Genomic DNA, 56406 nt, shown 5'->3' with positions numbered 1-56406 from the left:
TGCTGATACCCGGAACCCTGCTAAGTGGAATGCAGGTAAAAACGGAGGCCGAAGGCCTCCGCTAAAAGATAATCAAAAGCAGTAAGTAATTGACTTATAGCAGGCCAATCTCTTTAGCGGTACGGTCAACGGCACGCTTGGTTTTTTCAACCAGTTCATCGAGTTCGCTATGTCCGGCAATCAGCGCCGGCGCCATGATCATGCGCCCCAGCGTCGAGCGAATAATCACCCCTTCTTCAAAGCCGATGGTGCGACAGCGCCAGGCCAGTTCGTTCTCGTTGGCAAAGCGTTTGCGAGTGGCTTTATCTTCAGCAAACTGCAGGGCAGCCACCAGCCCGGCTCCCTGCACCTCGCCAATGAGCGGATGATTTTCAAACACTTCGCGCAGCGTTTTTTGCAGATAGGGGCCGCTATCGGTACGAACTCGGGTAACGTGGTTTTCATCGCGTAAGGCTTTCAGGTTGGCAATCGCCACCGCGGCCGCCACCGGGTGGCCGGAATAGGTCAGGCCGTGTGGGAAAACGCCGCCTTTTTCCACCAGCACTTCCGCCATGCGTTTGCTCAGTACCAGCCCGCCCATTGGTACGTAACCGGAGGTTAGCCCCTTGGCAATCGACAGCGTATCCGGTTCAAAACCAAAGTACTGATGCGCAAACCACTCGCCGGTACGGCCAAAGCCGCCAATCACCTCATCGGCGCACAGCAGCACGTCATATTGCCGGCAGATACGTTGGATTTCCGGCCAGTAGCTTTCCGGCGGGAAGATCATCCCACCCGCGCCCTGGAACGGCTCGGCGATAAAACCGGCGACGTTTTCCGCGCCCAGCTCAAGGATTTTCTCTTCCAGCTGGCGGGCGCAGCGCAGGCCGAACTCCTGCGGCGTCAGGTTGCCGCCGTGCATAAACCAGTAGGGTTCGTCGATGTGGGCCACGTCCGGGATCACGCCGCCCATTTCATGCATGAACTTCATGCCACCGAGCCCGCTTGCCGCCAGCGTGGAGCCGTGATAGCCGTTCCAGCGGCCAATCATCACCTTTTTCTCCGGCTTACCGAGGATCTGCCAGTAGCGACGAACGGTGCGAATCAGCACTTCATTCGATTCCGAACCGGAGTTGGTGTAGATAGCATGGCTGTAGTGCGGCGGCAGCAGGCTGAACAGTAGCTCGGAAAGCTCAATCACCGCCGGGTGGGTCGTGTGAAAGAACATATTGTAATAGGGCAGTTTGGCAAACTGCGCCGCGGCGGCGTCCGCCAGATCCTGGCGGCTGTAGCCCAACTGGGTACACCACAGGCCGGACATTCCATCGAGGTATTTATTGCCGTCGTTGTCCCACAGGTAAAGTCCTTCGCCGCGTACCATGACGCGCGCCCCTTCGGCGTTCAGCGCTTTTTGATCCAGGAAGGCGTGAATATGGTGAGCCGCATCTGAATGTTGGTAATCGGACGTCGAACGGTTCTGATTGCTTGGATTAGTCATTTCGTCTCTCCTGTCTGCTGAAACTGAAACCAGGTGGTTTTGAGGCTGGTGAATTTATCAAAGGCGTGCAGCGACAGATCGCGGCCAAAGCCCGACTGTTTGTTGCCGCCAAAGGGAACGGTGACGTCCAGCGCATCGACGGTATTTACCGAGATCGTTCCGGCGGTCAACTGCGCGGCGACGCGATGGGCGCGGTGCAGATTGTCGGTCCACAGCGAGGCGGCCAGCGCATAGATATGGTTATTCGCCAGATGGACCGCCTCCTGCTCGCTATCGAAGGCGCAAACCGCCAGCACCGGGCCAAAAATTTCCTCTTTCCACAGCGCCATCTCTTCGTTCACGTCGGTCAGTAGCGTCGGCTGAACGTAGTTGGCGACGCCGTCTATTTCCACCGTACGGCCGCCGGTAAGCAGCGTTGCGCCCTCGTCTTGCGCGCGGCGGATAGCCGCCATCACTTTTTCGGCATGGGCGGCGCTGACCATGGCCCCCATGCGGCTTTGCGGTTCGAGCGGATGCGCCGGAGCCCAGGCCTGCATTTTTTCCTGTAGTTTGGCAATGAAGGCCGCGTAAATCGGGCGCTCAACCAACAGGCGGGAGTTTGCCGAGCAGACTTCGCCCTGATTAAAACAGATGCCGAAGGCTGCTTTTTCAGCGGCCAGGTCGAGATCCTGGCAGTCGGCGAAGATGATATTGGCGCTCTTACCGCCGCACTCCAGCCATACTTGTTTCAGATTGGACTGGGCCGAATAGGCCATAAAGGCTTTGCCGACGGCGGTTGAGCCGGTGAAGGCGATGACATCGATATCGTGATGCAGTCCCAGCGCGCTCCCGGTTTCGGTTCCCAGCCCGGTCACCACGTTAAGCACGCCTGGCGGAATACCGGCCTCCAGCGCCAGTTCGCCCAGACGCAGGGCGCTAAACGGCGAGTTTTCCGAGGGCTTGAGGATTACGCTATTGCCGGCGGCCAGCGCTGGACCCAACTTCCAGGAGGCGAGGTCGAGCGGGAAATTCCACGGCACGATGGCGGCAACCACGCCGATGGGCTGGCGGGTAATGGTCGCCAGCGCGCCGGGCCTGGCGGGAGCCACTTCATCGTAGAGTTTATCTACGCTTTCTGCATACCAACTGAGGATGTGCGCGGCGCCGGGTACATCAATGTTCAGCGCATCGTTGACCGGTTTCCCCATGCTGACGCTCTCCAGCAGCGCCAGCTCTTCGCGATGTTGAAGGATCAGCGCCGAGAGGCGCAGCAGCGCGCGTTTACGCTCCTGCGGCGCCAGCCCCGACCAGACGCCGGAAGTAAACGCGCGGCGCGCGGAGGCGACGGCAATATCGATATCTTCCGCCTGCAGCGAGGTGACTTCCGCCAGCAGCGTATTGCTGGCTGGATTAATGGCGGGGCAGACTTTACGGCTTTTCGCGACGTACGGTTGACCATCGATAATGGCGTGGCTGATAAAGCGCTGCTCCTGCAGCCTGCGCTGCCAAAAGTTTCTATCAGACATGAACCTTCTCCTTCGCATGTTGCGTAATTGTTATTTATTTGTTTCTTTGAGTTCATGATGCAGGAGGCCAATGCGGCGAGAAAGGACTAAAAATTGAGGCTACCTCTATAAAAATCGTTGTTAGTCAGGATTGGCGATTTTCTGTGATCGAGGACGGGAGGTCGTGCGTTGTGATGGCGTTCAAAAATCGGGGAGGTGCAATTTTTCAATAAGCTGTAATGCAAAGAGTTTTTATTTGCGGTCCGTTTTCTATAACGAAGGGGCCCGGTGGGTTTTGGCAATATTAAATATTATCAAATAAAAATATTGAGAACATAAATACTAATTAAGGCAAAATGAATAACGATGAAACGTTCGACCTCACCAGCGCGTTTTAGTGAGCGTAAGCATAATTAATACGTTGTAATATAAGGTAGTTATATGCCTTGTTTTTTCTCATCCTGCTTATACTGGCCGAAGTATTATCCTCCGGCGCTCGCAGTTTTCTCGCCAGGCGTCTGTTAATTTTCTGTAAAAATCTGATCGCTGTCGGATTGTTGATCTTTTTCACGGCAGAGGGTTGCAGGCCAGGGTATTCATCGTTTAAAGCTAACCAGCCTGCCTCCTTGATGATAAAAAAATAAGGTATCACATGCCCCATTTCACCCTGAAACAGCTCAAATACTTTGTTGCCGTCGTCGAGGCGGAAAGTATTGCTGAAGCCTCACGCCAGCTGCATATCGCGCAGCCGTCAATTTCCATTGCCGTGAAGACGCTGGAAGATATGTTTGAGCAGCAGTTTTTTATTCGCCACCACGCCCAGGGGGTATCAATGACCCCGAGCGGGCAGCGTTTTTATGAAAAAGCCAAAGAACTGCTGCGGCTCTCTTATCAATTCGAGCAAAACTCGAAGGCCGATAATGAGCTGGTCTCCGGGATTATTTCCATCGGCTGTTTCGAGACCGCCGCGCCGCTGTATATGCCATCGTTGATGGCCGGGTTTAAGAAAATTTATCCGGAAATCACCATTAAAATTTACGACGGCGAGCAGCACGAGATTGCTCACGGCCTGCACCGCGGGCGTTTTGATTTGGCTTTTCTCTATGACCTCGAACTGGATACCTCGATTTATACCGAGAGCCTCAACGCGCCGCAGAAGCCCTATGCGTTGTTACCGGCGGACCATCCGCTGGCCCAGCGGCACGCCGTGCGGCTGTCGGAGCTGAGCAATCTGCCAATGATCCTGTTGGATGTGGTGCCGAGCAAAAACTACTTCATCAGCATTTTCAAAGATAAGGGCTACAACCCGCAGGTGGCCTACAGTTCGCCGTCGATTGAGATGGTGCGCTGCATGGTCGGCCAAGGGCTGGGCTTCTCGGTGCTGGTAACGCGTCCGGTGAATGACATGACCTATGACGGCCAGCAGGTTCGCTGTGTGGAAATTCAGGATGAGATGGCGAATTCGGCGCTGGTAATGGCGCACCTGCGCAGTAGTGAACCGACTAAACCCACCAAACTGTTTATGGAATATTGCCGCAATGCGGTGTTGAGCCCGCCGCAGCAAGAAGTGAAAGTCGCCTGAATGAGCAAATTTACCCGCGATTAGCGCGGGTAAATATATTCATGCGGTATTTTCTACGTTTTATTGCTTATAAAAAAACGAGGCTCTGACGATATTTTCATGAGCCTCGAAAGCTATTGTTATTTTTCCTTTCAAAATCCCGTTCCTGAAAAATAAATACTGCGTATTCGCGTGGCGGAAATGGCCTGAAGGCAGGGGGAGACCGCTGCATCATTATTTTATTCTCAGGTACTAAATTTATAATAATTTACCTGTGTATAACGGTTTATTAACCTCGGTCATGAGCAGAACATCATCCGAAGGACACATATATGACCGTAGAAAAAATACAAATCGAGACGCTGGTTGTTGGCGGGGGGCAGGCCGGGATCGCTATGAGCGAGCACCTGAGCAAACAGGGTATTTCGCATCTGGTCGTGGAAAAGAATCGCATTGCCGAAGCATGGCGTACCGGCCGCTGGGATTCGCTGGTGGCGAACGGCCCGGCGTGGCATGACCGTTTTCCGGGCATGGAGTTTAAAGGCGGCGACCCCGATGCCTTTATTGCCAAGGATGATGTTGCGCAATACTTTGTCGATTATGTGCGCGAGTTTAATCTTCCGGTCCGTACCGGCGTGGAAGTCAAAAGTGCGGTGCGTAACCACGGTCGTCCGGGGTTTATCATTGAAACCACCGACGGCGTGATTGAAGCGCTGAATATTGTCGCGGCGACCGGGCCGTTCCAGAAGCCGGTTATTCCGCCGATCGCCCCGCGCGACAGCGCCATCCATCAAATTCATTCGGCGAAATATTACAACCCGCAGCAACTGCCGGAAGGTGCGGTGCTGGTGGTGGGCGCGGGCTCGTCCGGCGTGCAAATCGCCGATGAACTGCAGCGCGCGGGCCGCAAGGTTTATCTGTCGGTCGGCGCCCATGACCGCCCGCCGCGCGCCTATCGTAACCGGGACTTCTGCTGGTGGCTGGGGGTATTAGGCCTGTGGGATGCGCCGGCCAGCGAACCCGGTAAAGAGCACGTTACCATCGCGGTTAGCGGCGCGCACGGCGGCCACACGGTTGATTTCCGCGAGCTGGCGCATCGCGGTATCACGTTGGTTGGTCTCACCGAATCCTTCGCTGGGGGCACCGTCTCCTTTAAAAATAATCTCGTCGAAAATATTCGTCTCGGCGATGAAAACTACCTGGCGCTGCTGGATGCCGCCGATGCTTACATCGCCGCCAATGGCCTGGATTTACCGGAAGAGCCCGCCGCACGGCAATTCTTAGCGGACCCGGACTGCATGACGTCGCCGATCCTGTCGCTCGATCTGGCGCAGGCGGGGATTAACACCATTATCTGGGCCACCGGCTATGCGGTGGACTACAGCTGGCTCAACGTCAACGCTTTCAACGAACAGGGCCGTCCTCAGCATCAGCGCGGCGTCTCCAGCGAACCGGGAGTCTACTTCCTCGGCCTGCCGTGGTTATCGCGCCGGGGATCAACCTTTATCTGGGGCGTCTGGCACGACGCGAAGCATATCGCCGACCATATCGCTACCCGCCGTAAATATAGCCAGTACAAAGACGCCAGCCAGCGTTAATCATGACTTACTGAACAGGATAACCATTATGCCGACCCATACTCGTATTCGGATGTTCAATACCAAAGAGACTTACCCTAATCAGACGCTGGACAATGATTTATGTCAGGCGGTGCGCGCCGGTAATACCGTCTACGTTCGCGGCCAGGTAGGGACGGATTTTGCCGGCAATCTGGTGGGCCTTGGCGACCCTAGAGCGCAGGCGGAACAGGCGATGAAAAACGTCAAACAGCTACTGGAAGAGGCGGGTAGCGATCTGTCGCATATCGTCAAAACCACCACCTATATTATCGATCCGCGCTATCGCGAACCGGTCTATCAGGAGGTAGGAAAATGGCTAAAAGGCGTGTTCCCGATCTCCACCGGGCTGGTGATTTCCGCGCTGGCGCAGCCGCAGTGGCTAATGGAAATCGATGTTATCGCCGTCATCCCTGATGACGTGGCGAAATAAGGAGGCAGAATGACATTTTCGATTGCCGCACGCTGCCCGGAAAGCGGGCAGTTTGGTATCGCGATCAGCTCTTCAAGCATTGCCGTCGGCGCCCGCTGCCCGTGGCTGCAGGCGGGGGTAGGGGCGGTATCGAGCCAGAACATTACCTTACCGGCGCTGGGGCAACTCACTCTGGCGCAGATGGAGCAGGGGCTGACGGCGGAGAAAGCGATGCGCCGGGCGCTGGCGGAAGATGATTTTAGCCGCTATCGGCAGATTATCGCCATCGACGCCAGCGGCCAGACCGCGTGGTTCAGCGGCGATAAAACGCTGGGGACCTGGCATGTTGTGCAGGGCGATAACTGTATCGCCGGCGGTAATATGCTGGCATCTGAAGCGGTGATTGCCGCGATGGCGGCAACGTTTTCGCAAACCGAAGGCGAGCTGGCGACGCGACTGGTTGCCGCGCTGCAGGCCGGTGTAGCAGAGGGCGGCGAGGCCGGGCCGGTCCATTCGGCGGCGGTAAAGGTGGTGGATGATTACTCCTGGCCGCTGGTGGATCTGCGCGTTGACTGGAGTGAAACGGACCCGATTGGCGAGCTGGCGGCGTTGTGGCAGGCCTATGAACCGCAAATGCAGGCTTACGTGACGCGCGCTCTCGATCCGCGGGAGGCTCCCAGTTACGGAGTACCCGGCGATGAATAGTCGATTACAGGATATTCTGGCGCGGCTGCTGGCGTTTGACACCACCAGCCGCGAATCGAACCTGGCGATGATCGACGATATTGCCGATTATCTCCACGGCTTCGCAATCGAAACGCAGCGCTTTTATGATGCGGAAGGGAGAAAAGCTAATCTCTATGCACGACTGGGCCCTGCGGGGCCCGGCGGCGTTATGCTGTCCGGCCACACCGACGTGGTGCCGGTTGACGGCCAGCCATGGACGGTTCCCCCTTTTGCCCTCACGCAACGCGATGGCCGCTGCTACGGCCGCGGTAGCGCCGATATGAAAGGCTTCCTCGCCTGTGTACTGGCCGCCATTCCTGATTTTCTCGCCCAACCGCTACGCATGCCGCTGCACTTGGCTTTTTCCTACGATGAAGAGGTGGGATGTCTTGGCGTACGCAGCTTGGTCGCCCATCTGCAGGCGTCGACAGAGAAACCGGCGATGTGCATTATCGGCGAGCCGACGGAGATGCGCCCGGTCTATGGTCACAAGGGGAAGCTGGCGATGCGCTGCGATGTTCACGGCCACGCTTGCCACTCCGCTTATGCGCCTGATGGCGTGAATGCGATTGCCTGGGCGGCAAAGCTGATTGGCCGCCTGGACGAGCTGGGCGAGCAGCTTGCGCTTCGCAAGGATTCGCGTTTCGATCCGCCTTTCAGCACCCTGCAGGTGGGGGTGATTAAGGGCGGCGCGGCGTTGAATATTGTACCGCAGTACTGTCAGTTCGATTTTGAAATTCGCCATTTACCGGATGTGTCGGTCGATGATGCGCTGGCCTCGCTGCAGGCGTATGCCGAAGGCGAGTTGTTGCCAAAAATGCGCGCGAAGGCGGCGGGATCGGCTATTAGCTTTCAACCGCTCAGCCAGTATCCCGGCCTGCTGAGCGACCCGCAGTCGGCGTTCGCCGGCTGGCTGGCGCAGTGGGCCGAATGCGAGGATTTTTCAACGGTTGCTTTTGGCACCGAAGGCGGATTGTTTGATGAGGCCGGCGTGGCCACGCTTGTTTGTGGCCCGGGGAGCATGGAGCAGGGGCATAAGGCGGATGAATTTGTTAGCGAGGCGCAGTTGGAAAGGTGCGCGCAGATGTTGAAAAACCTCTGCCGCTGGATGTCAGCTTAAACGCCGGCGCGCCGCAAAGGCGGCGCGCTTTCTTGTGGGCTTTAAATCTTCTCTTTAGCAAAAGCCATGCTTTTAACACTCTTCGCTTTCGAGAAATAATAATAGACCGGTGAGACCACCAATAAACCTATAATCCAGGAGAGATCTGCGCCGCCGAAGGAGAGGGCGATTGGCCCGGTATAAATTGAGGTCGACATAAACGGTACTTCGACCAGAATACCGAGGATATAGCAGGATATTGCCGTTGCATTAAAGTAACCGTAAATACCGCCATCGCGTTTAAAGAACGATTCAACGTGATATTCGCCGTGGGCCACTAAATAATAATCGACCAGATTAATTGCCGTCCACGGCACCAGCACATACAGCAGCACGGTAATAAAGTTAGTGTAGATTAACAGGAAATTTTCCTGGCCATAGATGGCGAGGAATATCTCCAGCAGCATGGTCAAAATAGCGGTGATAATGCGTGCCCGCGCCATCGGCGACCAGCCGTCGATAAAGGTCTGGCCGAGCGTCAGGGTACAGAGTACGCCGCAGTACAGCATCATCGAGTTGGTGGCGGCGATCCCCAGCGCCAGTACGATAATCACTATCGCCCCCATGCTGCCGGTCAGATCCATAATCCCTTGAATAATATCGTCATTACCGATACAAATCGCCACCAGTACCCCGAGCACCATCGGCAAATAGGAGCCGAGAATGCAGCCAAAATAGCTGGCGTAAAAGACGCTTTTATCGTTGGTGCTGTAGGGCATATAGCGGGAATAGTCAGAGACATACGGCGCATAGGCCAGCTGCCAGAGCGCGGCGATAGAGACGGCGCCGAGGAAACCGACGATGTTGAAGCCGCCGCGGTCGACAAAGTCGCCCGGCAGGCCGTGGATGAAGACTATCCACACGAAGGTTGCCGCCAGTACGATGCCGGAAATCCACGACATGATCCGCGCGTAGGAGTGGATGATCTTATAGCCAAAGATGGTGGCGAACAGGCTTAGCGCGCCGACCACGATAATCCCGATGTCCGAGTTCATCGGCTGATAAATCGCGTGCATCGACTGCCCGCCGAGCACCAGACTGGAGGCGGTAAAGCCGATATACATCAGTACGACGATGGAGACCACCAGTACCGAACCATAGGAGCCAAATTGCCCCTTGGTCTGGACCATTTGCGGCACCCCGAGTTTTGGCCCCTGCGCCGAATGCAGCGCCATAAAGAGCCCGCCGACCAGGCTGCCGATAAATAGCGCAATCACTGACCATAAAAAGGAAAGATGAAAAATCGTCACCGACATCGCGCCGGTGATGACCGTTAACAACATAATGTTGGAGCCAAACCAAATGGTAAAGAGATCGCCTGGTTTGCCGTGACGCATATTTAAGGGGATAGGTCTGATGGTATTACTTTCAAGATTCTCGACATTAACAGATTGATGTTTTGTCATGGTGCTCTCTCATTATTTTGGTCTTCATCAGCGTAAGAGTGATATTTCAATGAGGAGTACAGCTAATCTACTCATCACAACATTTCATTCACCATTTTTACAACTCTGTATCATTTGCGAAATGACAAAAAATATCGGTGCTGGATATAAAAAAAATGCTTTACCCGGCGCTGGAAAAACGCTGCATTTGTGCGTTTAGTTTTTTTTAGAGTTTTATGCTTCGTGCTTAATTTTTTACTGGCAAACCCGCTGATGGTTTTTTATCGGGCAGATAAAACTCTGCCATATTGCGAAGGGATTAGAATGATGAACCGTAGGGAGAAATAACAATTCCCTGTTTTTATTATGGTCTAATAAGATAGATGTTTGACCCCATAAAATAATGGGGAAATAAAATAATTAGCTGATACATCATGACATTAGAATTGTCGTATTGAGTAACCTAAAGTCATACAAATAATAGGGAAAAGGGCGTTATGCGAGGCACTTCACAATAACCAACAGATAATCAATATAAGGGCAGGAATGCGACATCCTGCCCGAAAATAATTAATAACCGACTTTATAAACCCGCCCGCTTTGGATCCCTTCGACGCTGCGACGGTAGGCCTGCGCCACCGCTGCGGCCGGTACGCTGGCGAAACCGGGGAAAAAGCCGTCATAGGCTTCGACGGATTCACTGAGCACGGTGGGGCTTATCAGGTTAATGCGGATCCCACGCGGTAATTCACAGGCGGCGGCGCGAACGAAGCCGGCCAGTCCGGCGTTAACGGTGCTGGCATTCACCCCTTGAGCGATGGGTTCATCGGCGACGATGCCGCTGATAAGGGTGATGGAACCGCCATCGTTAAGATAATGCTGGCCGGTGAGGGCGAGGCGAATCTGCCCCAGCAGTTTATCCTGCAGCCCTTGGTCAAAATCGCGGTCGGTCATCGTGCTTAGCGGGCCAAAGTACAAACTACCGGTTGCTGAGACGATGGCATCGACCGGGCCAATTTTCTCGAACAGCGCCTGCACGCTGTGCTGCGAGGTGATATCAACCTGCTCGTCGCCGTGGGTGCGGCCAACGCGGATAACCTCATGTTGGCGGCTCAGTTCTTCCGCAACCGCGCGGCCAACGGTACCGCTGGCGCCAATAACGATAATTTTCATCGCAAACTCCTCAGTGAAGTGAGCCTCTATTCTTTAATTAATCGATTGTCGGATAAACTGGCTAAAAGTTAGATGATTACTAACCAGGAGTTTGTAATATGGACAAACTGCGTGGAATGGAGACGTTTGTCGCGGTGGTGGAGTGCGGTAGCTTCACCGGCGCGGCGGCGCGTCTCGAAATATCGGCGGTGATGGTCGGCAAATATATCGCCTTACTTGAGGGCCAGCTCGGTACCCGCCTGCTGGAGCGAAATACCCGTCGGCAAAGCCTGACCGATGCCGGGCGAGTCTATTTTGACGAGGCCCGACGGGTACTAGAGCAGGTGGCGAATGCCGAGCGTTCGGTTGAAAGGTTACGGCTGGCCCCTGCCGGTACGCTACGGGTGAGCGCGCCGGTTTCTTTCGGCGCCAGCATTATCGCGCCGCTGACCGCCTCCTTTCTGCAGGCCTGGCCGGAGGTACGCGTCGAGCTTGATTTGACGAACCGCATGGTGGACCTGGTAGATGAGGGAATCGATCTGGCGATTCGCATCGGCGACATCCAGCGTACCGATCTGGTGGCGAAATATCTCGCTCCCTATCGTATGGCGATCTGCGCGGCGCCGGATTATCTGGCGCGCCACGGCACCCCGCAAACCCCCGCTGATTTAGCCGGGCATCAGTGTCTTTCGCATACGGTGTGGACCGCGCGCAACGAGTGGCGGCTGCCGGGCGCTGCGGAAGAGGTGCGCTGGAAGCGCGACGCGGTGCTGCGCTGCAACGATGGCTACGCGCTGCGTATGGCGGCGGTGGCCGGCGCCGGGCTGTTATTGCAGCCGGAAGTGCTGCTGGCGGAAGACTTAGCCAATGGCCGACTGGTGCGTATTTTGCAAAATTACACCCCGGAACCGAGGCCGATACACCTGCTGTGGCGCCAGGATCTGCGCCCGTTACCAAAACTTACCCGTTTCGTCGAGCATTTGTTAAAGGAAGTGAACGGTATTTATAAGCTATGATTATCGTGTCTGATGAAAGCATTCATCGTGAAACAGTAATGGAGGTATGGATAGATGGGATTATTAAGTTTTGTGAAAGAAGCGGGCGAGAAGATCTGGGATGCCGTGTCCGGCTCCAGCAAGGAAGATCAGGCTGACAAGCTGAAAAAACATATTGATAGTCTTAACCTGCCTGGTGCCGAAAAGGTCAATATTGCCGTAGCGGACGATGGTACCGCGACGGTAACGGGCGACGTCGGTTCACAGGAAGATAAGGAAAAAATTCTGGTGGCGGTAGGTAACGTAACCGGGATTGGCCAGGTCAACGATAGCGTTACTGTGACGCAGAGCGGAGCGGAAAGCCGTTACTATACGGTTAAATCCGGTGATACCCTCAGCGCCATCTCGAAAGCGATGTATGGCTCCGCCAATGACTATCAGCGTATTTTTGAAGCCAATAAACCGATGCTGAAGCATCCCGATAAGATCTATCCGGGGCAGGTGCTGATTATCCCGGCGAAGTAAGCCGTGAATCAGGGATTAATAGCAACGTTTTGATGGAGTCTGTAATGGGATTATTAGATCAAATCGGCGGCGTGCTTGGCGGGCAGGCTGGCAAGGCTGAACAACTTCAGGCGATCATGGCCTGGATTGAACAGCAGGGCGGTATCCAGGGGATTCTGGAAAAATTCCGCAACGGCGGCTTAGGTGAAATCGTCGAGTCGTGGCTTAGTCAGCAGAGTAATATGTCGGTGAACAGCGATCAGATTACCTCGGTGTTCGGCTCGCCTGCGCTGCAGGATCTCGGCGCCAAACTGGGCGTTGATTCGCAAACCGCCTCATCGCTGATTGCGGAATACCTGCCAAAAATCGTCGATGGCCTGTCGCCGCAGGGCGAAGCGCCGGCCCAGGGCGACCTGGTCTCCGCAGGGCTTAATCTACTGAAAGGTAAGTTATTTAGTTAAACGCTTGCCGTTTGAGTTTTAACTTATCACATAATACGGGCCTGAATAACGGCCCGTATTTTATTATCCGCCATAAATTCACCGCGTCGCGATTATTTATTCTGGATTACTAATTGACAACTTACCGCTGCGTTGAAAATATCATTATTTAATCTTACCGGAACGGTTATGATAAATTTTTATGATATTTATCGGCGTTCTGCCGGGCTAATTAGTTTTTTTATTTCCTGTAGCCATAAACAAAGTAATTTACCCTTTCGCTAAATAATGCGCATTATCTCCAAAACATAAAAACACCTGCACATCACAACCATTATTAATGGTTCCTGACTTTGGAGAATGCTATGCCGACCAAAGAATCATCGCCGCCGCTTATTGAGAAGCACACCATTGGCTATATTCCGCCAGAAGATCGCCACGGTAAAACCCGCGATCTCTTTACCCTGTGGTTTGGCGGCAACATCGCGCCGCTGCCGATCGTTACAGGCGCCCTGGGGGTACAGATCTTTCATCTGAATCTGCTGTGGGGGATCGCTGCGATTTTAGTCGGCCATCTGGTTGGCGGGGCGCTGATGGCGCTGCACTCGGCGCAGGGGCCGCAGATGGGGATCCCGCAGATGATCCAGAGCCGCGCGCAGTTTGGATCTTTTGGTTCGCTGCTGGTGGTGGCGATCGCCGGGGTGATGTACGTCGGTTTCTTTGCCTCGAACATCGTGCTGGCCGGGCAGTCGCTGCACGGTATCGCCCCTGCCGTCCCACTGCCGGTGGGGATCGTGATCGGCGCGGTGGGATCCTGCGTGATTGGCATTATCGGCTACCGATGTATTCACATTCTCAACCGAATCGGCACCTGGGTGCTGGGCATCGGCATTATGGTCGGCTTTGGCTACATCTTCACGCATCTGCATACCGCCGATTTCTTAACCCGCGGCGGGTTTTCCTTCTCGGGCTGGCTGGCTACCGTGTCGCTGGCGGCGTTGTGGCAGATCGCCTTCGCCCCGTATGTTTCTGATTATTCGCGCTACCTGCCGGCGGATGTGCCCGTCGCCGCGACGTTCTGGACCACCTATCTTGGCTCGACGCTCGGTTCCAGTCTGTCGTTTATTTTCGGCGCGGTAGCGGTGCTGGCGACGCCGGTGGGGCTGGAAACCATGGATGCGGTAAAGCTGGCGACCGGCGCGATCGGCCCGTTGATGCTGGTACTCTTCCTGCTGAGCGTCATCAGCCATAACGCGCTTAATCTTTATGGCGCGGTGATGTCGGTGATAACCCTGGTGCAAACCTTCCTGTGGCGCTGGATCCCCGGCAGCCGCAGCCGGGCGCTGCTGTCGGTTATCGTGCTTATTTGCTGTGTGGTGGCGGCGATCTTCGCCTCGGCGGACTTTATCAGCCACTTTATCGATCTCGTTCTGGCTCTGCTGGTGGTGCTGGTGCCGTGGACCGCGATTAACCTGATCGATTTCTACGCCATTCACAAGGGCAACTACGATATTAACTCGATATTTCAGGTGGATGGCGGCATCTATGGCCGTTACAACCCGCACGCGCTGCTGGCCTACGCCATCGGCATCCTGGTGCAGATCCCGTTTATGAATACCCCGCTGTACGTCGGCCCGGTCTCGGCGTGGTTTAACGGCGCCGATCTCTCCTGGCTGGTTGGCCTGCTGGTAACCTCGCCGCTGTACTATTGGCTGGCGAGCCGCGATAGCGCCTGGCGTCGCCGTCAGGTTGGCCTCAAGCAGGCGATGGATTAAGTTATAAAGCGGAGCGCCGCTGGCTGGCCTTACGGTACTGCAGCGGCGTCTGGCGCATCATCTTTTTAAAACAGGTAATGAAGTAGGTCACCTCGCCAAATCCCACCGCTAATGCGATGGCATCAATGCTCTCATCGCTATTACGTAGCAGATCGCAACTGCGTTTTATTCGCCGGGTGAGCAAATATTCATGGATATTGCCGCCGGTCTGCTGACGAAAAACCCGCGAGGTGTAGCTGCGCGAAAGTCCGAGGTCGCAAGCCAGCTGGTCAAGAGAAAACTTGCTGGCATAGTGGGCTTCGATCCAGTTCATAATCCGCGAGGCGACGGTCTGCTGGCGCGGCGGGTAGCGTTGCGGCTGCTCGGGTAGAAACGTCATCAGCTGCATCATCAAAAACGCCACCTCGCAGGCGGTGGTCTGCTCGTTATCCTCCAGACGCTGAAACTGTTCAAGGATCCTTTCGATAAATGCCGCGTGCTCGCTGAGGTCGTAAATTTGCGCCGGCAGATTGCTGGCGGCCAGCGCTGCGAACTGGGCCTGATGGCGCGGGAAAGCGCTGAGCGCGCTCTCAACGACCGACTGCTCAATGTGCATGGTGGTGCGGTGATAAGGATTTTTATCGCTATGATCGACCTGCACTTTGTGCAAACGGAAGGGCGGGAAGATAAATAATCGCCCAGGACGGGCGGTGTAGTGCTGGTTATCCACCACCACGATGCCGTAGCCGCTGGAAATATAAAGCAATTCAACGCATTGATGCCAGTGGTAGTAAAGCACGCTGGTGGTATACATGCGATTAAACGAAATGGCCTGCCGATCGAGCGTAATACGTTCCAGCAGTTGCGCTTCGCCCATTTTGCCTCCAGGACAACAGATTTAAATTTTTACGCCATCATTTGCAATTTATCCTCCGCGCGGTCGACAAAATCCAGCAAAAATGAAATGGCGGTTTAATTTTGTGAGTCCGCTCACTCAGCGCCGGGAATAAAAGCGGTTACTCTTCATCCAGACGTCGCACACGTGGCTTGATAAAAGCCTAATAACAATAACTTACCTCTATCCTCGTGTTATACGGGAGGACCCTGTGCAACCTGAAAACATTCATCTGGATAACCCACTGATAAGCCGGGAAGAGGTGCTACGGCTGGTCAATGAAATGTTGAACGCGGTGGCGCCTTATTTTAAAAACGACGCCAGCCGCATTGATTTAGCGAACTTCACCGCTCACTACGGCCAGCAGGTCGCGAGCATGGAAACCTTTTCCCGGCTGCTGTGGGGTGTGACGCCGCTGTTGGCTGGCGGCAGCGAGCCGCAGTATTTCTCCTTCTATTTACAGGCGATAAAAAACGGCACCAATCCGCAGCATGCCGATTACTGGGGCGAAGTCGCGCCTTACGATCAACGCATTGTCGAGATGGCGGCTTACGGACTATTGCTGGCGTTGGCGGGAAAAACCGTACTGGCGCACTTCAACGCTGTGGAAAAAGAGAATTTATGGCGCTGGTTAAAGCAGTGCGAGACCCAGGATATCCCGGATAATAACTGGCACTTCTTTCCGATTCTGGTGCAGGTTGGCTTTCATTATTGCGGTATGCCGACCAATCCGCAGGCGCGGGAAGATCATTTCACCGCCATGGAACGTTACTACCTCGGCGATGGCTGGTACTCGGATGGCCCGGGCCGACCGCGCGACTACTACATCTCGATGGGTTTCCATTTCTATGGCCTGATTTACGCGAAGCTGATGGCCGATGTCGATCCGCGACGTTGTGCGGAACTGCGTCAGCGGGCCGCGCGTTTCTCCTCTGACTTCATCCATTTCTTTGCCGATGACGGCGCGGCGATCCCGTTCGGCCGTAGTCTGACCTATCGCTTTGCCGAAGCGGCGTTCTGGAGCGCGGCGGCCTTCGCCGGGCTGGAAGTCTTTTCGCCGGGCGTGATGAAAGGCATCGTGTTGCGCCACCTGCGCTGGTGGCTGAAGCAGCCGATGTTCGACCGCGACGGCGTACTGAGCGTTGGCTACAGCTACCCGAACCTGGCGATGGCGGAAGATTACAACGCGCCGGGTTCACCGTACTGGGGGCTGAAAACCATGCTGGTGCTGGCGTTAGGCGAGGGCGACGCCTTCTGGCAGGCGGCTGAGTTGCCTCTGCCGCCGCTGCCCGCGCAGCACACAATAGCTCATGCGGATCAGGTGCTGGTACATCAGGCCGATCACCTGTGGATGCTAACTTCCGGCCAGCTGGAGCTGAACAACTTCGTTAATACCGAGGCGAAATACTGCAAATTTGCCTACTCCACCCGCTTTGGTTTCACCATTGAGCGGGGGCGCTACGGGTTGAACCATGCCGCTCCCGATTCGATGCTGCTGCTGGCCGAAAAGGATAACTACTGGCGCGGCCGCCGCGAATGCCAGCAGGTGGTCACCGCTGATGGCACTATTTACAGCCGCTGGCTGCCGTGGCGCGACGTGGTGATTGATAGCTGGCTACTGGCGCGGGGCGACTGGCAGCTGCGCGTCCATCGCATAACTACCCAGCGCGCGCTGGATTGCGCGGAAGGCGGCTTTAGCCTGGCGAATCGTCCGCTGCCGCAGGCGCAAGAGAGTGACGGCGCCTGCTGCTTACGCAACGCCCGCGATATCTCGGCGATTTTCTGTTTACATCCGCACGCCCGCCGCGGCGAGACGGTGCTGACGCCGCCGAACAGCAATCTGTTGTTTGCTGAACGTGCGGCGGTGCCGGTGCTGCGCGGCGAGCTCGATGCGGGGACGCATTGCCTGGTAAGCGCGGTATGGGCGGGGAATGCCGCTGACTTCGAACCGCAACACTGCCCACAGGCCTTCATTAGCGATGACGCGGTACGCTTCGTGACGGCACGACAAGAAACGACGCTCGTTCTGGCCCCGGAGGCATCGCTATGAGCACATCATCGTCCGTACGCGCCGCGCAGTACAAAATGAGTACCTTTATTTTTCTCTACTTCTTCACCTGGTCATCCAGTTTTGGCCTGTACGCGCTGTGGCTGAGCCAGAAGGTAGGCCTCGATAGCATTACCATCGGCAGCGTGTTCGCCATTAATGGCGTTTTCGCGGTGGTCCTGAAACCGGTGTACGGCTACATCATGGACAAAATTGGCATGAGCAAGTGGCTGCTCTATTTTGTCTGCGCCATTTCCGCGCTGATGGCGCCGTTCTTCGCGCTGGTGTACCAGCCGCTGCTGCAAAGCCACGCGACGCTGGGGATTATCATCGGCGCGCTGTATTTGAGCCTTGGCTGGTACGCCGGGGTGGCGGCTTCCGAATCTTACGCCGACCGCTTTAGCCGCCTGTACGGACTGGAGTTCGGCCGCATCAGAATGTGGGGTTCGCTGGGCTGGGCGATGGCGGCTTCGGTCTCCGGACTGCTGTTTAACTTCACGCCGCTGGCTAACTTTTTGCTCAGCAGCGGCACCTCGGTACTGATGCTGCTGGTGCTGATTAGCCTCAAAATCGGTGATGAGCAGCTGCGCAATAACAACGTCATTTCCGCGAATAAGATAGTCTTTGCCGATGTGTTGATGCTGCTGAAAAATCGCAAATTCTGGATGTTCAGCCTCTACGTCGCCGGAGTCGCGTGGATGATGTTCATCGCCGAGCAGCAGTTCCCGCGCTATTTCGTCTCGTTCTTTGCCACCAAAGAGCAGGGCAACGCCTGGTATGGCTATCTGAGTACCGTCCAGTCGGGGATGGAGTTTGTGATGATGATGTTTATCCCGTGGCTGGTGAACCATTATGGCGCCAAGCGCGGCCTGCTGTTCTGCGGCTGCGTGGTGGGGGCGCGGCTGATTGCCTCCGGCTTGACCAACGACCCGATTGTCATCTCCATTATCAAACCTTTTTACGGCGTTGAGATCGCGCTGCTGCTGATTTCAGTTTTCAAATACATCGCCGAACACTTCCATCGTCGGGTTAACGCCACGATGTACCTGCTGGGTTACCAGGCAATGATTTACGTCGGGTCGATTGTGGTCGCGCCGCCGGCGGGTTACCTGTACGACAAAATCGGCTTTGAGCATACCTATCTGCTGATGGGCTGCTGCGCCCTGACGTTTACGCTGATTTCCGCTTTTACGCTATCGCGCTGCCAGTCGAAGCGCGATGCCTCACGACCCTTTACTCCGGCTTTAGATACCGCCTCGGTTGAACCGGCCAAACATTAATTCAGGAGTTGTTATGACCAAATCTGTTATCACCGAAGCGCTGCGGCCGATAGAACTGCATCAGGTCGACCGCCTGGCGTTGAGCCAGAAGCTGGAAGACGCGCTGGCCCGCGTGACGCGCAAGCTGGACAAAAATATCGTTGCCTTCGGCGATAAGTTCCCCGGCGAAGCTTGTGAAAACGGCATCTGGCCGCGTACCGATAACGTAGAGTGGACCACCAGTTTTTGGCCGGGCCAGCTGTGGCTGGCGTGGGAGATGACCGGCAAAGCGCACTACCGCGAAGCCGCCGAGCGCTATTTACCGTCGTTCGCCCGGCGTATTGAGCAGCGTATCGACACCGCGACTCACGACCTCGGCTTCCTTTATTCGCTCTCCTGCATCAGCGCCTGGCGGCTCACCGGCAATGAAGCCGCTCGCCAGTCGGCGCTGCTGGCTGCCGAGCGCCTGATGGAGCGTTTTAACTCGACGGCCAAAATTATCCAGGCGTGGGGCGACTTAAACGATCCGGAGCAGCAGGGGCGAATGATCATCGACTGCAATATGAACCTGCCGCTGCTGTACTGGGCCAGCGAGCAGACCGGCGACCCGCGCTACGCGCAGGCGGCAACGGCCCACGCCGGGCAGGCGGCGAATTATATCGTGCGTGAAGACGCTTCGACTTATCACACCTACTATATGGATGTGCAGACCGGCGAGCCGCGCTTTGGTAACACCCATCAGGGCTACAGCGATACCTCATGCTGGTCGCGCGGCCAGGCGTGGGGCATTTACGGTTTCCTGCTGAGCTATCAGCACACTGGCGATAAGCAGATGGTTGAGCTGTCGCGCAGCCTGGCGCACTACTTCCTCAACCGCCTGCCGGAAGATGATGTCTGCCATTGGGATCTGGCGTTGCTCGGCACCGATGCCGTGCGCGACAGTTCGGCGGCGGCGATTGCCGCCTGCGGCCTGCTGGAGCTGGTCAAGGCGTTGCCAACGCTCGACGCCAACCGCGCGTATTACGAAGAGATGGCGCTGCGCATTGCGCTGTCGCTGACCGACAACTACCTGGCCCACGACGACACACCGACCGAAGGGTTGCTGCAGCACTCGGTATATCACATGGGCAGCGGCAAGGGCGTCGATCAATGCTGTAGCTGGGGGGACTATTTCTATCTTGAGCTGCTGGCGCGGCTGCGACAGATTTGGTACCCGTACTGGTAACCCTCAAGGAATGGAGAGCGAGATGAAAAGCGTAGCCGTGTTATTAGCCCCCGGGTTTGAAGAGGGGGAAGCGATAGTCACTATCGATATCCTGCGCCGTCTGAATATTGCGGTGCAGACAATTGCCTGCGGCGAGAGTCGCGAAGTGGTGAGCTACCACGCTATCCCGATGATAGCGGATAGCACCCTGAAGGCCAGCTTCGATCAAACCTTTGATGCCGTGGTGTTGCCGGGAGGCCCGGAAGGCAGTGTTAATCTGGCGAAAAGCGCGGAGGTCATTGCCTTCGTTCGCCGCCACGATGAAGCGGGTAAATATATCTGCCCGATTTGCTCCGCCGCCGCCCGCGTGCTGGGCGGCAATGGGCTGCTGAAGGGGCGTCGCTATGTCTGTTCCGGCGATCTTTGGCAGCAGGTGAGCGATGGCGTGTACGTGGATGCCGACGTCGTGGAAGACGGCAATCTGCTCAGCGGCCGGGGGTTGGGCAAGGTATTTGATTTTGCTTTCACCCTGGCGGCGCGGTTACAGGGCGATGAAGCGCCGGCGCGCGAACAGGCGGAACATATTTATTATCCGTGGTAGAACAAGATCTGCAGGCTTCCAAAATAATAATGGCGGCCTGCAGATTTTTTTAAATGTAAAAGAGGAAGTTACGATGTGTTCGCTTTTTCCTGGATTTGGTGCCAACATCACTTGATGTCAATTTTAAGTTCAGGGTAAATATTTTTTAATTCACTCACTTCTTTGGCATTTAGAGCGCCGATAAGATCCGGACTAGGCTTCATTGAAGAAAGCATTTCCAGCTCATCAGGGCTGATATCCGCTAGCTCAAATAAAATAAAACCAGTAATAAATCTATTCGCGGAGTCTGATTGATAATATGAGCCATCGATACGAAAGGCCGCTTCATTTCCGCCTCCGGTATCCGATGAGACTTCTTTCAACACTTCAATAAATGCAGTTCCTTTATAGAGGGTGTTTAGATAAGCGAAATTACAATTTGAATGTTTGGTTATATAGTCCCCAGCCGGCTTGTTAAATTTTAATGTTGATGTTTGTAATGATATTACTTGGTTGACTTCAGCATTATAACGGTATGCACTATTATAGTTTACACCACCATCAAATATGCCAGTGAGAACCGCTTTGGCTTTTGCTCCGGATTTTTCAATCGCAGTATAAGAGTCCTTTTTAACTGGTCCTGTGTCGATTTTATTTACCCCAGTTATACCGGTTGGAAATAAAATGAGACTTGTGGCACTCCAGTTCGTTAAGTACTCTTTACCGTTTTTGTCTATGCCTTTACATTGTTTATATAACCTCCCGAGATCATCCTCTATCCTGTTGTTTTTTGATATAAATTGCATTTCATTAAGGTCGGAATGTGCATTGAGATTTTGCGGTGTGTATTGTGTACAACCGGAAAGTATCAAAATCGCATTGATCAAAACAAGACTAGTATTTTTTTTCATTTTTATGTGTGCCACCCTTGCAGGCTGTGTTTAATTTTGAAAAATGAATTCATTTATTTCATAGTGCATAGGATCTTTTGCCGTAAAAGTGTTACCCCAAGTAAATCCGTGTTTTATAAAAATGTTTGACAACGGTGAGCTACTTATTCCATTTCCTCCATCATTAGGATTAATATCGAGCGCAATACCAAAAGCATGATTAGACGGTTTGCTACTATAGATGCCGCTCGTTGGTTTGCGAAGCCTTGCATAATATGGGGCCCCTAACTCTTTTATAATATGAATAAGACCTGCGCTGTGTATCTCTGAAAATGCTAATTTTAACTGTTCATGGCCTTTCACATGAAAAAGAAAAGTACTGCTTACATTTTTAATGTTTTTTAATTCTGGAATAGTAACGTACTGAATATCCTTTTCGTTTAATCCTTTAGTGAAAATTATACGATCGCCAAATACTTTTTCCTCATGGGCTGTTTTATACGTTACCTTGCCAAACAAGGGGTGGTGATAAGTAAATATTGGCATAGCGCGCTCCAGGTGCAAATGATATGAGCAGGTAGATATAATTAAAATAGAGTAAATCCTTTCATTATCCACTAGATTTGGTAGGGTGTTTGAAATATTTGTTTTAAATCTAATGTAAGTGATGTTTTTTTATTTTTTCATCTCGGTTTTCTAATTATGTTAGTCTATTCATCTATTAGTAAGTAGGTATCCAGTTTAATTGATTGATTAATCTTTTTTGTTAAACAATCTATCAAAGGCCTTTTATAGCAATGCCCTGATTTAATAGATGATTTGTGGTTCGTACTGAGAGGGAGAGGTACCAGGTACCTCTCCCTACATCGACTTTAAGTCGATGTGTACCTACCAGCTTCTACTAACCATGCTCGTACCAAACCCCATCACTTTACCAATTCAAGGATTGCCTTAATCTCACTTAAATGATATTAATTATCATTCTCATAATAAAAACATAATAACAATATTAATACCTGGCAAGGATGTGAGCTTAACGAACAACCACTTTAAGTTAGGCATGAATTAGGGAATAGGTATGAGAATTAACAAGATCCTCTGGCCGCTCACCGCGCTTGTGGTAGGGCTGAATAGCCCGCTATCCGCCGCCAAATCTTCCGACGATAGCGATGAAACGCTGGTCGTTGAAGCCACCGCAGAACAAGTACTTAAGCAGCAGCCGGGCGTTTCAATTATTACCAGCGAAGATATTAAAAAGGACCCTCCGGTCAACGACCTCTCCGATATTATTCGCAAAATGCCGGGGGTGAACCTCACCGGCAACAGCGCGTCAGGCACCCGCGGTAATAACCGCCAAATCGATATTCGCGGTATGGGGCCGGAAAATACCTTGATCCTCATTGATGGCGTCCCGGTGACCTCGCGTAACTCCGTACGCTATAGCTGGCGCGGCGAGCGTGATACCCGCGGCGATACTAACTGGGTACCGCCGGAACAGGTTGAACGTATCGAAGTCATTCGCGGCCCGGCGGCGGCGCGCTATGGCTCCGGCGCGGCGGGCGGGGTGGTGAATATCATTACTAAACGCCCAACCAATGACTGGCATGGCTCGCTCTCGTTATACACCAACCAACCGGAAAGCAGCGATGAAGGGGCCACCCGACGCGCCAACTTTAGCCTGAGCGGGCCGCTGGCCGGCGATGCGTTGACGATGCGTTTGTACGGCAACCTGAATAAAACCGATGCCGACAGCTGGGATATTAACTCTTCCGCGGGGACGAAAAACGCCGCCGGCCACGAAGGGGTACGCAACAAAGATATTAACGGCGTCGTCTCCTGGAAAGTGAATCCGCAGCAAATTCTCGATTTTGAAGCAGGATATAGCCGTCAGGGTAATATCTACGCCGGCGATACGCAAAATAGCTCTTCCAGCGCGGTGACCGAAAGCCTGGCGAAATCTGGCGCAGAGACTAACCGCCTGTATCGGCAGAATTACGGTATTACCCATAATGGGGTCTGGGATTGGGGGCAAAGCCGCTTTGGAGTCTATTACGAAAAAACCAATAACACCCGTATGGATGAAGGTTTATCCGGCGGCGGCGAAGGGCGTATTTCGGCGGATGAGAAATTCACCACTAACCGCCTGACCTCCTGGCGCACCAGCGGCGAACTCAATATTCCGCTGGATCTATGGGTCGATCAGACTCTGACCGTTGGCGCGGAGTGGAACCGCGATGAGCTTGACGATCCCTCTTCCACTGGTTTATCGGTAAATGATAATAACATTGGCGGTATTCCCGGTTCAGCGGCGGATCGCAGCAGTAAAAATCATTCACAAATTAGCGCCATCTATTTTGAAGATAATATTGAACCGACGCCCGGAACCAATATTATTCCCGGCCTGCGTTTTGATTATCTTAATGAGTCCGGCGGCAACTTTAGCCCCAGCCTGAACCTGTCGCAGGAATTAGGTGATTACTTCAAAATTAAAGCCGGGATTGCCAGAACCTTTAAAGCGCCAAACCTCTATCAATCCAGCGAAGGCTATCTGCTCTATTCGAAAGGCAACGGTTGCCCTAAAGATATTACTTCAGGCGGCTGCTACCTGATTGGTAATAAAGATCTCGATCCGGAAATCAGCGTGAATAAAGAGATCGGCCTGGAGTTTGCCCTCGACGATTATCATGCCAGCGTGACTTATTTCCGTAACGATTATCAGAATAAGATTGTGGCCGGCGATGATATTATCGGGCAAACCGCTTCCGGCGCTTATATCCTCCAGTGGCAGAACGGCGGTAAAGCGTTAGTGGACGGCATTGAAGCCAGTATGGCGTTCCCGCTGGTGAAGGATCGTCTGAAATGGAATACCAACGCCACTTACATGATTACCTCGGAACAAAAAGATACCGGCAATCCGCTCTCGGTTATTCCGAAATACACCATCAACAACTCCCTGGACTGGACGATTACCCAGGCATTTTCCGCCAGCGTCAACTGGACGCTGTATGGTAGACAAAAACCGCGTACCCATGCGGAGTCGCGCAGCGAAGATACCGGCGGCCTGTCGGGTAAAGAGCTGGGGGCTTATTCGCTGGTTGGTACCAACTTTAATTACGATATTAATAAAAATCTGCGTCTGAACGTGGGGGTCAGCAATATCTTCGATAAACAGATCTATCGTTCATCCGAAGGGGCGAATACCTATAACGAACCCGGTCGGGCCTATTATGCCGGAGTGACGGCGACATTCTGATCGCATCGTCATCAGTATACTGCCCGCAACCGCGCGGGCAGTATCAACGCTGGGTTAAGGACAACTATGCTGGTTGGACGCTTTTTCGCGACTCATATCCAGCAGCGCGCTGTGGAATGAGGCGTTAAACATCGGCCCGTGCCCCAGGCCAGGGAAATCCCAAAAGGCGGCATTAACCCCTTTCTCTTTCAGCGTGGCGAGGGTGGCATGTACTTTAGTTAGCACTTCAGCGGCGTGTGTTGCCCGGTTATCACCCGGCGTCGCCGAACCCTCCATAATGGCCAGGCTTTTGGCGCAATATGATGCGGGCTCGACCGCCGTGATTCGGTTCAGCAGGGCAAAGTTGTCCCGGCCAAGCGAAGGACTGGCGCTGTAATATGAATGGAAGAACGAGGACGAAAGCCAGGAGTCGAGCGCGAACAGGCCGCCGTATGAGTGGCCCCACAGGCCGCGGCGCTGTGGGTTGATTTTCAGCCCTTGCTCCGCCTTAGCGGCTATACGCGTTTCCAGTAATTGACGGAAGTCTTCACTGCCGCCGCTTTTGCGGCCAACATATGTTTCATTATTCTTTCTGACTGCCGGCGTATAGTCGTAGGCCCGGCCGTTAAGATCGAATGGCAGGTTGGTCTGATAACCGACCGCGACGATCACCGGCGGCGATTGCGCCGCCAGCTGCTTGAGTAGTTCGTCAGACAGGCGATCCATTACCGCATTACCATCAAGCATATATAGCACGGGATAGCCCGTTGGTGGCGCGGCTTTATTCGGTATGGCCGTCCATACCCGATAGTGGCGAGCGCCGTCGGCGGAATCGAACTGATTGACGCTGAAGTGGTAAAACGCTGAACCCTTATCGGCGATATTGGGCCCCAACGGCTGCATATCCGGTTTTGCTAAGCCTGAAGCGCTATAGCTGAGGGTGAGGCAAGAAAGAACGGCAAAAAGCGCCTTGCGCGGGCGCGTAGAGCGAGACTCGCGGGCATACATCTGATGATTATTCCTTTTCCGCAGGTGAAATTTTCGTTATTCAGAAAGCACATACAGTTGCCTGAAAGCGCTTGCTGGTCAAGTCAACCCTGCAGTAAGCCGAGCCCATCAAGCAAGGCGCCGCGCCACCAGGCGTAGTCGTGCCCGCCGGTGTAAATGGCGCAATGACTATCAACGCCGGACGCCTGTAGCTGCTGATGAAGCCGCTGGACGTGAGGCACCGTCGAACCTTCCAGTGAGCCCACACACAGGCGGATACGGACAGTACGCGGCGGCGCAGACAACACATGTTCGCTGACCCAAGAAGTATCGGTTGCGCTAAATAAATGGGGGCGACTGCCGCCATCTGGCGTCCACCACATGGAAGGCGAATGGCTGAGCACCAGACCGAAAGTTTCCGGCGCATGGCGGGCGGCCATCAGCGCGCTGACGCCGCCGAGGCTCTGCCCGGCCAGGACGGTGCGTGAGCGATCCGCCCATTTTTGTCGCGGCTGTTCGCGGCGAATGGCCGGCAGGAGATGTTCCGCGACGTCCCGTATCAGTTCGCTGCGCCCGCCGAGTATCGTGGTGCGCTCGCGCTCATCGATATTGTCGATACCCAGCAGCGCCACGGGAACAATGCGGCGGCTATCGATCGCGGCGTCGATGGCTGCGCACACCCCAAGATGATCGAACCAGGTTTCGCCATCGGGCAGCACCACCAGCCCCAACGGCTGCGACTTATCAACCGCGGGCAGGTACAGGCGCACCTGCCGTGATTGCCCGGCAACGATCCGTTCTGAGGACAGCAAGGTGCCGGCGTGGCGGCCTCCGCGCCATTCGGATTGAGCGGGGGCGTTATCAAGCGCCAGCACCGACTCCCGCACGCCGTCGCGAATAGCGATCCCCGGCGTCTTATTGAGCGGATCGGCCTGTCCGGTGAGTGTGGCAAAGCGGCTCCCAAGCTGATTAACAACCTCTTCCGGCGTGCCTGGCGGGATCTCCACCAGTGAATAAGAACCGCAATAGCTGGCCGGCAGGCGCAGCGTCAGGGTCCAGATATCCGTTGCGGGAATCTGGGTCATCAGCCCTTTTGCCACCTGTTCTTTGTCGGTTACCCGGTTTAATCGCAGATAAACGCCTCTGAGCGGATGGCGGGAGCGCCACAAAAAAGTGACTTCACGTTCATCGGCTGCGCCGTCCACCGTTGTTACTAGCGGTACCGGCAGCGATGCGGCCTGCTGCCAGAAATGAGAAAGATCGGTAATGTTGCCGGTAGCCAACTGGCGGCGCAGGCCGGCGATAGCCGCTGAAAACGGCGGATGTGGATTGATATTGAACATTCTATCTCTTTGAAAAATCATGCTACCAGTAAAAATAGCTAAAGCGGCTGTTCTGCGAACAGCCGCTTTAGACGTGTTGATTAAGGTCTAACTCTTACCATCACTATCCCACGATTTCTCCCGTTATGTCGTGTTGGTTGCGTGCATCTGCCGGGCCGACGCTATCGCGCCATAAGCGGGCATAGAGGCCGTTCGCCGCAAGTAATTGCTCGTGGGTACCGTATTCTGCGAGCCGCCCTTTATCGACAACGGCGATCAGATCGCAGCGCTGGGCGGTGGTCAGGCGGTGCGCCACGATTAGCGCCAGGCGCTTTCTGGCACGGGCGACTTCGGTTAACGAAGACATGAGGCGCTCTTCCGCGCGGCGATCCAGGCGCGATGTGGCTTCATCGAGCAGCAGGACGTGGGCATTCGCCAACTGGGCGCGAGCCAGCGCAATCAACTGACGTTGTCCGGCGGATAAATCCGCGCCGCCGTTATTGACTGGCGTGCGGAAACCTTGCGGGAGCTGACGTACCAGCTCAAACAGGCCTGCCTGCCGTGAAGCGATCTCAACTTCGGCATTGCTGCTGGATGGCCGCGAATAACGTATATTCTCCGCAATATCGCCGCTAAAGAGCGCAACATCTTGATCGACCAGCCCGATCTGACGGCGGTAATCGGCAAGGGTTGTCGCCGTCATCTGTCGTTCCCCAATGCCGATCGTCCCGCTGGTGGGCGAATAGAGTCCGGCGATAAGTTTAATCAATGTCGACTTCCCGGCGCCGCTGCGGCCAACGACCGCCACGACACTGCCCTCGGGGATGGTCAGGGTGAGCTTGTCCAGCGCTGGCTCAGCGCTGCCGGGATAACGGTACGTAACTTCATCAAGCTGTAATGCACCCGTGGCTGGCTGGGTGGAGGAAGGAGTGACGTTTTCTGTCTCTTCGGTCGCCAACAGTTCATCAATATGTTTACCGCTGGCCGTCGCCTGCTGGAAGGAATCCACAATCCCGGATAATTGCTGTACCGGGCCATAAAACTGCCCCAGCAACAGGAAGAATGCCGCCAGCACCCCGGCGGTCATTTCGCCTTCGGCCACCCTCGATGCGCCAACCAGAAGCACGGCGGCATAGGAGGCCTCGGTACAGAAGGTCAGGAAGGGGAAGTAGACCGCAAGATATTTCTGCGCGCGTACACGGGTGGCGCGGAAGCGATCCGATAATGCGCGCAGCCGGGCGGCCTCTTGCTCCTGTTGACCATGGGATTGCACGACGCGCAGGCCGGAGACTTTCTCCTGCAGAGTGCTATTCACCTTGCCGATTTCAAGGCGCGCCTGGGCATAGGCTGGAGAGCTCAGGCGACGATAAACCCAGGTCGCCAGCGCGACTATCGGCACTGCGCTTAAGGCCGTCAACGCCAGAATGGGGTCGAGCCAGAACATGGCCGCGGCGATGGCGAACATCGTGACCAGGCTGGTGGCCGCGCCGGCAAGGCCGTTTTGCAGAAAGCGGGCGAGGGAGTCGACATCGACGGTCATCCGGGTCAGGCGTGAATCAACGTGCTTTTCATGCCAGGGGAGGGCAAGACGCAGCATATGGCCGAAGCTGCGCAAGCGTACCGTATGTTGAACCGACTCCGCCGCTCTGGCGGCGAAGATGGTTTGTAGTGAATAACAACACCAGCTTATGACCACCAGGCACAGGGCGAACAGGGCGCAGATGCCGATAGTCGCCATATCGCCTGCGGCAACCCCCGAGTCAATACCGCGCTGCAGCAGTATTAACACGCCGACGCCAGCGGCAGAATCCAGCGCGATCAGCAGGGCGGCGATGATGAACATCCACGCCACCGGCCGCAGCAGCGAGGTCAATCTACGTCCCTCTCCGGCCAGCGCCTGTTGAACCGCCTGTTCCGGCACGTGGGTCATGCGGGCGACAAAACCGTTGCCGTCAACTTCCGGCAACGCTTGCGGCTCCTCGTTCTGCATCACTGGCGTTGTTGGCCAAAGATCGCGGCAGCCGCCGGCGCCAGGTTCGAGGAAATCCCCGTCGCCGGTCATCAGCGCACGGAACGCCGGGCAGCGAGACTCAAGTTCAGCCTGGCTGCCGATGTCCACCACTTGCCCTTTATCCAACACCACGATTCGACTGGCCAACCGCAGCGTCGCCCGGCGGCGGGCAATCACCAGCAGCATGTGCTGGTCATCGGCGTAACGACCCAGCGCGGCATTGATCTCCGCTTCGGTACCGGCATCTACCGCCGATGTGGTGTCATCGAGGATCAACAGTTCCGGTGCGGTAATCAGCGCCCGCGCCAGCGCGATGCGTTGCCGTTGTCCACCGGAGAGGTTAGTGCCGCGCTCGGTTAGGCGGGTATCGAAGCCTTTCGGTAAGGCATTGATAAACTCGCTGGCGCCTGCCGCCGCCGCCGCGCGGCGAATATCTTCCATCGTCGCCTGCGGGTGGCCGTAGGCGATATTTTCCGCGACCGTTCCGGCAAACAGAAAGGCGTCTTCAAATACCACCCCCACCTGACGGCGCAACGTCTCAAGCTTGAGATCGCGAAGGTTCTGCCGACCGGCGCTGGTGTTTAGCCAAATATCGCCAGCGCTGGGATCGTAAAAGCGCGCCAGCAGCATTAGCAGCGTCGATTTACCGGATCCCGACGCGCCGACGACCGCCAGCGTTTCACCCGCCTGTAGGGAGAAGGAAACGTCGCTCAGGATACGGCTGCCGCCGCCATAACCGAAGTTCACTTTTTCTAGCTGCAGGCCAATAACGCGACCATTGAGCGCTTCGCTACCGTCAACCATTTGCGAACGGGTGTCGATCAGAGCGAATACCCGTTCTACGGATGCCTGGGTACGTTGGGCGATCACCAGGAACGACGCCAGCACGCGGGTGGGTCCGGTCAACATAGCGAGGAAACTGGCAAAGGCCACGAAGGTCCCGAGGTCAATTCGCCCGTGCATCACTGACCAGCCGCCATAGCACAGTAGAACGATTTGCCCGAGCACCGGCAGCGCCAGCATGGTAGCGCCAGGCATCGCCTGCGAGATGGCCGCGCCGATGCGCACGCGCACCATCTGCCGCGACTGACGATCCAGCCAGCGCGTTTCGCGCAGTTCCGCCACGCAGGATTTCACCACCGAGATCTGCGCCAGAACTTCGCGCATGTGCTCGGTCAGATTCGCCAGCCGGTCTGAAGCTAGCCCCGTCTGTGCGAATACCCGGCGACGGGCGCGCAGCGCGGTAATGGCAAGACACGCCAGCACGCAGACCACGATTAGCGTCATGGCCGGCGACATCCACAGCATCACGGCAATACCGGCGATGTAGTAGGTGAATACCGCCAGCGGTACCGGAGCCATCTGCAATAGGGTATGCATCTGCTGCAGATCGCTATTGGTCCGTGAAATCACCTGTCCGGTACGCAGCGCGTCCTGGCCTGCGCCATCGAGCTTTTGAATGCTGTCGAACGCTCGTCCTCGCAGGGTGTGCTGCACCCACAGCGATAGCTCGCCAGCATAGCCGCGTCGTACATAGTTACCGATGAAATCCAAAAAGGCGATCAGTAGCAGCCCGCAGGCCAGCCACGGCAGGTGGGTAGGATTTCCCGCCAGCGCATCATTTACCGCCTGTCGTGTCAGTAGCGGCGTCAGCGCGGCCAGCAGAATGGTCGACACCGACGCCACCACTACGATGGCGCTAAGTTTCTTACGTTCCCAGCACACGCGCGCAAGGCGGATTATCCATGACCGCGCGGGTGTGGGAGAGTGAGTCGCAGGCATTAAGCCTCCTCCGTCAATTTAAAGATGAAATCCGCCACGGCGGCCATTACCTTTTTTGCGCCATGGCGGCCAGTTCTTTCGCCACCTCGGTTGGGCAGGCCTGCGCCGCCATTTCCGCCGCCACCTCTTCAGAGGCCGTACGTAATGCGCGATCGTCGAGGAAAGCATTGATCATGCTGCTCGACAGACCTCCGTCGCCGGGGATGATCCCGCAGCCGCGATCGACTACCGCGCGGGCGTTTACTGGGCGATCGGCCCCCTGGCCGAAAACGATCTGTGGAATACCCGCGTGCAGCGCCGTCAGGGTGTTGCCAGCGCCGCCGTGATGGATAAAACCATCGGCACCGTTGAGGAAGGCGCCCATCGGGATCCAGTCAACCAGGCGAACGTTTGACGGTAACGCGCGTAGATCGGAGCGCGCATTGGCTGAGAGATGCAGAATGATCTCGGCATCGACTTCACTGGCGGAATCCATCACCCAGGAGATCAGATCGAGGCCATCGACCATCGGTTTGACGGTGCCCAGGCTGACCAGTAGCCTTTTGCGATCGGGCGTGCGTTCCCACCATTCCTCCCAAACCGCACCGCCGTTATACGGCACGTATTGCATGGGAATGATCGGTTCGCCATCGTTTTGCAGGATACTCATACTCGGCGGCGTCACGTCGATCCACGCCATATCCTGCGGCGGAGCTTCGACGCCGTGGCGGCGGTAGGCGTCAGCGAGCGAGCGCGTTACACCTTTGATATGCCAGGGGGTGTGGCCGAAGCCGACGGTTTGCATGACTACCGGGATATCGTATTTGGCGGCGATCAGCGGCCCGACGACCCCGAGGGGAGGATAGACGATAAGGTCGGGCCGCCAGTGTCCGGCAAACTCCACCAGTTGGTCGGCCATCTCTTCGCTGAAGAACGAGAAGTTGCCCATTTTAGTGCCGATGTTACTTTCCTTTCGCTGCGCCTCGCGACGGCGATAATCGGCCTCCGAATCGAAGCCGGGCGCGGCATCGAACACCACCAGCCCTGCCTCGGCCGCCTTTTGGGCGAATTTACCGCTACTGGCGATAAGCACTTCATGACCGTTAACGCGAAATGCCTGCGCCAAAGACAGCACCGGATACAGCAGCCCATAGAGTGGCGGGCCAACAAACAGAATACGCATGAGAAAATCCCTCTCCGCTTGACGAACTAATTCAGGAAGTCGACGCAGTCAATATGCCGGCCAGCGCGAAGTTAACTATCGTTAACCCGGCTGTGCCTGGCGCTGCGCCATTTTTTAGTTTCGCCAGCGCGGCGCACGGCAACGCCGGCGACCCTATCGCAGGCGGTGAATCCGTAGCGCGCGCTGACGAATCGGGAATTCCCTGTCCCGACTTCCATTAACGCTTGCGCGTCATTGTCCTGATGAACGGTCTGACGCCCCGCCGCACTGCCACGGCGGCTTGTAAGGCCGCATTTGCCGGATGAGAGGCCGGTCAACGCGCTGGGCGATGTCCGTAATTCCTGAAGACACCGTGTCGCATCATCCTGATAGCGTCGCCTTCGCGGGTCGGTAAGGGACAAAGCGCCGTTGTTCAGACGATGCTCGTTCCCTTACGGCCTCGGTATACCTTGCCAAATAAATCACCAATGCAAATGCTAATGAGAATAATTACCAATATCATTTGCAAATTGCAATGATAAGTAAAAACTTAATGGAACGGGTAAACGTTTATAGGACAAATCGCAGGTGAGCTTTTCAGGAGGGGCGATGGGTTCCAGTAAGTGATGTTGTTCTGCAGGAACAAAGGCCAATTGGTTGTTTTTTTATTCCGGAAAGCGGCTGCTTACCGCTCTTCATTACCCGTGTAGGATTTGTGATATGATGAAAAAGCGAAACTTTTTCTCTTTTTTCCAGGTTAAACGATACTTATGAGCGCGTTCGATCACTCGTCAGATGACACCCAGGAAACTATCGGCAACAGCATGCGCAATATATCGATATTCAACTGTTGCTAAGCGGTGAAGAACGTATTCTGTGGGGAATGGTAAATTGTGCACAGCAGTGCGAAGCGATACACGTTGAAGAGGATTATCAGTTGTGTAATGCGATTGAAAATCAGCAGGCCATTACGCTACGGCCTGGTAATTTCGTGATATTTATGCCTGGTGAGCCGCATAAACCTGGATGTATTACGACATTGCCGCAGGAGATTAAAAAGGTAGTCGTTAAGGTTAATGTTAGCCTTTTGCAAAACGAATACTGATGCTGAGATTATTCCTGGTTTTGTTTGTGTAATGTGTTCTTCATTTAAATCTGCAAAATTTAAACTAGCTTATTAGGGGGCTCCTTTTCTTAAAACATGCAATATAGGGACTGTTATGGCTATTGATATGTATCTGAAGGTTGATGGGGTAACCGGTGAATCTAACGACTCAAATCATAAAAATTGGATAGATGTTTTGTCATTTAGCTGGGCGGCTGAGCAGCCTGGGAATATGAGCGTTGGCGGCGGTGGCGGAGCGGGTAAAGTTAATTTTCAGGACCTTTCGGTACAAGCATTGATAGATAAAGCAACGCCGGCAGTTCTCAAGTTTTGCGCTAGCGGTAAACATGTCGCTAAAGTCGAACTATCAATTTGCAAAGCCGGCGGCTCGCAAATTGAGTATTCGCGTGTTGTTCTTGAAGATGTTCTGGTGACGAAAACCAGTTTTAGCGGTGTGGGTCATACCGACACTATTATGGTGAATTACCTGTTTCAGGCATCTAAAGTTAATCTGCATTATTGGGAGCAGTCTTCTCAAGGGACCAAAGGCGCAGAAACTAAATCGGGTTGGGATATCAAACAGAATAAAGAAATTTAATCGACGCTGGAGCGCCTGCAATGCCAGATATTACCTCCGAGATAAATGCGGTTCTCTCCGATCATTCCCGGTTTGACGCGGAGCAGCTGGATATTATTATTTCATTCGTCAATGAACTGGATAAAGGAACATTGAGTCAGTTTGAGAACGCTCCGGATCGCACGATTATGGATACCTATGAGCGGTTGCTTTCTGCCAGTAAAGAGCCTGCCAGAAGACAACGCGACGAAGAATACGAACTGGAATCTCTGACGGGGGCCAGTCGTCGTACTGCTACCATGAGCAATCATGCCGCGTTTTTTGATCGCTTCAGAACAACGCCTGCGCATATGTATGGTTACGGCGGTAACGTCTACCGGGATCAGACTAAAAGCTATTATGATGTAGCCGGTAAAATACTGGCAGGCATTGGCGGGCTCGCTTCTTTTGGCGCAGGTACAGCCGCCATCGCCGCCTCGCAGGCGGGTTCGTCGCTTTCGGGTATAGCAGCGCGTTATGCGTTATCTTCTGTCGGCGCGACCGGCCTGGCCGCTGGCGCGATGGCGTTGCTCCGTAATAATTTTTCCGATGTTCAGGTTGCGACGAATAAAGATTTCCTCGAAACCATCAAGTCTATCGCCAAGCTAAGAAACAAGCTGAATGATTTCTTCCAGGGCCTCAACAACAAAGTCTATTCGGATAAGACAAAAGCAGAAACGGCGCTCAACAATGAAATGAGGTCACATCCGTTACGTTTTGGTGTCGGTTCAGGAAGTCAGGTAGTACATGCAAACCTGGCCCCTATTCAACGTTTGGTCACTCAGGACTTTGTTACCGTAAACCACGAAATCAGAGCCAAAATTCTGCCGAAGGGTACAAATTCAGCCTGGAGTGTTGCGGTTTCGAGCTCAGAAATGGGTTGGGATGAACGGGTATTGGACCAGTCTAACATGGGCATTCTGCAGCAGGTCGTTCATCAGCTTTAACGCGGTTATGTTGGCGGCGAAGGGGACGACGTTCGATGGAGAGTCCGGCCGCAGAAAAGCAAAAACCCGCCTTTTGGGCGGGTTCTTTAAATAGTGGTGCCCGGACTCGGAATCGAACCAAGGACACGGGGATTTTCAATCCCCTGCTCTACCGACTGAGCTATCCGGGCAACGGGGCGCATTAAACCTGATTCACCGCGCCTCGTCAACGAAATTTATAAATTTCGCAGTAGACTGCACAATCTATCACCACTTTGCCGTAAAAGCACGCGTCGTCAGGCAAAAAAGGCCGTCCACGCGACCGAAATCGGCATTGCCAGTAGCAGGGCGGGGAGCATATTGACCACCGCGAACATCTTAATTCCGCAGATACGCAGGCCGGTCGCCACCAGCAGCATACCGCCGACGGCGCTGAAGTCGGCCATCATCATCGGCGTGGTCAGCGGCATGATAAGCGAGGCGCAGGCCGCCAGACTCAGCTGAATCAGCAGCATCGGCACCGAGATTGCCGACACCGCCAGCCCCAGGGTGCAGGCGAAAATAGTAGCGGTGAAAAAGTCGAGAAACGCTTTGGCGATAAGGATGCTGGCGTCGCCGGTCATTCCTTCGCGCATGGCGCCAAAAACGCCCGTACCGCTGGCGCAAAATAGCACGATGATCGCCACGTAGCTCTGAATATAAGACTCGTGGGCCGAGGCCTTTTTCCTGCCCTTTGGCGACAATAGTTGCTGGAGTTTGCTCACCAGAGTATTGATGCCTTTCTCCATATTACACACTTCGCCGAGCAGCGCGCCGACCAGCGTCGCCAGCACCATCACCGGCAGGTTGGCGCACTTGATGACCAGTAAAATACCAATCCCCAGTGATGCCAGCCCAAAAATCGAGGTCATCGAGGTGCGGATCCGTTCCGGCAATCGTTGGCTCAGCAGCGCGCCCAGTACGCCGCCGACAAGCACCGCGCTGGCGTTAATAAATGGCCCTATAACCAAAGTAAACTCCTGTTAATTATTCCTGATGTCCGCATTATTATGACGTTGTTTCGCCGCTAAGGCTTGCGGATACGTGGGGAGAATGCATATGGATTTCATCTTGCGCCACTTTCGGAAAGGTGCCATGATTGCGCGGATTTTCACCTCTTTACCCTGAGGCCGCCGGGATGACGACATCGCCATTACATCGCCGTTGCCGCTGCGTACTGCTGCGCGGTTTGCCTCGTTCCTTACTCCCCCTGTTCACCATGCGGTGAAGGCCACGTATGCTCACTGTAGGACAACAGTAAGATCGGACGCGTCTGCTTTTACTGATGTCCGGCGGTCGGAGCTGAATTCCGTCAGACCCGGACACATCGTTGGGCAAGGCTCCACCTTTGCCTGAGATTTTTACACTCCCGATACGGGCATTTGCGCTTATGAAATCTATGCACATTGCCGCCAGCTGCGAGCTGGTCTCCCGTCTGTCCACCCATCGCCAGGTTGTGGCGCTGGACAGCACTGATTTTACCGATGCGGCAGCGGTCGTCATCACCGCGGCGGATAGCCGCAGCGGTATCCTGGCCTTGCTCAAGCGCAGCGGATTCAATCTGCCGGTCTATCTGTTTAGCGAAACGCAAACGGATAAGCCGGAAGGGGTCATCGCGGTGATTAGCGGCAAAGAGCAGGAGTGGCTGGAGCTGGAAGCGGCCGCCTGCGGCTATGAAGAGAAACTGCTGCCGCCGTTTTTTAATACGCTTAGCCAGTACGTTGAGATGGACAACAGCACTTTCGCCTGTCCCGGCCATCAGCATGGCGCGTTCTTTAAAAAGCATCCCGCAGGCCGCCAGTTCTACGAGTTTTTCGGCGAGAACGTTTTTCGCGCCGACATGTGCAACGCCGACGTCAAGCTCGGCGATCTGCTGATCCATGAAGGTTCGGCGAAGCACGCGCAGAAATTTGCGGCAAAAGTCTTCAATGCCGATAAAACCTACTTCGTGCTTAACGGCACTTCCGCGGCGAACAAGGTCGTGACCAATGCGCTGCTGACCCGCGGCGATCTGGTACTGTTCGATCGCAATAACCATAAATCAAACCACCATGGCGCGCTGATCCAGGCCGGGGCGACGCCGGTCTATCTGGAAGCCGCGCGTAACCCGTTCGGCTTTATCGGCGGCATCGACGACCACTGCTTTGATGAAACCTACCTGCGCGAGCTGATCCGCGAAGCGGCGCCGGAAAAAGCCGACGCGCGGCGCCCGTTCCGTCTGGCGGTGATCCAACTGGGCACCTATGACGGCACGGTGTATAACGCGCGTCAGGTGGTCGATAAAATCGGCCATCTCTGCGATTACATTTTGTTTGACTCGGCGTGGGTCGGTTACGAGCAGTTTATCCCGATGATGGCTGACTGCTCGCCGCTGCTATTGGATCTCAATGAAAACGATCCGGGCATTTTTGTGACGCAATCGGTGCATAAGCAGCAGGCCGGTTTTTCGCAGACCTCACAAATCCACAAGAAAGATAACCATCTGCGCGGCCAGGCGCGTTTCTGCCCGCATAAGCGGCTGAATAACGCCTTTATGTTGCATGCTTCCACCAGTCCGTTTTATCCGCTGTTCGCCTCGCTCGATGTGAATGCCAAAATCCACGAAGGAGAGAGCGGTCGGCGGCTGTGGGCGGAGTGCGTTGAGCTGGGTATCGAAGCGCGTAAAGCGATACTAGCGCAGTGTAAATTGTTGCGGCCGTTTGTACCGCCGCTGGTCGGCGGGAAACCGTGGCAGGAGCATTCGACGGCGACTATCGCCAGTGAACGTCGCTTCTTTAGCTTCGAACCGGGCGCGAGCTGGCACGGCTTTAGCGGTTATGCTGACAATCAATACTTTGTCGATCCGTGTAAGCTGCTGCTGACCACGCCGGGCATCGATGCCGATAGCGGAGACTATACCGAGTTTGGCATCCCGGCGACCATCCTGGCGCACTACCTGCGCGAAAACGGCATCGTGCCGGAGAAGTGCGATCTCAACTCGATTTTGTTCCTGCTGACGCCGGCGGAAAGCGCGGAGAAACTGGCGCGACTGGTGGCGATGCTGGCCCAGTTCGAACAGCATATCGAAGCGGACTCGCCGCTTGCTGAGGTATTGCCGACGATTTACAACAAATACCCGGTTCGCTACCGCGATTACACCATTCGCCAGCTGTGTCAGGAAATGCACGATCTGTACGTCAGTTTTGATGTTAAAGACCTGCAAAAGGCGATGTTCCGCAAGCAGAGTTTCCCGCCGGTGGTGATGAACCCGCAGGACGCCAACCGCGAATTTATCCGCGGCAACGTTGAGCTGGTGCGCCTGTGCGAGGCCGAAGGCCGCATCGCGGCGGAAGGGGCGCTACCGTATCCGCCGGGCGTGCTGTGCGTGGTGCCGGGCGAGATCTGGGGAGGCGCGGTGCTGCGCTACTTCCTTGCGCTGGAAGAGGGAGTCAATATGCTGCCGGGCTTTTCGCCGGAGCTGCAGGGGGTTTATAGCGAAACGGATACCGATGGTATTAAGCGGTTGTATGGGTATGTGCTGAAGAAATAAAAAAAACGCCCCGCCGAACAGGCGGGGCGTTTTGCTTTTGCCAATCAGGCGTTCTGGCGCGTGGCGGCAGGCTGTCTGACGTGTTGATACTTGAACAGCGCCACGAAAGCGAAGGCCAGCACCAGCGAGTAGGCGGCGAAAATCAGCCACACGCTTTGCCAGTTAGTGATCCCCTCAACGGTAAAGTGCTCGACAACTTTGCCACTCACCATCCCACCAAGGATACAGCCGAAGCCGTTGGTCATCATCAGGAACATTCCCTGGGCGCTGGCGCGGATTTCCGGACGTACCTCTTTCTCAACGAACACTGAACCAGAGATGTTGAAGAAATCGAAGGCGCAGCCGTAGACGATCATCGACAGTACCAGCAGCACGGTACCGAACGGCGTCGGGTCGCCGAAGGCGAACAGGCCGAAGCGCAGCATCCACGCCACGATACTAATCAGCATCACGTTCTTAATGCCGTAGCGGCTAAGGAAGAACGGGATGGTCAGGATAAACAGCGTTTCGGAGATCTGCGAAATCGACATCAATACCGACGCGTGCTCGACGATAAAGCTACCGGAGAACAGCGGGTCTTTATCGAAGCTGTGCAGGAAGGTGTTGCCAAACATATTAGTGATTTGCAGTTCGGCGCCGAGCATCATGGAAAAGATAAAGAAGATTGCCATACGCTTGTTTTTAAACAGCGCAAAAGCGTTCAGGCCGAGCATCTCGGTCCAGCTCTGGTTACGTTGGGCGTTGGCGACCGGAATATGCGGCAGCGTCAGGGTGAACAGCGCCAGCAAGACCGACAGCGTCGCGCCGATATAAAGCTGCATATGGCTAAGCTCGAAGCCCGAGAAGCTAACGCCCCACATGGCGAGGATAAAGCCGATGGTGCCCCAGATACGAATTGGCGGGAAATCGGTCACGATATCCAGCCCCGCCGACTGCAGGCGGTAGTAGGAGATGGTGTTGATCAAGCCAAGCGTCGGCATATAGGCCAGCGAGTTAAGCAAGATCACGAGGAACATCTCGCCTGGCGTGGTGACCTGCGCCGCGAGGTACAGCGTTAATGCGCCGACCAGGTGGCAGATGGCATACACCCATTTGGCGCTGATCCATTTATCGGCGACGATCCCGAGCAACGTTGGCATCAGGACGGCGGCGATACCGAGCGAGCTATACACCGCACCGATGGCCGCGCCGTCAAACTTCAGCGTAACAAACATGTACGAGCCGAGCGTGGTCAGCCAACTCCCCCAAAGGCAGAACTGCAGGAACGACAGTATTTTTAACTGCAGCTTAAGATTCATGTATTTATCCTCACGAATGTGGGCTGGTTATGTTTTTTAAATAACATAACCACCGTTATTTTGATGCGATTCTATCATTCAGCGGTTGCAGGCTTCTGTTAACTGCCGCAGAAAATCGAAAGATATTACGAAGTATGTCGTATAAAAGAGAGGCCCGGTGCGATGTCCGGGCCTGCGGGAGAGGGGCTACTTACGGCGATAGCTTTTCTGCGCGGTGTTAACTTTATACAGATAACGGCGCGATTCCGCCGACGGATGGCGGGTGGTGAGCGTCTGGTAGACGTCGCCTGGGGCCATGCTGTTAATAATGTTCGCCGCCTGGACTTTATCGCTGGAGAAGACGCGCAGTACGCTGCCGGCGCCGCCGTTATAGGCGGTGATCACCGCGTAGCGACGCGAGGTGGGGTTATCGATGCCGGCGAGATAAACGTTGTTCAGCATCGCCAGATAGGCGGTACCGGTATCGATGTTATTCGCCGGGTCAAACAGATAGCTGCGGCTCGGCAGGCCGGATTTGCCCTGCGAGCGGAAGACGTCTTTCCCCGCGCTGTGCTGTACGACCTGCATCAGCCCCATGGCATCCGCGTGGCTCACCGCATAGGGGTTAAACGACGACTCTGTCTGCATTATCGCAAGGATCAGCGACTCATCAACGCCGTATTTACGCGAGGCCTGGCGCACCATGCCGAGATATTTATGCGCACGTTTATCGAGGTGGTTCGGCACCAGGTTGATGGTGATGCTATAGACCACGCGCAGGCCATTGCTGCGGCTCTTCAGGCGGGTTTGCAGCAGATAATCGGCATAGCGCGCGGCGCGCCACTCCCAGCGGATGGATTCACCTGTGTTATCAACGACCTGGCCGTAGAGGAACGGTTCTTTGGAAATCTGAATATCATCGACATCGGAATAGAGGTCGATAGAGTTGGGGTCATCGCCCATCAACAGGGTTTTGATAATCGCCTGGCGTAACCGTCCTTGCGGATCGGTCCCGGCGATGGTCTCGACGGTAATCGTACCGGCATCAAAGTTGATGTGGCTGCGGGTTTGATACTGGTCGGTATATTTTACGTAGTCCTTCGGCCCGGCGAGCAGAACTTCGTTATACCCCCAAATGTTCTCGATGTTATGGGCAAACTGGCCCATCAGGATATCGAATCCGTTAGTGTCCTTGACCCAGGCCTCGTTATATTCGGCGCCTTTTTTATTGGAACTGGAACAGGACACGAGCAGTGGCGCAATCAGCGCGAGCGCTAAGTATTTTTTCATCATTCCGGGAGTGCGTGTTGTGTTTGTTTGGTAAAGGCCGTGAGGCCCTTACTGTTGTTCCGGCGGCGTGTAGCCTTCGATGTGAACGTCTTTCCCTTCAAACAGGAACTGCACCATCTCCTGTTCCAGCAGCTTGCGGTGCTCCGGGTTCATCATGCTGAGTTTTTTCTCGTTGATCAGCATGGTCTGCTTATGCTGCCACTGCGCCCAGGCCTCTTTGGAGATTTCGTTGTAAATGCGCTTACCGAGCTCGCCCGGATAGAGCTGGAAATCCTGGCCATCCGCTTCACGCTGCAAGAAAGTACAAAAAATCGTTCTGCTCATAATCAATCCTCTTTTATAGCCGAAAAAACTAGACCGGCGTTCCGGCTTTCAACTGTTGCAACAAGCGCTCCACGGGGGCCGCCAGTCCGACCGATGGCGGCTGCGCTAAGTTATACCAGAGTGCGTTACCTTCATCCATGCATGCGCCAGATGAGTGCACTGTAAGCCACATCGGCACAATATCCAGGTGGAAATGGCTGAAAGTGTGGCGGAAGGCGGTTAATTGCGTCAGATTATCGGCCTTTATCTGACGTTGCGCCAGCCACTCGCGCAGCCCGGCTTCATCCTCAAACTGCGGAAAACAGAACAATCCGCCCCATAAACCCACCGGCGGACGTTGGGAAAGAAACACCTCGTCGCCGTGCTGCATCAGCAGGAAGTAGCCGGTGCGCTCCGGAATGGTCTGCTTCGGTTTTTTCCCCGGATATTCCGCCCATGAATGGTTAGCGTAGGCCACGCAGCCGTTACTCAGCGGGCACAGTTCGCACTTCGGCTTCGAGCGGGTACAAACCATGGCGCCGAGATCCATCATCGCCTGGTTGAAGCGTTCTACGCCCTGCGCCGGCGTCACCTCTTCGCTTATTTCCCACAGCCGTTTTTCCACCTCTTTTTTCCCCGGCCAGCCGCTCACAGCATAGCAGCGGGCGAGTACCCGCTTCACGTTGCCGTCGAGAATCGGATAATGCTGACCGAGCGAAAGGGATAAAATCGCCCCCGCCGTCGAGCGCCCGACGCCGGGAAGCGCGGCCACCTCTTCAAAGGTTTGCGGGAACTCGCCGCCGTGTTGCGTGGCGACCTGCTGCGCGGCTTTATGTAAATTGCGCGCCCGCGCGTAGTAGCCAAGGCCGGTCCACAGATGCAGCACTTCATCCAGCGGGGCGTTGGCTAAATCAACAACCGTTGGGAAATGCGCCATAAAGCGTTCAAAATAGGGAATAACCGTGGTGACCTGGGTTTGTTGCAACATCACTTCGGAGAGCCATACTTTGTAGGGCGTCTTGGCGATTTGCCAGGGCAGGGTTTTACGGCCGTATTTGTCGTACCAGTCCAGGACCTGGGCTGAAAATTGCGCGGCGAGAAAAGTCAAAGCTACGGCTCCGGAATCGCGATTACAGGGTGGCAGATTGCAGCACAAGGGCGAGTGGCTGTAAACCCTTGCATCCGCCGGGTAACTTTGGATAATGCCCGTTTTCCGAACACATTCACAAGCAGACTTAACTTTTATGAAAAACGACGTCATTTCTCCGGAATTCGATGAAAACGGTCGCCCGCTGCGCCGTATTCGTAGCTTCGTCCGTCGCCAGGGCCGCCTGACGAAAGGGCAGCAGCATGCGCTGGATAACATTTGGCCGGTGATGGGCGTTGAATTCAACGATGCGCCGCTCGATTTCACCGCCCTGTTTGGCCGCGAAGCGCCGGTCACCTTAGAAATTGGTTTCGGCATGGGCGCCTCGCTGGTGGCGATGGCGAAAGCTAAACCGGAGCAAAACTTCCTCGGTATTGAAGTGCACTCGCCGGGCGTCGGCGCATGTCTGGCGTCCGCGGAAGAAGAAGGCGTACAAAATCTGCGCGTAATGTGTCACGATGCGGTCGAAGTGCTGCACACTATGATCCCGGATAACTCGCTGAATATGGTGCAGCTGTTTTTCCCTGACCCGTGGCATAAAGCGCGTCATAATAAACGTCGTATCGTGCAGCCGCCTTTCGCCGAGCTGGTGAAAAGTAAGCTGAAGCTGGGCGGCGTCTTCCATATGGCGACCGACTGGGAAGCCTATGCCGAGCATATGCTGGAAGTGATGTCTTCGCTGGAAGGCTATCGTAACCTGTCGGAAAGTAACGATTACGTACCGCGCCCGGAATCGCGCCCGGTAACCAAATTTGAACAACGTGGTCATCGTCTTGGCCACGGCGTATGGGACTTAATGTTCGAGAGGGTGAAATAATGGCCAAGAATCGTAGCCGTCGTCTGCGTAAAAAAATGCATATCGACGAGTTTCAGGAGTTAGGTTTCTCCGTAGCCTGGCGTTTCCCGGAAGGGACCAGCGAAGAGCAGATCGACCAGACGGTCAACGATCTGATTGAAGAGGTCATTGAGCCGAACAAACTGGCCTTTGACGGCAGCGGTTATCTCTCGTGGGAAGGGCTCATCTGCATGCAGGAAATCGGTAAATGTACCGAAGAGCATCAGGCCATCGTTCGCAAGTGGCTGGAAGATCGTAAATTAGCGGATGTGCGCACCAGCGAACTTTTTGACGTCTGGTGGGACTAAGTTTGACAAGGGTCGGCAATTGCCGGCCCGATTTGTCTTAAGGGAGTAAAAAGATGCGCAAAACGCTGCTGGCGGTGGCGCTTTCCGTCACCGCTTTGTCTGCCCACGCGGACTACCAGTGTAGCGTCACGCCGCGTGACGATGTGATCCTCAGCCCGCAGCAGGTGCAGGTGAAGGGTGAAAACGGCGATCTGGTGATTAAGCCGGACGGCAATCTGACCTTTAACGGTAAAGCCTATGCCCTTAGCGCCGCCCAGCGCGAACAGGCGCAAGATTATCAGGCCGGTCTGCGCAGCAGCCTGCCGTGGATTGACGACGGCGCGCGCTCGCGCGTCGAAAAGGGCCGCAAGGCGCTGGATAAAATCATCACCGAGCAGGTCGGCGCCAGCAGCAGTATGCATAGCCGCCTGACCAAGCTGGACGCGCAGCTGAAAGAACAGATGAACCGCATTATCGAACGTCGCAGCGATGGCCTGACTTTCCACTATAAAGCTATCGATCAGGTTCGCGCCGATGGCCAACAACTGGTGAATCAGGCGATGGGCGGCATTCTGCAGGACAGCATTAACGAGATGGGCGCGAAAGCGGTGCTCAAAGGCGGCGGCAATCCGCTGCAGGGCATTCTCGGCAGTCTTGGCGGCCTGCAAACCGCAATTCAGGATGAGTGGAAAAACCAGGAAGCGGATTTCCAGCAGTTCGGCAAAGATGTCTGCGGCCGGGTGGTCTCGCTGGAAGAGAGCCGCAAAGCGCTGGTTGGCTCGTTAAAATAATCAAGATTTCGCGGCCCGCAGTCCTTTGGGCCGCGCTCTTCTCCACTCAGGCCCGGCCGTGCGACACGCGTGAACGGCGAGCCAGAGAATCAATGATGACCGCAATCGCCAATACCGCGCCGGTAATGATATAGCGCAGCGATGACGGCAGGTTCAACAGCGTCAGCCCATTTGAAATCGACTGAATCACGATGATCCCCAATAGCGCGGACCAGGCGCTGCCGCGTCCGCCGAACAGGCTGGTGCCGCCGATCACCGCCGCGGCGATGGCGTTGAGGTTGACGTCGCCGGTGCCGGCCTGCTGGCTGGCGGAAGCCAGTCGCGACGCCGCGAGAATGCCGCCGAAGGTCGCAAGCGTGGTACACAGTACAAAAGCGCTCACATAAATCGCCCGCACGTTAATCCCCGAACGGCGCGCCGCTTCACGGTTGCCGCCAACCGCGAACATCGAGCGACCCCATTTTGTCCGTTTCAGCGCGTAGTTGAGGATCATCACGCAGGCGACAAAGAGACCGAAAATCCACGGAATACCGCGCCCCTGATTGAGGTAAAGCACCGCGGCCTCGAAGATAATCGTCAGCGCGATCGCGCGCGCCAGTAGCGAGCTGACTCCCTCGGCGGAAAGATTGGCCGCCAGGCGCCGCGAGCGTTTTTTCAGACCAAAGACAATAATCGCCAGCCCTGGCAGCAATGCCATCAGGTGTGAGAACCAGGCGGGCATCACCAGCAGTTGGCCAAAGCGTACCAGCGGCGATGTGTAGGGCAGGTTAATGCTGCCGCTCGGCCCGAGGATATACAGCTGCATGCCCAGCAGCGCCAGCAGGCCGGCGAGAGTGGCGACGAAACTCGGCATTCCGACGCGGTTATACAGCAGCGCGTAGACCAGCCCGACGGCCACGCCGCAGGCCAGCGCCACGGCGATGGCTCCCGCCAGCGGCCATCCTGCGTTTACCCACAGCACGCCGACGATAGCCGATGCCAGGCCGCTCATGGAGCCAACCGACAGGTCTATCTCGCCAAGCATCAGCACGCAGACGATGCCGAGCGAGATAAACCCGACCGTCGCGCAGTCAAACAGCAGGTTCACCAGGTTATTCGGCGCGATATAGACCGGATTGAGAAAGGTGAAGACCAGGGAAATCACAATCAGCCCGGCTATCACCGGCGCGGTGCCGAGGTCGCCGGTTTTGATGCGGGTTATCTGCGCGCGCAGGGCGCCAAACAGCCCCTCGTCGTGACGAACGCGCTCATCGCTGCGGTCCAGCGCGGTGTGGGATGCGGTCTTACTGTTCATAAAATTACATCGCTCCGGAAGTCGTGGGCTGTGATTTACGTTCAACCCGGCGTGAGACGGCGTTTTCCGTCGCGCCGGTGATCGCGGCGACCAGATCCTGATTAGAAGCATCGGGCGTGAAGATCCCTTTGTTGCGCCCGAGACGCAGCACCACGATACGGTCGGCGACGGCGCGAACGTCTTCCATGTTGTGACTGATGATGATGACGCCAAGCCCGCGCTCGCGAACGCGCTCAATCAGGTTGAGTACTTCCGCGGTCTGCGCGACCCCCAGCGCCGCGGTGGGCTCATCGAGCATAATGATTTTAGGGTTCAGCAGCAGCGAACGGGCGATGGCGACGGTCTGCCGCTGGCCGCCGGAAAGCGATGCCACCGGTTCGCGTACCGACGGAATACGTGCCGCCAGCTCCTGCAGCAGCGTCCAGGCCTTCACTTCCATCGCTACTTCATCGAGCTGGAACGGCGAAATTTCATGGCCCAGAAACAGGTTTGCCACTACATCAAGGTTTTCGCACAGCGCCAGATCCTGAAACACCGTAGCAATACCGTATTCCAGCGCTTTGCCGGGGCTATCGAGGGTGACGGGGTTGCCGTCAAACTCAATGGTGCCGGAGGTCGGCTGGTGGACGCCGGCGAGGATCTTCACCAGCGTGGATTTGCCCGCGCCGTTGTCTCCGACTAGCGCGACCACCTCGCCGGCGTGGACTTCTAATTCGATATCCGTCAGCGCGGACACCGCGCCAAAATGTTTAGAGACGTTGCGCAGTTGCAGTATTGGCCGCCCGGCGGCGGAGTTGTGTTGTTGTTGCGGCATACAAAACGACCTCAATAATGGCGAAATCACGCCCGCCGCGGCGGGCGCAGGGGCACAGCTTACTTGCTGATGCCTAACTTCTGGCAGGCGGCGGCGTACTCGCCGCTACACACCTGATCCCAGGTCTGGATTTTTTTATCGAAGATTTCCGCTTTGATGTTTTTGGCCGTCACCACTTCCGGGGTAAATAGCTGGGAAGGGGTGTTGTACAAGGTGGTGCTGGCCTGCGGTTTTTTGCCCTGAATAAAATCAACCGCCACTTTGGCCGCCGCCGCGGCGACGATCTCCGATGGTTTGGAGATGGTGTTGTACTGGTCGCCGGCGATGATCAGCTGCAGCGCGGCGATAGTGGCGTCATTGCCGGTGACCGGCGGCAGCGGCTGGACGCCGGCAGCCTTAAAGGCGGCAATCGCGCCGCCGCCGGTACCGTCGTTCGCCGCGACCACGCCCTTAATTTTGTCGCCAAAGCGGGTAACCTGCCCGGCGGTCCACTCCTGGGCTTTCGGCGGCGCCCACTCCGGGGTGTCAAATTCGGCCAGCGTTTTGTAACCGGACTCTTTCAATCCGCGATGGATACCGTCGCGGATCAGCCCTGCGGCGGCATCGGTTGGCGAACCGTTAATTTGCAGCACACCGGCATCCTGCGGCACGCCGCTCGCTTTCAAATGGTCGGTGAGAGATTTCGCGATGGCGTAGCCAATGCCCTCGTTATCAAACGAAACATAAAAATCGGCCGGTTTGTTTGGCACCGGGCGGTCATAGGCGATGACCTTAACCCCTTGAGCCTGGGCGTTTTCGACCAGCGCGGCGGCGGCGGAAGAGTCAACCGGATCCAGGACGATCACTTTCGCCCCTTGGGCGATAACCGAGTTGAACTGCTGCTGCTGAAGCGACGCGTTGGCGTTGGCATTCTGATAAATGACCTTACAATCCGCGCAAAGCTTGCTCATTTCCGCCTTAAAACCGGGGAAGTCGTGCTGCTCATAGCGGGTAGAGGCCTGATCGGGCATTAAAAAGGCCACGGTGGCGGGCTCTGCAGACCAGGCTGAAGCCGTGATGGTGCCGGATAGTGCGGCGAGTGTGATAAAAATATTACGGTAATTCATTGTGTTACCCTCTTTTTTATAGGCTTAAGCCCGCCGGGTTGCGCCGACGTTACAGAGACTTTTTTTAATCAGAGTTACCAATAATTCACATGCAGGATACTTCGGTTTTACATTTGCTCAACCGATGAAGCAGGATTACCACTGTGCAAAAAATGAGTCAAGAAAAGGAAAAAAGTCGATCTGATTTTGTGATTCGCTGCAAATAAGCGAACAAAAAAACGCCAGTCAATTTGACCGTAGCGGGAGAGGATATAGGGGGAAGATACGGGCGACGATGCGCCGCCCGCAGGGATTACTCTTCGCTGAGGAACAGCTCCAGCAGCGAATTTAAAAACAGCTTACCGTGCTCGGTAATTTGCCAGTTTTGCGCATCTTCCAGCAGATAGCCTTTGGCGATAGCGGCATCGATTTGCGGACGGATAACCTGCTCATCAAGGCCGGTATACAAGATGAACTCCGCGCGCGGCGCGGCCTCCAGCAGGCGGAAGCGGTTCATAAAGAACTCGAACGGTTTATCCGCCGCCTCCACGTCGTGCTGGCGCTCCAGGTAACGGCCTTCCATGTAGCCGCGCGGGTGACGGGTTTTTGCCGTACGCAGAATGCGGCCGTCAGGGAAGGTCACTTTGCCGTGTGCGCCGCAGCCGATACCGAGGTAGTCGCCAAAGCGCCAGTAGTTGAGATTGTGCTGGCACTGATAGCCTGGTTTGGCGTAAGCGGAGGTCTCGTACTGCTGATAACCTGCGGCGCTTAGCAATTGATGCCCCTGCTCGAAAATATCCCACAGCGCGTCGTCATCCGGTAACACCGGCGGGCGCGAACCAAACAGCGTGTTCGGCTCAATAGTCAACTGATACCACGACAGATGCGGCGGATTCAGCGCGATCGCCTGGCGTAAGTCATCCAGCGCTTCTTCCAGCGACTGGTCCGGCAGGCCATGCATTAAATCGAGGTTAAAGCTACGCAGCCCCAGGCCGCTCGCCAGCCGCGCCGCGCGCTTTGCCTCTTCAGGACCGTGAATACGCCCCAGACGCTGCAATTTGGGCTCGCTAAAGCTCTGCACGCCGATGGAGATACGGTTGACCCCGGCACGCTGATACTCAACGAAGCGATCGGCCTCCACGGTCCCCGGATTGGCTTCCATGGTGATCTCCGCATCCGCCGCCAGCGGCAGGCAGGCGCGCACGCCATCAAGCAGGGTTTGCATCGCCGGGCCGGAAAGCAGGCTCGGCGTACCGCCGCCGATAAAAATAGTCTTAATTTCACGTCCCTGTGCGTATGGCGCATCGTGGCGCAGATCGGCAAGCAGGTGCTGGACGTAGTCGTCGTGCGGCACTTCGCCCTTTAACGCATGCGAATTGAAATCGCAGTACGGGCATTTCTGCACGCACCACGGGATATGAATATAAAGACTCAGAGGCGGCAAATTAGCCATTACGTAATGCTTCCAGTAACAGTTTCAGCGCCTGCCCGCGGTGGGAAATGGCGCTTTTCTCTTCACGGCTCAGCTCCGCTGCGGTTTTACCCTCGGACGGAACAAAGAAAATCGGGTCATAGCCAAAGCCGCCGTTACCCGCCGCCTGACGAGTAATCACGCCCGGCCAGCTGCCATGGCATACCAGCGGCGTCGGGTCTTCGGCATGACGCAGATACACCAGCACGCAGTGGAAATGGGCCTGGCGTTGCTCATCGGGCACATCCTGTAGAGCATCCAGCAGCTTTTCCAGATTCTGCAGGTCGCTGGCGTTTTCACCCGAGTAGCGAGCGGAGTAAATTCCCGGCGCGCCGCCCAGCGCATCCACCGCCAGACCCGAATCGTCGGCAATGGCCGGCAGGCCGGTGACCTGCGCGGCGTGACGCGCTTTGAGGATCGCGTTTTCGATAAAGGTCAGGCCGGTTTCTTCGGCGGAATCGACCCCAAGCTCAGTCTGGGCGACGATGTCGAGGCCAAAATCTTCCAGCAGCGAGGCCAGCTCGTGAACTTTACCGGCGTTGCCGGTAGCGAGTACAACTTTTTGCATATTCAATCCTGTTTAGTCAGCCAGCGCCGCGACGGCGGGCGGGATCTGCTGCGGGTGAATGATTTTTATCTGTTTATGACGGCCCAGTTCGCCTTTTTCGATAAGCACCTGGCTTTTCGCGACGCGGAACTGTTTAGCGAGATATTTTACCAGATGGGCATTTGCCTGGCCGTCGATGGGTGGGGCGGTGATGGCGACTTTGAGCTCGTCGCCATGCAGACCAACAAGGCTGTCGCGGCTGGCCTTTGGCTGAATATACAGCCTGAGCACCAGCCCGTCAGCGCAGACTTCAACGGCACTCATAGCGCCATCCACAGCCCCGGAAGCAGGACATTGCCAGTAGCTTGCAGCAGCTCGGCGATACCCATGTTAATCACGTACAGCAGCAGGACCAGCACCATCGGCGAAAAGTCGATGCCGCCCATGGATGGCAGCAGGTTGCGGATCGGGCGCAGCAGCGGGTCGGCCAACTGCATCAGCACGTATTCCACCGGGCTGCGGCCCTGGCTTACCCAGCTCATGATCGCCATCAATAGCAGCACCCAGAAAATCAGCGAACCGATGGTTTTCAGCAGGATCAGCACCGCGGCAATCCAGATAATCGGCTGGAAGGTGACCACCATAAACAGCACGATCGCCTTGATAACGCAGAGCACGAAGGCGACCAGCAGGGAGGCGCTATCCAGCGGCCCCATTGCCGGGATAATCCGGCGCAGCGGCCCGACGATTGGCTGGGTCGCTTTCACGACGAACTGTGAAAACGGATTGTAAAAGTCGCAGCGCGCCCACTGCATCCAGACGCGTAACAACATGACCATTGTGTAGAGCTCAATGACCGTTGAGAGCAGGAAGGTCAACGTCTTCATGGCGTTCCTCAGATTCCTTATTTTTTGCTGTAGTCGCGCGCGCCGAAGATTGCGGTCCCGATGCGCACCATAGTGCTTCCCGCCGCGATAGCGGCTTCCATGTCATCCGACATGCCCAGAGAGAGCGTATCAACCGAAGGGTAGAGCGTTTTCAGTTGCGCGAATGCTACCGCCATTTGTTGGGCGACGGCAAACTGCCTTTCATACTCTGACTCCGGCGCCGGAATGGCCATTAACCCGCGAAGCTGGAGGTTCGGTAAGGCGGCGACACCGGCGGCTAAAGCGTCAAGCTCCGCCAGCGGGATCCCGGATTTACTCTGTTCATCGCTGATGTTGATTTGAATCAGCACGTTCAGCGGCGGTAAATCCGCCGGACGTTGCTCGCTCAGGCGGGTGGCGATTTTCAACCGGTCGACGGTGTGGCACCAGTCAAAATGTTCGGCCACCAGCCGGCTTTTGTTGGACTGCAGCGGGCCGATGAAGTGCCACTGCAGACCGCTGGCGCCCGCCTGCTGGAAATAGCGGATTTTATCCACCCCTTCCTGGACGTAGTTTTCGCCGAATGCCCGCTGTCCTGCGGTCATTGCTTCTTCGATAGCGCTCGCAGGTTTGGTTTTACTCACTGCAAGCAACGTAACTTCTTCTGAAGCGCGGCCGCAGCGGGCGGCGGCGCCTGAGATTTTATCCCGGACCTGTGCCAGGTTATGCGCAATATCGTTCATATTCCGAGGATCAGTTATGGAGCTGGAAGAAATCGTGGCCCTTAGTGTAAAGCATAACGTCTCCGATCTACACCTGTGCAGCGCGTATCCGCCGCGCTGGCGTCGTTTGGGAAAGCTTGAGCCTGCACCGTTTACTTCGCCGGATGTTGAGGAAATCCTCACTCGCTGGCTTAACGACCCACAGTTGGCGCAGTGGCGTGCTGATGGCCAGGTGGACTTTGCCCTGGCCCTTTCAGATGGGCCGCGGCTGCGTGCCAGCGCTTTTGCCCACGCGCGCGGCTTGTCGTTGGCGCTGCGTCTTTTGCCGCAGCGATGCCCGCAGTTGGGGGATTTGGGCGCGCCCGCCGCGCTTAGCGAATTGCTAAATGAAGAGAGTGGTTTGATCCTGGTTACCGGCGCTACCGGTAGCGGCAAGTCGACCACCCTGGCGGCGATGGTGGACTACCTCAATCAACATCGCCATGGTCATATTTTAACCCTTGAGGATCCCGTGGAGTTTATTCACGCCAGCAGGAACTGCCTGATCCAGCAGCGCGAAATCGGCCGCCATTGCTCCTCCTTCGCGGCGGCGCTACGCGTAGCGCTGCGTCAGGACCCGGACGTCATCTTATTAGGCGAGCTGCGCGATAGCGAAACTATCCGCCTGGCGCTGACCGCAGCCGAAACCGGGCACCTGGTGCTGGCGACGCTGCATACCCGCAGCGCGGCGCAGGCCATCGAGCGGCTGGTGGATGTGTTTCCGGCGGAAGAAAAAGAGCCGGTTCGCAGCCAGCTGGCAGGGAGCTTATGCGCTGTGGCGGCGCAAAAATTGTTGCCAAATGCTTCCGGCAGTCGGGTTGCGCTATACGAACTTTTAGTGAACACGCCAGCGGTGGCAAATTTGATCCGCGAAGGGAAAACGCATCAGCTACCCGGCGTGATGCAAACCGGTCAGCAGGCAGGAATGCAAACCTTTGCGCAGAGTTTTCAACAACGTGCAGCGGCAGGTGAGTTATTGCCCTCGTAGAGATGAAACCAAGTTGGTATTCATTAAATTGTTAATTCAGTGTTCAATTAATGTTTTGATAAATGTTTTTATAATACAAATAAGTGGTACGACCTAAGCCTAAATAATGAATGTTATGACAGCAGGCTTACATTTACCTCGCTTCACCAGGAAAAAAGTAGGATTACCTTTTGACACTTTTGCGGGGTTCGATTTATGCTGTTTACGGGAATAGGAAGATTCTCATGAAATGATGTTTCAATAACCAAACTGTATTTGAAAATATAAATACATTATTGAACGTTTAATTTTCAGTTAATTTAACCGCTAAGATGGCGGGGTACTGCTAAGGAGAGTTTCAAGTGATTAATTTATCGGAGAATTTACTGCATTCGCGTCAGGTGACTTTCATTACTCATCCATCCATTCAGAGTAATGCATTTGCGGCGTGGTTGACTGAGAAGCTATCCGTAAACGTAACTCTGCATAATATCAACAAACCGCTAACTCAACGTCTGGCAAAAGATTCCGTAATATTGTTTGATATTGCTGTTTCCAATAAGAAATTGAATAGCGTGTGGCGAGATATTATTCGCGTACAGGCAGATAATCCGCGTTTGTTGATTATCAATAGCGCGCAAAAGTATGAGTTGTACGAAATGGCGCAATGGCCTGCGTTATATGGCGTATTCCGTCATGACGACGACCAATCGCGCTTAATTGAGGGCGTCAAAGCCGTATTGAATGGTGAACAGACGGCTGAATTGAGCGTGATGCACCCGGCGCTGTATTCTGCAGATCAGGTCACGGCGCCGACGGAGAACTCACCGTTGACCGAGCGTGAATGTGAGATCCTCAACGAGCTGCGCTGCGGCGCAACAAATATGGATATCGCACGCGCGTTATTCATCAGCGAAAACACCGTACGTACCCATCTGTACAATGTGTTCCGCAAGCTGAGCGTGAAGAACCGAACCCAGGCGGTAAGCTGGGCGAATGAACATCTGCGTCACTGATTGCCCGGCGGCGCTACGCTTGCGCGGGCCTACGGGTGATGCCAGCGGGGGTTTTGTAGGCCGGGTAAGGCGAAGCCGCCACCCGGCGCAAAAGCGAATCCATGCTTCGCTTTCATCCCAGAGCTACCGATCAGTATCCCTGTTCGAAATAGCTTTCGAGGATAACCACGGCAGAGGCGGAATCAACGCTGCCTTTATTGAGCGCACGAAAACCACCGTGTTCAAACAGGCCGGCGCGAGCTTCGACGGTGCTTAAACGCTCGTCGTGGAGGGTGATTTTCACGCCGAAGCGGCCATGAATTTTATTGGCGAAATTACGTGCGCGCGCGGTTAGCGGCTGTTCGGTGCCGTCCATGTTCAGCGGCAGACCGACAATCACCGCTTCCGGCTGCCACTCTTTCAACAGCTTTTCGATGATGTTCCAGTCCGGCTTGCCGTCCTGCGCCTTCAGCGCCGGGAGCGGACGCGCCGTGCCGGTAATGCGCTGCCCAACGGCGACGCCAATGCTTTTAGTGCCAAAATCAAAACTCAAAAAGGTACCGCTCATTATGCATGCCCCGCGTCGGCAGGCATCGTCACGATATCGATACCGATAAGTTTGGCCGCTTCGCGCCAGCGATCGGCAATCGGCGTTTTAAACAAAATATTCTGATCGGCCGGTGCGGTAAGCCAGGCGTTATCGAGAATTTCCTGCTCCAGTTGCCCTTTTTCCCACGACGCGTAGCCCAACGCCACCAGCACGTTGCTCGGTTGTTTATCGGTACCGAGGGTTTCCAGCACGTCGCGTGAGGTGGTGATCACCGTGTTGTCGGAGATACGGATGCTGGAGGAAAAATCAGACGGCGGCGTGTGCAGGATAAAACCGCGATCCTCCGCCAGCGGGCCGCCGACCATCACCGGTTTATCCAGGCGAATTTCCGGGTTGCGCGCCACCGGCGCGATTTTCAGTTTTTCCAGGATCCCTTCCACCTGCAAATTTTCCAGCGGCTTATTGATGATAATGCCCATGGCGCCATCGTCGTTGTACTCGCAGATATAGACGACGGAGCGACGGAAAAGAGGGTCCTGTAGCGCAGGCATGGCAATCAGAAAGTGATGCTGTAAATTCATTGTCAGAGGTTCTGTTCCTGGTTTAAAAAAACAACACCCAGTATGCGGGTAAAGTAGAAACGTGTCGATGCACTTTGTTTTACAGGCGCCAGAGAGGCGCCTGACGGGCGGGCGTTTGCCCTTCCCTGTGCTTATTTGATGATACGTTTTTCGATAGCGTCCATCAGCATGCCGGTAATCGACACGTCCGGGAAAGCGGCTTCGATTTCGCGCACGCAGGTCGGGCTGGTGACGTTAATTTCGGTCAGGCGATCGCCGATGATATCCAGGCCGACGAAAATAAGGCCTTTGGCTTTTAGCGTCGGGCCGACGCGGCGGGCGATTTCCCAGTCGCTTTCGGTCAGCGGACGCGCTTCGCCACGGCCGCCAGCGGCCAGGTTGCCGCGCGTTTCACCGCCCTGCGGGATGCGTGCGAGGCAGTATGGCACCGGCTCGCCGTCTACCACCAGCACACGTTTGTCGCCGTCTTTGATGGCCGGCAGATAATTCTGCGCCATGCAGTAGCGGCTACCCAGTTCGGTCAGGGTTTCGGAAATGACGCCGAGGTTCGGATCGCCTGCTTTCACGCGGAATATTGAAGCGCCGCCCATGCCGTCCAGCGGTTTGAGAATGATATCGCCGTGTTTTTCCCAGAACGCTTTCAACTGGGCTTTATTACGGGTGACCAGCGTTTCCGGAGTTAGCTCGGAGAACCAGGCGGTGAACAGCTTTTCGTTACAGTCGCGCAGGCTCTGCGGCTTGTTGACGATAAGCGTGCCTTTCTCTTCCGCGCGTTCGAGAATGTAGGTGGCGTAGATAAACTCGGTATCGAACGGTGGGTCTTTACGCATCAGGATGACGTCGAGATCCGCCAGCGGCAGATCCTGTTCGCCGGTGAACGCGTACCATTTGTCGTAATTCTGCTCGACGCTCAGCGTGCGCGTACGGGCGCGGGATTCGCCGTTGATGAGGTACAGGTCGTTCATCTCCATATAATGGAGTTCATAGCCGCGACGCTGCGCTTCCAGCAACATCGCGAAGCTGGTGTCTTTTTTAATGTTGATGGATGCGATAGGGTCCATCACGATGCCGAGCTTGATCATTGTTCTCTCCATTAGCGCTGTCGTGTTTGCGGATTGTTGCGCCAGATTTTAGCCCAGATCGCCAAAACGCACCTGCAGCGCGGTGATGGCGGTGAGCGCGGTAGTCTCAGTACGCAGAACGCGCGGTCCCAACAGGATATCAGTAAACTGGTAGCGAGCGGTCATCGCTATCTCTTCCGCCGACAGGCCGCCTTCCGGGCCAATCAGCAGGCGAACACGTTCAACCGGCAGCGGCAGCGTATTGATACTGGCGCTGGCGCGCGGGTGCAGGTTGAGCTTGAGGCCGTTTTCTTCCTCGGCGCACCAGGCTTCCAGCTGCATCGCCGGGCGTATTTCCGGCACGACGTTACGGCCGCTCTGTTCGCAGGCGGCAATGGCGATTTTCTGCCACTGCTGAATCTTCTTCTGCAAGCGTTCGGCATCCAGTTTAACGCCGCAGCGCTCGGAAAACAGTGGCGTTATGAGGCTTACGCCAAGTTCGATCGATTTCTGGATGGTGAATTCCATTTTTTCGCCGCGTGACATCACCTGGCCGAGATGGATGTGCAGCGGAGATTCACGATCGTCGAGCTGGCCGCGGATAACCTCAACCATGACGTTTTTCTTGCCCGCTTCGGTGATGACCGCGTCAAAAACCTGATTGCTGCCGTCAAACAGCTGTATTTCCTGGCCTTTGCTCATGCGCAGGACGCGGCCAACGTGGTTGGCTGCGTCTTCGCTGAGGGCAATGTGGCTGCCGGGGGTAATGCGTTCCGGGTGGTGGATGCGAGGAATGCGCATGCTTGATATTCCGTTCTTCGCGCAGATAGCGCCTTCCCCTGGGCGGGGAAGACGGCGGCTGCAAATTAACAATTGCCGCTAGTGTAGGTTAGCTCTTTTGCGCCTGGCAAGCCTGCTGGACGTAAGGATTATGGTTGCCCTGAACTTTGGCGATTCGCTCATCGCGTTCGCACTCCCAGGAGGTCACCGGATACTGCTTATCCCAGGCGGTAAACAGCTGGGTTTGCTGGCGGGAAAGAGTCAGCTGATAGCGGTCGCGCATATAGAAGTAGGTGCGGGCGATCGAGCCGCGGGCGCGTACCGGCGGTTCGGCGACTTTATCTTTAAAATCCACCTTCATGGCGCATTGACCATACTGTCCATCGCCGCCGTTCCACTGGCTGTACATAAAGTTGCCGCGATCGCCATTGACCTCGCCGACCGCAGGCTGCAGGTTATGCATATCGCTTTCCA

At 55.5% G+C, this 56406-nt stretch carries 52 protein-coding genes, 1 tRNA gene and 1 pseudogene (1 of these 54 cut by a window edge); 24 read left to right on the top strand and 30 right to left on the bottom strand.

Going from position 1 to position 56406, the window contains the following annotated elements; all coding sequences use genetic code 11:
* Positions 1–94: 94 nt before the first annotated feature.
* Together PGQ95_RS01885 and PGQ95_RS01880 are read right to left on the bottom strand one after the other, a co-directional pair.
* Positions 95–1477, bottom strand: coding sequence for an aspartate aminotransferase family protein (locus PGQ95_RS01885; RefSeq protein ID WP_108684040.1), 1383 nt, complete (start codon positions 1475–1477; stop codon positions 95–97).
* Positions 1474–2982: an aldehyde dehydrogenase gene (locus tag PGQ95_RS01880; RefSeq protein ID WP_430916820.1), complete on the bottom strand. Its 1509-nt coding sequence runs from the start codon at positions 2980–2982 to the stop codon at positions 1474–1476. The genes PGQ95_RS01885 and PGQ95_RS01880 overlap by 4 nt, the downstream gene beginning before the upstream one ends.
* A 631-nt stretch (positions 2983–3613) precedes the next feature.
* On the opposite strand from PGQ95_RS01880, the gene PGQ95_RS01875 reads away from it, so the two are divergent.
* The 5 genes from PGQ95_RS01875 to argE all read left to right on the top strand — a co-directional run bounded on the left by PGQ95_RS01875 (position 3614) and on the right by argE (position 8396).
* A complete protein-coding gene (locus PGQ95_RS01875; RefSeq protein WP_015703484.1) occupies positions 3614–4543 on the top strand; it encodes a LysR substrate-binding domain-containing protein in 930 nt (309 codons plus the stop codon).
* Between the two features lie 311 nt (positions 4544–4854).
* Positions 4855–6120 carry a flavin-containing monooxygenase gene (locus tag PGQ95_RS01870; protein ID WP_430916818.1) on the top strand — a complete coding sequence of 422 codons (1266 nt, stop codon included), beginning with the start codon at positions 4855–4857 and terminating at the stop codon, positions 6118–6120.
* Between the two features lie 28 nt (positions 6121–6148).
* Positions 6149–6571, top strand: a complete 423-nt coding sequence (locus tag PGQ95_RS01865; protein WP_087859803.1) for a RidA family protein — start codon at positions 6149–6151, stop codon at positions 6569–6571.
* 9 nt (positions 6572–6580) lie between these two features.
* Positions 6581–7255 (top strand): DUF1028 domain-containing protein, encoded by a 675-nt coding sequence (locus PGQ95_RS01860; protein WP_015703481.1) that lies wholly within the window; start codon positions 6581–6583, stop codon positions 7253–7255.
* Positions 7248–8396, top strand: coding sequence for an acetylornithine deacetylase (gene argE / locus PGQ95_RS01855; RefSeq protein WP_430916816.1), 1149 nt, complete (start codon positions 7248–7250; stop codon positions 8394–8396). Before PGQ95_RS01860 ends, argE begins: the two co-directional genes overlap by 8 nt.
* Positions 8397–8437: 41 nt before the next feature.
* Here the strand turns inward: argE and PGQ95_RS01850 are convergent, their stop codons facing one another.
* A complete protein-coding gene (locus tag PGQ95_RS01850) occupies positions 8438–9841 on the bottom strand; it encodes a purine-cytosine permease family protein (RefSeq protein WP_308957733.1) in 1404 nt (467 codons plus the stop codon).
* A 549-nt stretch (positions 9842–10390) separates the two neighbouring features.
* Positions 10391–10993, bottom strand: a complete 603-nt coding sequence (locus PGQ95_RS01845; RefSeq protein WP_271032116.1) for a short chain dehydrogenase — start codon at positions 10991–10993, stop codon at positions 10391–10393.
* 98 nt (positions 10994–11091) lie between these two features.
* Between PGQ95_RS01845 and PGQ95_RS01840 the strand changes: the two genes are divergently transcribed.
* From PGQ95_RS01840 to PGQ95_RS01825, 4 genes are all read left to right on the top strand, one after another.
* Positions 11092–11988, top strand: coding sequence for a LysR family transcriptional regulator (locus PGQ95_RS01840; protein ID WP_087859798.1), 897 nt, complete (start codon positions 11092–11094; stop codon positions 11986–11988).
* Positions 11989–12042: 54 nt separating this feature from the next.
* On the top strand, positions 12043–12492 hold the full coding sequence (lysM, locus tag PGQ95_RS01835; protein ID WP_015369692.1) for a peptidoglycan-binding protein LysM: 450 nt from the start codon (positions 12043–12045) through the stop codon (positions 12490–12492).
* A gap of 14 nt (positions 12493–12506) precedes the next feature.
* Complete coding sequence (locus PGQ95_RS01830) at positions 12507–12932, top strand: YidB family protein (protein WP_430916926.1); 426 nt, start codon at positions 12507–12509, stop codon at positions 12930–12932.
* 344 nt (positions 12933–13276) lie between these two features.
* Positions 13277–14686, top strand: coding sequence for a purine-cytosine permease family protein (locus tag PGQ95_RS01825; protein WP_101706077.1), 1410 nt, complete (start codon positions 13277–13279; stop codon positions 14684–14686).
* 1 nt (position 14687) lies between these two features.
* Here the strand turns inward: PGQ95_RS01825 and PGQ95_RS01820 are convergent, their stop codons facing one another.
* Positions 14688–15542 carry an AraC family transcriptional regulator gene (locus tag PGQ95_RS01820; RefSeq protein ID WP_015369696.1) on the bottom strand — a complete coding sequence of 285 codons (855 nt, stop codon included), beginning with the start codon at positions 15540–15542 and terminating at the stop codon, positions 14688–14690.
* Between the two features lie 229 nt (positions 15543–15771).
* Between PGQ95_RS01820 and PGQ95_RS01815 the strand changes: the two genes are divergently transcribed.
* The 4 genes from PGQ95_RS01815 to PGQ95_RS01800 are packed head-to-tail and all read left to right on the top strand — an operon-like array spanning position 15772 to position 20671.
* A complete protein-coding gene (locus PGQ95_RS01815; protein WP_430916813.1) occupies positions 15772–17610 on the top strand; it encodes a DUF2264 domain-containing protein in 1839 nt (612 codons plus the stop codon).
* Positions 17607–18887: an oligosaccharide MFS transporter gene (locus PGQ95_RS01810; RefSeq protein ID WP_015369698.1), complete on the top strand. Its 1281-nt coding sequence runs from the start codon at positions 17607–17609 to the stop codon at positions 18885–18887. Before PGQ95_RS01815 ends, PGQ95_RS01810 begins: the two co-directional genes overlap by 4 nt.
* Positions 18888–18900: 13 nt before the next feature.
* Complete coding sequence (locus PGQ95_RS01805; protein WP_430916811.1) at positions 18901–20091, top strand: glycoside hydrolase family 88 protein; 1191 nt, start codon at positions 18901–18903, stop codon at positions 20089–20091.
* A 22-nt stretch (positions 20092–20113) separates the two neighbouring features.
* A complete protein-coding gene (locus PGQ95_RS01800) occupies positions 20114–20671 on the top strand; it encodes a DJ-1/PfpI family protein (protein ID WP_015369700.1) in 558 nt (185 codons plus the stop codon).
* A gap of 107 nt (positions 20672–20778) precedes the next feature.
* Here PGQ95_RS01800 and PGQ95_RS01795 read toward each other — a convergent pair whose 3' ends face one another.
* Together PGQ95_RS01795 and PGQ95_RS01790 are read right to left on the bottom strand one after the other, a co-directional pair.
* Entirely contained in the window at positions 20779–21561 is a 783-nt protein-coding gene (locus PGQ95_RS01795; RefSeq protein WP_213793586.1) for a hypothetical protein, read from the bottom strand.
* 30 nt (positions 21562–21591) lie between these two features.
* Positions 21592–22086 carry a M15 family metallopeptidase gene (locus PGQ95_RS01790; RefSeq protein WP_308957728.1) on the bottom strand — a complete coding sequence of 165 codons (495 nt, stop codon included), beginning with the start codon at positions 22084–22086 and terminating at the stop codon, positions 21592–21594.
* Between the two features lie 532 nt (positions 22087–22618).
* On the opposite strand from PGQ95_RS01790, the gene iroN reads away from it, so the two are divergent.
* Positions 22619–24793, top strand: a complete 2175-nt coding sequence (iroN, locus tag PGQ95_RS01785; RefSeq protein WP_015703473.1) for a siderophore salmochelin receptor IroN — start codon at positions 22619–22621, stop codon at positions 24791–24793.
* Positions 24794–24847: 54 nt separating this feature from the next.
* On the opposite strand, the gene PGQ95_RS01780 is transcribed toward iroN, so the two are convergent.
* From PGQ95_RS01780 to iroB, 4 genes are all read right to left on the bottom strand, one after another.
* Entirely contained in the window at positions 24848–25780 is a 933-nt protein-coding gene (locus PGQ95_RS01780) for an alpha/beta hydrolase (protein ID WP_047039362.1), read from the bottom strand.
* 83 nt (positions 25781–25863) lie between these two features.
* On the bottom strand, positions 25864–27102 hold the full coding sequence (locus tag PGQ95_RS01775) for an alpha/beta hydrolase-fold protein (RefSeq protein ID WP_395226641.1): 1239 nt from the start codon (positions 27100–27102) through the stop codon (positions 25864–25866).
* A 103-nt stretch (positions 27103–27205) separates the two neighbouring features.
* Positions 27206–30874, bottom strand: coding sequence for a salmochelin/enterobactin export ABC transporter IroC (iroC, locus tag PGQ95_RS01770; protein WP_395226640.1), 3669 nt, complete (start codon positions 30872–30874; stop codon positions 27206–27208).
* A 46-nt stretch (positions 30875–30920) separates the two neighbouring features.
* A complete protein-coding gene (iroB, locus tag PGQ95_RS01765) occupies positions 30921–32036 on the bottom strand; it encodes a salmochelin biosynthesis C-glycosyltransferase IroB (RefSeq protein ID WP_113373051.1) in 1116 nt (371 codons plus the stop codon).
* A gap of 53 nt (positions 32037–32089) precedes the next feature.
* Between iroB and PGQ95_RS01760 the strand changes: the two genes are divergently transcribed.
* The 4 genes and pseudogenes from PGQ95_RS01760 to PGQ95_RS01745 all read left to right on the top strand — a co-directional run bounded on the left by PGQ95_RS01760 (position 32090) and on the right by PGQ95_RS01745 (position 34683).
* Positions 32090–32257, top strand: a complete 168-nt coding sequence (locus PGQ95_RS01760; RefSeq protein WP_113373050.1) for a hypothetical protein — start codon at positions 32090–32092, stop codon at positions 32255–32257.
* A 581-nt stretch (positions 32258–32838) separates the two neighbouring features.
* Positions 32839–33120: pseudogene (locus PGQ95_RS01755) on the top strand (YhcH/YjgK/YiaL family protein); the annotation flags it as partial.
* 115 nt (positions 33121–33235) lie between these two features.
* Complete coding sequence (locus PGQ95_RS01750) at positions 33236–33718, top strand: Hcp family type VI secretion system effector (RefSeq protein WP_015369713.1); 483 nt, start codon at positions 33236–33238, stop codon at positions 33716–33718.
* A gap of 20 nt (positions 33719–33738) precedes the next feature.
* On the top strand, positions 33739–34683 hold the full coding sequence (locus PGQ95_RS01745; protein WP_113373046.1) for a transcriptional regulator: 945 nt from the start codon (positions 33739–33741) through the stop codon (positions 34681–34683).
* A gap of 94 nt (positions 34684–34777) precedes the next feature.
* On the opposite strand, the gene PGQ95_RS01740 is transcribed toward PGQ95_RS01745, so the two are convergent.
* A tRNA-Phe gene (locus tag PGQ95_RS01740) sits at positions 34778–34853 on the bottom strand.
* A gap of 105 nt (positions 34854–34958) precedes the next feature.
* Positions 34959–35672 carry a DUF554 domain-containing protein gene (locus PGQ95_RS01735; protein WP_045379610.1) on the bottom strand — a complete coding sequence of 238 codons (714 nt, stop codon included), beginning with the start codon at positions 35670–35672 and terminating at the stop codon, positions 34959–34961.
* A 419-nt stretch (positions 35673–36091) separates the two neighbouring features.
* On the opposite strand from PGQ95_RS01735, the gene PGQ95_RS01730 reads away from it, so the two are divergent.
* The gene (locus PGQ95_RS01730) at positions 36092–38230 is read left to right on the top strand and encodes an ornithine decarboxylase (protein WP_430916807.1); all 2139 of its coding nucleotides are present in this window, start codon (positions 36092–36094) and stop codon (positions 38228–38230) included.
* A 44-nt stretch (positions 38231–38274) separates the two neighbouring features.
* Here PGQ95_RS01730 and PGQ95_RS01725 read toward each other — a convergent pair whose 3' ends face one another.
* The 4 genes from PGQ95_RS01725 to mutY all read right to left on the bottom strand — a co-directional run bounded on the left by PGQ95_RS01725 (position 38275) and on the right by mutY (position 42208).
* Positions 38275–39528, bottom strand: a complete 1254-nt coding sequence (locus PGQ95_RS01725) for a nucleoside permease (protein WP_045392094.1) — start codon at positions 39526–39528, stop codon at positions 38275–38277.
* Positions 39529–39714: 186 nt separating this feature from the next.
* Positions 39715–40797, bottom strand: coding sequence for a membrane-bound lytic murein transglycosylase MltC (mltC, locus tag PGQ95_RS01720; protein WP_015369719.1), 1083 nt, complete (start codon positions 40795–40797; stop codon positions 39715–39717).
* A gap of 48 nt (positions 40798–40845) precedes the next feature.
* Positions 40846–41121 carry an oxidative damage protection protein gene (locus tag PGQ95_RS01715; protein ID WP_045392090.1) on the bottom strand — a complete coding sequence of 92 codons (276 nt, stop codon included), beginning with the start codon at positions 41119–41121 and terminating at the stop codon, positions 40846–40848.
* Positions 41122–41149: 28 nt separating this feature from the next.
* Positions 41150–42208, bottom strand: coding sequence for an A/G-specific adenine glycosylase (gene mutY, locus PGQ95_RS01710; RefSeq protein ID WP_113373044.1), 1059 nt, complete (start codon positions 42206–42208; stop codon positions 41150–41152).
* A gap of 136 nt (positions 42209–42344) precedes the next feature.
* Between mutY and trmB the strand changes: the two genes are divergently transcribed.
* The 3 genes from trmB to PGQ95_RS01695 are packed head-to-tail and all read left to right on the top strand — an operon-like array spanning position 42345 to position 44160.
* A complete protein-coding gene (trmB, locus tag PGQ95_RS01705) occupies positions 42345–43064 on the top strand; it encodes a tRNA (guanosine(46)-N7)-methyltransferase TrmB (protein ID WP_430916804.1) in 720 nt (239 codons plus the stop codon).
* Positions 43064–43390: a YggL family protein gene (locus PGQ95_RS01700; protein ID WP_015369722.1), complete on the top strand. Its 327-nt coding sequence runs from the start codon at positions 43064–43066 to the stop codon at positions 43388–43390. Before trmB ends, PGQ95_RS01700 begins: the two co-directional genes overlap by 1 nt.
* Before the next feature lie 53 nt (positions 43391–43443).
* A complete protein-coding gene (locus PGQ95_RS01695) occupies positions 43444–44160 on the top strand; it encodes a DUF2884 domain-containing protein (protein WP_087859784.1) in 717 nt (238 codons plus the stop codon).
* A 46-nt stretch (positions 44161–44206) separates the two neighbouring features.
* Here PGQ95_RS01695 and PGQ95_RS01690 read toward each other — a convergent pair whose 3' ends face one another.
* From PGQ95_RS01690 to PGQ95_RS01655, 8 genes are all read right to left on the bottom strand, one after another.
* Entirely contained in the window at positions 44207–45454 is a 1248-nt protein-coding gene (locus tag PGQ95_RS01690; protein WP_430916802.1) for a sugar ABC transporter permease, read from the bottom strand.
* A 4-nt stretch (positions 45455–45458) separates the two neighbouring features.
* A complete protein-coding gene (locus PGQ95_RS01685) occupies positions 45459–46268 on the bottom strand; it encodes an ATP-binding cassette domain-containing protein (RefSeq protein ID WP_004181271.1) in 810 nt (269 codons plus the stop codon).
* A 59-nt stretch (positions 46269–46327) separates the two neighbouring features.
* Positions 46328–47374: an ABC transporter substrate-binding protein gene (locus tag PGQ95_RS01680; RefSeq protein ID WP_430916800.1), complete on the bottom strand. Its 1047-nt coding sequence runs from the start codon at positions 47372–47374 to the stop codon at positions 46328–46330.
* A gap of 292 nt (positions 47375–47666) precedes the next feature.
* Entirely contained in the window at positions 47667–48806 is a 1140-nt protein-coding gene (gene hemW / locus PGQ95_RS01675; RefSeq protein WP_430916798.1) for a radical SAM family heme chaperone HemW, read from the bottom strand.
* Positions 48799–49392: an XTP/dITP diphosphatase gene (locus PGQ95_RS01670; protein ID WP_430916796.1), complete on the bottom strand. Its 594-nt coding sequence runs from the start codon at positions 49390–49392 to the stop codon at positions 48799–48801. The genes hemW and PGQ95_RS01670 overlap by 8 nt, the downstream gene beginning before the upstream one ends.
* A gap of 12 nt (positions 49393–49404) precedes the next feature.
* Positions 49405–49695, bottom strand: coding sequence for a DUF167 family protein YggU (gene yggU / locus PGQ95_RS01665; protein WP_308958903.1), 291 nt, complete (start codon positions 49693–49695; stop codon positions 49405–49407).
* Positions 49692–50258, bottom strand: a complete 567-nt coding sequence (locus PGQ95_RS01660; protein ID WP_015369729.1) for a YggT family protein — start codon at positions 50256–50258, stop codon at positions 49692–49694. The genes yggU and PGQ95_RS01660 overlap by 4 nt, the downstream gene beginning before the upstream one ends.
* A 17-nt stretch (positions 50259–50275) precedes the next feature.
* Entirely contained in the window at positions 50276–50980 is a 705-nt protein-coding gene (locus PGQ95_RS01655) for a YggS family pyridoxal phosphate-dependent enzyme (protein WP_032715810.1), read from the bottom strand.
* 16 nt (positions 50981–50996) lie between these two features.
* Here PGQ95_RS01655 and PGQ95_RS01650 point away from each other — a divergent pair, with 16 nt between their 5' ends.
* Together PGQ95_RS01650 and PGQ95_RS01645 are read left to right on the top strand one after the other, a co-directional pair.
* Positions 50997–51986, top strand: a complete 990-nt coding sequence (locus PGQ95_RS01650) for a type IV pilus twitching motility protein PilT (RefSeq protein ID WP_348854093.1) — start codon at positions 50997–50999, stop codon at positions 51984–51986.
* Between the two features lie 341 nt (positions 51987–52327).
* Positions 52328–52981 (top strand): LuxR C-terminal-related transcriptional regulator, encoded by a 654-nt coding sequence (locus PGQ95_RS01645; RefSeq protein ID WP_087859779.1) that lies wholly within the window; start codon positions 52328–52330, stop codon positions 52979–52981.
* A gap of 130 nt (positions 52982–53111) precedes the next feature.
* Here PGQ95_RS01645 and ruvX read toward each other — a convergent pair whose 3' ends face one another.
* From ruvX to endA, 5 genes are all read right to left on the bottom strand, one after another.
* On the bottom strand, positions 53112–53528 hold the full coding sequence (gene ruvX / locus PGQ95_RS01640) for a Holliday junction resolvase RuvX (protein ID WP_015369733.1): 417 nt from the start codon (positions 53526–53528) through the stop codon (positions 53112–53114).
* A complete protein-coding gene (locus PGQ95_RS01635) occupies positions 53528–54091 on the bottom strand; it encodes a YqgE/AlgH family protein (RefSeq protein ID WP_045392076.1) in 564 nt (187 codons plus the stop codon). The genes ruvX and PGQ95_RS01635 overlap by 1 nt, the downstream gene beginning before the upstream one ends.
* Before the next feature lie 131 nt (positions 54092–54222).
* Complete coding sequence (gene gshB, locus PGQ95_RS01630) at positions 54223–55173, bottom strand: glutathione synthase (protein WP_430916793.1); 951 nt, start codon at positions 55171–55173, stop codon at positions 54223–54225.
* Positions 55174–55221: 48 nt separating this feature from the next.
* Entirely contained in the window at positions 55222–55953 is a 732-nt protein-coding gene (rsmE, locus tag PGQ95_RS01625; RefSeq protein WP_087859778.1) for a 16S rRNA (uracil(1498)-N(3))-methyltransferase, read from the bottom strand.
* An 88-nt stretch (positions 55954–56041) separates the two neighbouring features.
* A protein-coding gene (gene endA / locus PGQ95_RS01620) for a deoxyribonuclease I (protein WP_087859777.1) crosses the window boundary here: on the bottom strand, positions 56042–56406 show its 3' portion. The gene runs 343 nt beyond the window's last position; the window shows 365 of its 708 coding nt (coding positions 344–708); the start codon falls outside the window, past its right edge; its stop codon occupies positions 56042–56044.

Origin of the sequence: Klebsiella sp. 141240 (assembly GCF_050600805.1) — a bacterium.
GTDB lineage: Bacteria > Pseudomonadota > Gammaproteobacteria > Enterobacterales > Enterobacteriaceae > Klebsiella > Klebsiella aerogenes.
This window is presented reverse-complemented; position numbering and strand designations above follow the sequence as displayed.

What these genes read in the sequence shown, in the direction of transcription:
- PGQ95_RS01885 (WP_108684040.1), bottom strand. Translation starts at nt 1,477, where the DNA reads ATGACTAATCCAAGCAATCAGAACCGTTCGACGTCCGATTACCAACAT.
- PGQ95_RS01685 (WP_004181271.1), bottom strand. Translation starts at nt 46,268, where the DNA reads ATGCCGCAACAACAACACAACTCCGCCGCCGGGCGGCCAATACTGCAA.
- trmB (WP_430916804.1), top strand. Translation starts at nt 42,345, where the DNA reads ATGAAAAACGACGTCATTTCTCCGGAATTCGATGAAAACGGTCGCCCG.
- PGQ95_RS01690 (WP_430916802.1), bottom strand. Translation starts at nt 45,454, where the DNA reads ATGAACAGTAAGACCGCATCCCACACCGCGCTGGACCGCAGCGATGAG.
- gshB (WP_430916793.1), bottom strand. Translation starts at nt 55,173, where the DNA reads ATGATCAAGCTCGGCATCGTGATGGACCCTATCGCATCCATCAACATT.
- PGQ95_RS01695 (WP_087859784.1), top strand. Translation starts at nt 43,444, where the DNA reads ATGCGCAAAACGCTGCTGGCGGTGGCGCTTTCCGTCACCGCTTTGTCT.
- ruvX (WP_015369733.1), bottom strand. Translation starts at nt 53,528, where the DNA reads ATGAGCGGTACCTTTTTGAGTTTTGATTTTGGCACTAAAAGCATTGGC.
- hemW (WP_430916798.1), bottom strand. Translation starts at nt 48,806, where the DNA reads ATGGCTAATTTGCCGCCTCTGAGTCTTTATATTCATATCCCGTGGTGC.
- PGQ95_RS01810 (WP_015369698.1), top strand. Translation starts at nt 17,607, where the DNA reads ATGAGCACATCATCGTCCGTACGCGCCGCGCAGTACAAAATGAGTACC.
- PGQ95_RS01825 (WP_101706077.1), top strand. Translation starts at nt 13,277, where the DNA reads ATGCCGACCAAAGAATCATCGCCGCCGCTTATTGAGAAGCACACCATT.
- PGQ95_RS01850 (WP_308957733.1), bottom strand. Translation starts at nt 9,841, where the DNA reads ATGACAAAACATCAATCTGTTAATGTCGAGAATCTTGAAAGTAATACC.
- PGQ95_RS01730 (WP_430916807.1), top strand. Translation starts at nt 36,092, where the DNA reads ATGAAATCTATGCACATTGCCGCCAGCTGCGAGCTGGTCTCCCGTCTG.
- PGQ95_RS01840 (WP_087859798.1), top strand. Translation starts at nt 11,092, where the DNA reads ATGGACAAACTGCGTGGAATGGAGACGTTTGTCGCGGTGGTGGAGTGC.
- PGQ95_RS01750 (WP_015369713.1), top strand. Translation starts at nt 33,236, where the DNA reads ATGGCTATTGATATGTATCTGAAGGTTGATGGGGTAACCGGTGAATCT.
- PGQ95_RS01865 (WP_087859803.1), top strand. Translation starts at nt 6,149, where the DNA reads ATGCCGACCCATACTCGTATTCGGATGTTCAATACCAAAGAGACTTAC.
- PGQ95_RS01805 (WP_430916811.1), top strand. Translation starts at nt 18,901, where the DNA reads ATGACCAAATCTGTTATCACCGAAGCGCTGCGGCCGATAGAACTGCAT.
- PGQ95_RS01790 (WP_308957728.1), bottom strand. Translation starts at nt 22,086, where the DNA reads ATGCCAATATTTACTTATCACCACCCCTTGTTTGGCAAGGTAACGTAT.
- PGQ95_RS01780 (WP_047039362.1), bottom strand. Translation starts at nt 25,780, where the DNA reads ATGTATGCCCGCGAGTCTCGCTCTACGCGCCCGCGCAAGGCGCTTTTT.
- PGQ95_RS01860 (WP_015703481.1), top strand. Translation starts at nt 6,581, where the DNA reads ATGACATTTTCGATTGCCGCACGCTGCCCGGAAAGCGGGCAGTTTGGT.
- PGQ95_RS01715 (WP_045392090.1), bottom strand. Translation starts at nt 41,121, where the DNA reads ATGAGCAGAACGATTTTTTGTACTTTCTTGCAGCGTGAAGCGGATGGC.
- PGQ95_RS01670 (WP_430916796.1), bottom strand. Translation starts at nt 49,392, where the DNA reads ATGCAAAAAGTTGTACTCGCTACCGGCAACGCCGGTAAAGTTCACGAG.
- PGQ95_RS01775 (WP_395226641.1), bottom strand. Translation starts at nt 27,102, where the DNA reads ATGTTCAATATCAATCCACATCCGCCGTTTTCAGCGGCTATCGCCGGC.
- PGQ95_RS01880 (WP_430916820.1), bottom strand. Translation starts at nt 2,982, where the DNA reads ATGTCTGATAGAAACTTTTGGCAGCGCAGGCTGCAGGAGCAGCGCTTT.
- PGQ95_RS01660 (WP_015369729.1), bottom strand. Translation starts at nt 50,258, where the DNA reads ATGAAGACGTTGACCTTCCTGCTCTCAACGGTCATTGAGCTCTACACA.
- PGQ95_RS01745 (WP_113373046.1), top strand. Translation starts at nt 33,739, where the DNA reads ATGCCAGATATTACCTCCGAGATAAATGCGGTTCTCTCCGATCATTCC.
- lysM (WP_015369692.1), top strand. Translation starts at nt 12,043, where the DNA reads ATGGGATTATTAAGTTTTGTGAAAGAAGCGGGCGAGAAGATCTGGGAT.
- PGQ95_RS01635 (WP_045392076.1), bottom strand. Translation starts at nt 54,091, where the DNA reads ATGAATTTACAGCATCACTTTCTGATTGCCATGCCTGCGCTACAGGAC.
- PGQ95_RS01725 (WP_045392094.1), bottom strand. Translation starts at nt 39,528, where the DNA reads ATGAATCTTAAGCTGCAGTTAAAAATACTGTCGTTCCTGCAGTTCTGC.
- iroC (WP_395226640.1), bottom strand. Translation starts at nt 30,874, where the DNA reads ATGCCTGCGACTCACTCTCCCACACCCGCGCGGTCATGGATAATCCGC.
- PGQ95_RS01875 (WP_015703484.1), top strand. Translation starts at nt 3,614, where the DNA reads ATGCCCCATTTCACCCTGAAACAGCTCAAATACTTTGTTGCCGTCGTC.
- iroN (WP_015703473.1), top strand. Translation starts at nt 22,619, where the DNA reads ATGAGAATTAACAAGATCCTCTGGCCGCTCACCGCGCTTGTGGTAGGG.
- PGQ95_RS01820 (WP_015369696.1), bottom strand. Translation starts at nt 15,542, where the DNA reads ATGGGCGAAGCGCAACTGCTGGAACGTATTACGCTCGATCGGCAGGCC.
- PGQ95_RS01800 (WP_015369700.1), top strand. Translation starts at nt 20,114, where the DNA reads ATGAAAAGCGTAGCCGTGTTATTAGCCCCCGGGTTTGAAGAGGGGGAA.
- iroB (WP_113373051.1), bottom strand. Translation starts at nt 32,036, where the DNA reads ATGCGTATTCTGTTTGTTGGCCCGCCACTCTATGGGCTGCTGTATCCG.
- PGQ95_RS01845 (WP_271032116.1), bottom strand. Translation starts at nt 10,993, where the DNA reads ATGAAAATTATCGTTATTGGCGCCAGCGGTACCGTTGGCCGCGCGGTT.
- PGQ95_RS01700 (WP_015369722.1), top strand. Translation starts at nt 43,064, where the DNA reads ATGGCCAAGAATCGTAGCCGTCGTCTGCGTAAAAAAATGCATATCGAC.
- yggU (WP_308958903.1), bottom strand. Translation starts at nt 49,695, where the DNA reads ATGAGTGCCGTTGAAGTCTGCGCTGACGGGCTGGTGCTCAGGCTGTAT.
- PGQ95_RS01795 (WP_213793586.1), bottom strand. Translation starts at nt 21,561, where the DNA reads ATGAAAAAAAATACTAGTCTTGTTTTGATCAATGCGATTTTGATACTT.
- mltC (WP_015369719.1), bottom strand. Translation starts at nt 40,797, where the DNA reads ATGAAAAAATACTTAGCGCTCGCGCTGATTGCGCCACTGCTCGTGTCC.
- argE (WP_430916816.1), top strand. Translation starts at nt 7,248, where the DNA reads ATGAATAGTCGATTACAGGATATTCTGGCGCGGCTGCTGGCGTTTGAC.
- PGQ95_RS01870 (WP_430916818.1), top strand. Translation starts at nt 4,855, where the DNA reads ATGACCGTAGAAAAAATACAAATCGAGACGCTGGTTGTTGGCGGGGGG.
- PGQ95_RS01760 (WP_113373050.1), top strand. Translation starts at nt 32,090, where the DNA reads ATGCCGGCCAGCGCGAAGTTAACTATCGTTAACCCGGCTGTGCCTGGC.
- rsmE (WP_087859778.1), bottom strand. Translation starts at nt 55,953, where the DNA reads ATGCGCATTCCTCGCATCCACCACCCGGAACGCATTACCCCCGGCAGC.
- PGQ95_RS01680 (WP_430916800.1), bottom strand. Translation starts at nt 47,374, where the DNA reads ATGAATTACCGTAATATTTTTATCACACTCGCCGCACTATCCGGCACC.
- PGQ95_RS01655 (WP_032715810.1), bottom strand. Translation starts at nt 50,980, where the DNA reads ATGAACGATATTGCGCATAACCTGGCACAGGTCCGGGATAAAATCTCA.
- PGQ95_RS01650 (WP_348854093.1), top strand. Translation starts at nt 50,997, where the DNA reads ATGGAGCTGGAAGAAATCGTGGCCCTTAGTGTAAAGCATAACGTCTCC.